Origin of the sequence: Trichocoleus sp. FACHB-6 (assembly GCF_014695815.1) — a bacterium.
Classification (GTDB): Bacteria; Cyanobacteriota; Cyanobacteriia; order Cyanobacteriales; family FACHB-T130; genus Funiculus; species Funiculus sociatus.
Map to the genome: position 1 here is coordinate 1 of NZ_JACJOY010000014.1, position 42,216 is coordinate 42,216.

41 protein-coding genes, 2 tRNA genes and 3 pseudogenes are annotated in these 42,216 nt (G+C 46.3%); 26 read left to right on the forward strand and 20 right to left on the reverse strand.

Features of this window, described 5'->3' with window-relative positions:
* Positions 1-116, forward strand: a pseudogene (locus tag H6F66_RS02400) (IS1 family transposase); the annotation flags it as partial.
* 177 nt (positions 117-293) lie between these two features.
* Here the strand turns inward: H6F66_RS02400 and glp are convergent.
* Positions 294-1,535, reverse strand: coding sequence for a gephyrin-like molybdotransferase Glp (glp, locus tag H6F66_RS02405; RefSeq protein ID WP_190417929.1), 1,242 nt, complete (start codon positions 1,533-1,535; stop codon positions 294-296).
* Between the two features lie 111 nt (positions 1,536-1,646).
* Between glp and H6F66_RS02410 the strand changes: the two genes are divergently transcribed.
* The 5 genes from H6F66_RS02410 to H6F66_RS02430 all read left to right on the forward strand — a co-directional run bounded on the left by H6F66_RS02410 (position 1,647) and on the right by H6F66_RS02430 (position 5,847).
* A complete protein-coding gene (locus tag H6F66_RS02410) occupies positions 1,647-2,192 on the forward strand; it encodes an RDD family protein (protein WP_190417860.1) in 546 nt (181 codons plus the stop codon).
* A gap of 53 nt (positions 2,193-2,245) precedes the next feature.
* A complete protein-coding gene (gene rpmG / locus H6F66_RS02415; RefSeq protein ID WP_190417862.1) occupies positions 2,246-2,440 on the forward strand; it encodes a 50S ribosomal protein L33 in 195 nt (64 codons plus the stop codon).
* 68 nt (positions 2,441-2,508) lie between these two features.
* A complete protein-coding gene (gene rpsR, locus H6F66_RS02420; RefSeq protein WP_190417864.1) occupies positions 2,509-2,724 on the forward strand; it encodes a 30S ribosomal protein S18 in 216 nt (71 codons plus the stop codon).
* A gap of 159 nt (positions 2,725-2,883) precedes the next feature.
* Complete coding sequence (locus tag H6F66_RS02425) at positions 2,884-4,944, forward strand: RNB domain-containing ribonuclease (protein WP_190417866.1); 2,061 nt, start codon at positions 2,884-2,886, stop codon at positions 4,942-4,944.
* A 102-nt stretch (positions 4,945-5,046) separates the two neighbouring features.
* Positions 5,047-5,847 (forward strand): tetratricopeptide repeat protein, encoded by an 801-nt coding sequence (locus H6F66_RS02430; protein WP_190417868.1) that lies wholly within the window; start codon positions 5,047-5,049, stop codon positions 5,845-5,847.
* A 114-nt stretch (positions 5,848-5,961) separates the two neighbouring features.
* Here H6F66_RS02430 and H6F66_RS02435 read toward each other — a convergent pair whose 3' ends face one another.
* Together H6F66_RS02435 and thiO are read right to left on the reverse strand one after the other, a co-directional pair.
* The gene (locus H6F66_RS02435) at positions 5,962-6,141 is read right to left on the reverse strand and encodes a ssl1498 family light-harvesting-like protein (protein ID WP_190417870.1); all 180 of its coding nucleotides are present in this window, start codon (positions 6,139-6,141) and stop codon (positions 5,962-5,964) included.
* Positions 6,142-6,395: 254 nt separating this feature from the next.
* Positions 6,396-8,423 carry a glycine oxidase ThiO gene (gene thiO, locus H6F66_RS29170; protein WP_190417872.1) on the reverse strand — a complete coding sequence of 676 codons (2,028 nt, stop codon included), beginning with the start codon at positions 8,421-8,423 and terminating at the stop codon, positions 6,396-6,398.
* Between the two features lie 698 nt (positions 8,424-9,121).
* Between thiO and bchL the strand changes: the two genes are divergently transcribed.
* From bchL to H6F66_RS02470, 6 genes are all read left to right on the forward strand, one after another.
* The gene (gene bchL / locus H6F66_RS02445) at positions 9,122-9,988 is read left to right on the forward strand and encodes a ferredoxin:protochlorophyllide reductase (ATP-dependent) iron-sulfur ATP-binding protein (RefSeq protein WP_190417874.1); all 867 of its coding nucleotides are present in this window, start codon (positions 9,122-9,124) and stop codon (positions 9,986-9,988) included.
* Positions 9,989-10,002: 14 nt separating this feature from the next.
* Complete coding sequence (locus H6F66_RS02450; RefSeq protein WP_242018987.1) at positions 10,003-10,593, forward strand: DUF5331 domain-containing protein; 591 nt, start codon at positions 10,003-10,005, stop codon at positions 10,591-10,593.
* Between the two features lie 50 nt (positions 10,594-10,643).
* Positions 10,644-12,050, forward strand: a complete 1,407-nt coding sequence (locus H6F66_RS02455; RefSeq protein ID WP_190417876.1) for a ferredoxin:protochlorophyllide reductase (ATP-dependent) subunit N — start codon at positions 10,644-10,646, stop codon at positions 12,048-12,050.
* Between the two features lie 210 nt (positions 12,051-12,260).
* Positions 12,261-12,497 carry a hypothetical protein gene (locus H6F66_RS02460; protein ID WP_199294813.1) on the forward strand — a complete coding sequence of 79 codons (237 nt, stop codon included), beginning with the start codon at positions 12,261-12,263 and terminating at the stop codon, positions 12,495-12,497.
* Positions 12,498-12,658: 161 nt separating this feature from the next.
* Positions 12,659-13,216, forward strand: a complete 558-nt coding sequence (locus H6F66_RS02465; RefSeq protein WP_190417933.1) for a hypothetical protein — start codon at positions 12,659-12,661, stop codon at positions 13,214-13,216.
* Positions 13,217-13,295: 79 nt separating this feature from the next.
* Positions 13,296-13,940 (forward strand): DUF3318 domain-containing protein, encoded by a 645-nt coding sequence (locus tag H6F66_RS02470; protein ID WP_190417880.1) that lies wholly within the window; start codon positions 13,296-13,298, stop codon positions 13,938-13,940.
* Positions 13,941-14,015: 75 nt separating this feature from the next.
* Here the strand turns inward: H6F66_RS02470 and H6F66_RS02475 are convergent, their stop codons facing one another.
* A complete protein-coding gene (locus H6F66_RS02475) occupies positions 14,016-15,491 on the reverse strand; it encodes an esterase-like activity of phytase family protein (protein WP_190417882.1) in 1,476 nt (491 codons plus the stop codon).
* Positions 15,492-15,716: 225 nt separating this feature from the next.
* Positions 15,717-16,505, reverse strand: coding sequence for a 7-carboxy-7-deazaguanine synthase QueE (locus H6F66_RS02480; RefSeq protein WP_190417884.1), 789 nt, complete (start codon positions 16,503-16,505; stop codon positions 15,717-15,719).
* A gap of 299 nt (positions 16,506-16,804) precedes the next feature.
* Here H6F66_RS02480 and H6F66_RS02485 point away from each other — a divergent pair, with 299 nt between their 5' ends.
* From H6F66_RS02485 to H6F66_RS02525, 9 genes are all read left to right on the forward strand, one after another.
* Complete coding sequence (locus tag H6F66_RS02485; RefSeq protein ID WP_190417886.1) at positions 16,805-17,803, forward strand: anti-sigma factor antagonist; 999 nt, start codon at positions 16,805-16,807, stop codon at positions 17,801-17,803.
* A gap of 22 nt (positions 17,804-17,825) precedes the next feature.
* Positions 17,826-18,278, forward strand: coding sequence for an ATP-binding protein (locus H6F66_RS02490; protein ID WP_190417888.1), 453 nt, complete (start codon positions 17,826-17,828; stop codon positions 18,276-18,278).
* A 287-nt stretch (positions 18,279-18,565) separates the two neighbouring features.
* Positions 18,566-19,795: a glycosyltransferase family 4 protein gene (locus H6F66_RS02495; protein ID WP_190417890.1), complete on the forward strand. Its 1,230-nt coding sequence runs from the start codon at positions 18,566-18,568 to the stop codon at positions 19,793-19,795.
* Positions 19,796-19,956: 161 nt separating this feature from the next.
* Positions 19,957-20,592, forward strand: a complete 636-nt coding sequence (yqeK, locus tag H6F66_RS02500; RefSeq protein ID WP_190417891.1) for a bis(5'-nucleosyl)-tetraphosphatase (symmetrical) YqeK — start codon at positions 19,957-19,959, stop codon at positions 20,590-20,592.
* A 138-nt stretch (positions 20,593-20,730) separates the two neighbouring features.
* Positions 20,731-21,210, forward strand: coding sequence for a ribosome silencing factor (gene rsfS, locus H6F66_RS02505; RefSeq protein WP_190417893.1), 480 nt, complete (start codon positions 20,731-20,733; stop codon positions 21,208-21,210).
* Between the two features lie 4 nt (positions 21,211-21,214).
* The gene (locus tag H6F66_RS02510) at positions 21,215-21,715 is read left to right on the forward strand and encodes a CGLD27 family protein (RefSeq protein WP_190417895.1); all 501 of its coding nucleotides are present in this window, start codon (positions 21,215-21,217) and stop codon (positions 21,713-21,715) included.
* A 147-nt stretch (positions 21,716-21,862) separates the two neighbouring features.
* Complete coding sequence (locus H6F66_RS02515; protein WP_190417897.1) at positions 21,863-22,816, forward strand: asparaginase; 954 nt, start codon at positions 21,863-21,865, stop codon at positions 22,814-22,816.
* Between the two features lie 49 nt (positions 22,817-22,865).
* Positions 22,866-22,939: transfer RNA gene (locus H6F66_RS02520), tRNA-Met, on the forward strand.
* A gap of 92 nt (positions 22,940-23,031) precedes the next feature.
* A complete protein-coding gene (locus tag H6F66_RS02525; protein ID WP_190417899.1) occupies positions 23,032-24,531 on the forward strand; it encodes a DUF697 domain-containing protein in 1,500 nt (499 codons plus the stop codon).
* Between the two features lie 215 nt (positions 24,532-24,746).
* Here the strand turns inward: H6F66_RS02525 and H6F66_RS02530 are convergent, their stop codons facing one another.
* A complete protein-coding gene (locus tag H6F66_RS02530) occupies positions 24,747-26,858 on the reverse strand; it encodes a right-handed parallel beta-helix repeat-containing protein (protein WP_190417901.1) in 2,112 nt (703 codons plus the stop codon).
* Between the two features lie 88 nt (positions 26,859-26,946).
* Here H6F66_RS02530 and H6F66_RS02535 point away from each other — a divergent pair, with 88 nt between their 5' ends.
* Positions 26,947-28,602 (forward strand): NAD(P)/FAD-dependent oxidoreductase, encoded by a 1,656-nt coding sequence (locus H6F66_RS02535; protein WP_190417903.1) that lies wholly within the window; start codon positions 26,947-26,949, stop codon positions 28,600-28,602.
* Between the two features lie 619 nt (positions 28,603-29,221).
* Here H6F66_RS02535 and H6F66_RS02540 read toward each other — a convergent pair.
* A pseudogene (locus tag H6F66_RS02540) lies at positions 29,222-29,449 on the reverse strand (DUF433 domain-containing protein); the annotation flags it as partial.
* Positions 29,450-29,682: 233 nt separating this feature from the next.
* Here H6F66_RS02540 and H6F66_RS02545 point away from each other — a divergent pair.
* Entirely contained in the window at positions 29,683-31,038 is a 1,356-nt protein-coding gene (locus H6F66_RS02545) for a GTP-binding protein (RefSeq protein ID WP_199294818.1), read from the forward strand.
* An 87-nt stretch (positions 31,039-31,125) separates the two neighbouring features.
* Here H6F66_RS02545 and H6F66_RS02550 read toward each other — a convergent pair whose 3' ends face one another.
* The 3 genes from H6F66_RS02550 to H6F66_RS02560 form a co-directional block, all read right to left on the reverse strand.
* The gene (locus H6F66_RS02550) at positions 31,126-31,404 is read right to left on the reverse strand and encodes a hypothetical protein (protein ID WP_242018989.1); all 279 of its coding nucleotides are present in this window, start codon (positions 31,402-31,404) and stop codon (positions 31,126-31,128) included.
* Positions 31,405-31,443: 39 nt separating this feature from the next.
* Complete coding sequence (locus tag H6F66_RS02555) at positions 31,444-32,301, reverse strand: TlyA family RNA methyltransferase (protein ID WP_190417906.1); 858 nt, start codon at positions 32,299-32,301, stop codon at positions 31,444-31,446.
* Between the two features lie 242 nt (positions 32,302-32,543).
* A complete protein-coding gene (locus H6F66_RS02560; protein WP_190417909.1) occupies positions 32,544-33,341 on the reverse strand; it encodes a vWA domain-containing protein in 798 nt (265 codons plus the stop codon).
* A gap of 170 nt (positions 33,342-33,511) precedes the next feature.
* Here H6F66_RS02560 and tnpA point away from each other — a divergent pair, with 170 nt between their 5' ends.
* The gene (tnpA, locus tag H6F66_RS02565) at positions 33,512-33,925 is read left to right on the forward strand and encodes an IS200/IS605 family transposase (RefSeq protein WP_190417911.1); all 414 of its coding nucleotides are present in this window, start codon (positions 33,512-33,514) and stop codon (positions 33,923-33,925) included.
* Positions 33,926-34,098: 173 nt separating this feature from the next.
* Here the strand turns inward: tnpA and H6F66_RS02570 are convergent, their stop codons facing one another.
* From H6F66_RS02570 to H6F66_RS02605, 8 genes are all read right to left on the reverse strand, one after another.
* Entirely contained in the window at positions 34,099-35,055 is a 957-nt protein-coding gene (locus H6F66_RS02570) for a HEPN domain-containing protein (protein ID WP_190417913.1), read from the reverse strand.
* A gap of 225 nt (positions 35,056-35,280) precedes the next feature.
* The gene (locus tag H6F66_RS02575; RefSeq protein ID WP_190417914.1) at positions 35,281-35,424 is read right to left on the reverse strand and encodes a hypothetical protein; all 144 of its coding nucleotides are present in this window, start codon (positions 35,422-35,424) and stop codon (positions 35,281-35,283) included.
* A gap of 76 nt (positions 35,425-35,500) precedes the next feature.
* Entirely contained in the window at positions 35,501-36,163 is a 663-nt protein-coding gene (tsf, locus tag H6F66_RS02580; protein ID WP_190417917.1) for a translation elongation factor Ts, read from the reverse strand.
* Positions 36,164-36,284: 121 nt separating this feature from the next.
* The gene (locus H6F66_RS02585; RefSeq protein WP_190417919.1) at positions 36,285-37,718 is read right to left on the reverse strand and encodes a hypothetical protein; all 1,434 of its coding nucleotides are present in this window, start codon (positions 37,716-37,718) and stop codon (positions 36,285-36,287) included.
* 179 nt (positions 37,719-37,897) lie between these two features.
* A complete protein-coding gene (locus tag H6F66_RS02590) occupies positions 37,898-38,332 on the reverse strand; it encodes a hypothetical protein (RefSeq protein ID WP_190417920.1) in 435 nt (144 codons plus the stop codon).
* Complete coding sequence (gene rplL / locus H6F66_RS02595) at positions 38,332-38,715, reverse strand: 50S ribosomal protein L7/L12 (RefSeq protein WP_190417922.1); 384 nt, start codon at positions 38,713-38,715, stop codon at positions 38,332-38,334. The genes H6F66_RS02590 and rplL overlap by 1 nt, the downstream gene beginning before the upstream one ends.
* A 69-nt stretch (positions 38,716-38,784) precedes the next feature.
* Positions 38,785-38,855, reverse strand: a tRNA-Ile gene (locus tag H6F66_RS02600).
* Positions 38,856-39,814: 959 nt separating this feature from the next.
* Entirely contained in the window at positions 39,815-40,015 is a 201-nt protein-coding gene (locus H6F66_RS02605) for a hypothetical protein (RefSeq protein WP_190417924.1), read from the reverse strand.
* A gap of 103 nt (positions 40,016-40,118) precedes the next feature.
* On the opposite strand from H6F66_RS02605, the gene H6F66_RS02610 reads away from it, so the two are divergent.
* The gene (locus H6F66_RS02610) at positions 40,119-40,457 is read left to right on the forward strand and encodes an SDR family oxidoreductase (protein WP_190417925.1); all 339 of its coding nucleotides are present in this window, start codon (positions 40,119-40,121) and stop codon (positions 40,455-40,457) included.
* A gap of 332 nt (positions 40,458-40,789) precedes the next feature.
* Complete coding sequence (locus H6F66_RS02615) at positions 40,790-41,443, forward strand: type IV pilin-like G/H family protein (protein ID WP_190447376.1); 654 nt, start codon at positions 40,790-40,792, stop codon at positions 41,441-41,443.
* Between the two features lie 346 nt (positions 41,444-41,789).
* Here the strand turns inward: H6F66_RS02615 and H6F66_RS28195 are convergent, their stop codons facing one another.
* Positions 41,790-41,972, reverse strand: coding sequence for an ATP-grasp domain-containing protein (locus H6F66_RS28195; RefSeq protein ID WP_190417939.1), 183 nt, complete (start codon positions 41,970-41,972; stop codon positions 41,790-41,792).
* A 43-nt stretch (positions 41,973-42,015) separates the two neighbouring features.
* Positions 42,016-42,216: pseudogene (locus H6F66_RS02625) on the reverse strand (IS701 family transposase); the annotation flags it as partial.

Here is a 42,216-nt window from a genome sequence, read left to right on the forward strand (position 1 = left end):
GTCAAAGAATTTCTCGATTGGTTAGGAAAACTTTATCTTTTTCTAAAAAGTTAGAAAATCACATTGGGGCTATATGGTATTTTATCCATCATTATAATGCGTCGCTATCTATGTAGTAATTTCTTCACTACATATTTACCACCACCCGCCTCTTGAACAAAACCATTGCTGGCTTTTGTGTTCACATTGCCGCTAAATTGGCAAGTCATACCTTACGATTGTTACTCAAACGGCGCTTTGCTATTGATGTGTTAACTTTTCCTCAAGCTGGTGCTTGTTCCTCATAATTCACATTAAGCGTTAATTTGTAATACTTGTACTGGTTCTCCAGCTTTTATGGAAGCTTCACCTACTTTTAGAACTGCAAGACCGTTGGTTTGAGCTAGGTTAATTAAATTACCGGAACTGTGGCTACCGCCTGCTTTCTGGAATTCGTAGACACCGTTTACTAAATGTAGTTTGCCCCAAAGGTAGGTTTCTCGCTTGCCGTCTGAATGCAAGTCGTGACGCGATCGCGCTTCCATAAATACAGGTTCCCATCCTGCGGCTAAACCTGCAAGTTTCTTGATGGCAGGTTGTACAAACCGCCAAAAACTCACCAAAGATGACACGGGATTTCCCGGTAAACCAAAGTACAAAATCGGATGTTGGTTATTAGAAAACGTCGCGACAGTTAGCGGTTTACCAGGTTTAACTGCAACTGCACGAAGATGAATCTCTGCACCCAGTTGAGCGAGAATTTCATCCACATAATCATAATCGCCCACCGATACACCGCCGGAAGATAGTACCATGTCAGCACTAGAGACAGCTTGCGCGATCGCATCCTTAAGAACTTCTGGCTCATCCGGTACAATTCCCAGCATCACCGCTTCTCCGCCACTCTGTGCTACCAAAGCAGCCAAGGCATACTGATTTGAGTCTACAATTTGACCGGGTTTGAGGGGTTGGTCGGGTGTCACCAACTCGTCACCAGTGGACAAAATTGCCACGCGGGGGCGGCGGTAAACTGGCAACCTAGAACATTGAGCAGCTGCTAAAATGGCGATTTCGGGAGCGTTGAGAATTATTCCCGCTGTTAGAAGGGGCGTTCCCGCCTGGTAAAAAGATGCGCGGTGACGAACAAAAGCTTGCGGTTCTGGGGAAGCTAAAATAAAGACTCGGTTTTCCTCTCGCCGTGTCACTTCCTGCATTACCACTGTATCAGCACCGTCAGGCATGACCGCCCCGGTCAAAATTCGGGAAGCTTGTCCGGGTTCGAGCGATCGCTGTGGTTGATATCCAGCCGGAATTTCCTCTACAATTTCCAGTAACGCTGGTTGTTCGGCGCTACAACCAGCGACATCAATATATCGCACCGCATACCCATCCATCGCCGAATTGTCCCAGTGGGGAAAATCCAACTCGCTCGTTACCGCCGCCGCTAAAATTCGACCATTAGCAGCTAATAAATCTACAACCTCAGTATCCATATCTCTAGCCAGAGGTTGCACTAAATCGAAAATTATTGTCTCTGCTTGTTTAACCGACAGCATTGCCATAATGGATTAGTTGTCTAGGAAGCACAACGGACAAAAGCTTAATATAGAAATAGCCAGCATGAACTGCTTGCTTTGTCCCCTTCTCAGCAGTCAGCACTTTTTTTCATGCCAAACGAACTAGCCACCAGCCGATTACCCAAAGTTCCGATTGAGCGACGGTGTGCTGCCTACGCGATTGATTTTGTGGCTGTTTGGCTGATTAGTTTGCCCTTTAGCGGAAACACTCCCGGACTAGTCCCGATCGCACAGATAGTAGTTTTTATTGTGGCATGGTTGGGTCTGCGGGTGCTTCTGCCAGCCAAAAATAAAGGGCAGAGTTTGGGACGTTGGGCAATGGATATGAAAGTTCTCGACCCCAAATTCCGCAAAACCCCCGGACTTTTTGAGCTAACCAAGCGGGAAGGCATTCTGGGGCTTGCTAGTCTTTTGGCTATGATTGGACTGAGCATTGGCGTAACTAACGGATTATCTTTGCTGCTCTTGGTTACTCCCCTAGCAGTCGATTTTGGGGTGGCTGTTGCTGATGCCGAGTGGCAACAAGCATTCCATGACCGGGTAGCGCGAACCTGCATAGTGCAGACACGTCGAGGTTTCTCACTAGATATCCGACTAAAAAAAATATTTGCTAAAGTGACGAATCGTATGAAATAATAGTAATTTGTGGTTAAATTTGTTCAAACTCTGGATCTTGTAGAAATAGCATTATGGCAAGTAAGAAGGGGGTTCGACTGATTGTGACGTTGGAATGCACCGAGTGTCGCACAAACCAAGCGAAGCGATCGCCAGGTGTTTCTCGCTACACAACCACGAAGAACCGCCGTAACACCACGGCAAGACTGGAACTGAAGAAGTTCTGCACCCACTGCAACACACACACGGTTCACAAGGAAATCAAGTAATCCTTGGCTAATCGGAAGAAAACAATCCTTGAATCTTTCAACTGACCACTAACAAATAAAAATTACCGATGACTTACTTCCGTCGCCGCCTTTCCCCCATTAAACCTGACGATCCAATTGACTACAAAGATGTCGAACTGTTGCGGAAATTTATCACCGAACGGGGTAAAATTCTGCCGCGTCGCATTACAGGTCTAACGTCAAAGCAACAAAGAGACCTGACTGTGGCTATCAAACGCGCTCGCATTCTAGCTTTGTTACCTTTTATCAACGCCGAAGGGTAAATAAATTTAGGATGCAAGGATTTTGGATTTTGGATTGAATGAATCTAAAATCATCGGAGGCGGAGAAACTGCTTCGCCCCCACAAAATCTAAAATCGCTACGCCGCTAAAATCGAAGATAGGCTGTCCGATGAACGTTACAGGGTAAGCCAAAAAACTTGTGGAGAAGGGAACGTTAATAGAGTTTAGGCTGCATGGAGAGCGGCGTCTTGCTGTCACAGAACGTCCAGAGGGGAAAACGCACTGGATTGTGGTAGACGACAAAAATCAATCCCACACCATCCATCCCCGACAAATTACCTATGAGGTGGCAGGTCAAAGCTATAAGCCTGCACAGATTTCCAGTTTCCTGCAAGAGGTGCAGCGCTATCTAGACCCAACAAGTATAGAAGTAGCGTGGGAACTGTTGGTAGAGGATGGGACGACCGTTACTCCAATGGAAATGGCATCAGTGCTGTTTTCCGATCAAAGTCCGCCACTGGTGTACGCGGCTCATTGTTTGCTGTCTGAAGATAAACTGTATTTCAAGCAAAAAGGCGATCGCTATGAGCCTCGGAGCGCAACTCAAGTAGCCGACCTAAAGCATCAAATAGAAGTCGAGCAAGAGCGGCGCACCTCCCGGCAAGAATTTATGGCACGCTTAACGAAAGCGATCGCAGGCGAGCAGGTGGAGTGGGATCGCCGCGATCGCCAACGCCTAGAAGCAATAGAAAAGTATGCCGCAGTGCTAGCAGATGTGATTCGTGCTGGCTTAAATCAAGAATCTCTGAACCGCGCCTATCCCCCGCCAGCCTCCGTCCTAGAAACCATGAACGATCTAGGACGACCCGGAACTCCCCAAGCTGCTTTTCAACTGCTGGTAGATTTGGGATTGTGGAGTCCGCACGAAAACCTGTATGTGCGGCGCAGTCAGATACCAGTTCACTTTTCCGATAAGGTGTTAGACGTGGCGAAGCAATATGCTAAAGAAACGCCGAGCGATCTGGAAGACAACCGACTGGATCTGACTCATTTGAAGGTTTACACGATTGATGATGAAAGTACCAAAGAAATAGACGACGGTTTGAGTGTTGAATACCTCGAAGATGGTCGTCAAAAGCTTTGGATACACATCGCAGACCCCTCGCGTTTGGTTTCTCCAGGCGACGAATTAGATTTGGAAGCCAGACGGCGCACTACTACGGTGTATTTACCGACGGGGATGATTCCGATGTTCCCGCCGGAACTGGCAACTGGGCCAATGAGTTTGGTTCAGGGAAAAATTTGTAGTGCGCTCTCGTTTGGGGTGATTTTGGATGAAGTCGGTGCAGTACAAGAGTATGGCATCCAGGCTAGTATAATTAAGCCGACTTATCGCCTGACTTATGAAGATGTGGATGAGATGCTGCAACTGGGTATCCAGGGAGAACCGGAGATAGCAGCGATCGCTAAGTGGGCTAAACTGCGCCAGTTATGGCGACAGTCTCAAGGGGCGATTAACATCCATATGCCAGAGGCGATGATTAAAGTAAATGGTGACGAAATCACCATTGACATTCTGGAAGACTCCCCAGCACGGCAACTGGTGGCAGAGATGATGATTCTCACCGGGGAAGTTGCGGCTAAGTATGCCAAGGCTCACGATATTCCCCTGCCTTTCCGGAGTCAACCCCGACCGGAACTTCCCTCAGAAGAGGAATTGTTGCAACTGCCAGCAGGCCCAGTCCGGTATTGTGCCATGCGCGGGTGTATGCCTCGCAGTGAAATGAGTACCACGCCAGGACGACACGCAGGTTTGGGATTGGAAACCTACACTCAGGTGACATCGCCAATTCGTCGCTACAGCGATTTGCTGGCTCACTTCCAGCTTAAGGCACACCTGCGCGGCGAACCAACGCCATTTTCAGCCCAAGAGTTGCAAGAAGTCATGCTGGGTATCGGCACTGCTGCCCAAGAAGCAAGATTAGTGGAACGCCAGACAAATCGTTATTGGGGTCTGGAGTATCTGCGCCGTCACGCCGATCAGGTTTGGCAGGCGTTGATGTTGCGCTGGCTGCGAGAAGACGACAGGTTGGGATTAATTTTGTTAGAGGATTTGGGCTTAGAGTTGGCAATGCGTTTCACCAAGTCGGTGAAATTGGGCGATCGCTTGTCCGTTAGTGTCAGCCACTCCGATCCCCGGCAAGATGTGATCCAGTTTCGGCAGTTGGTAGATCAAGAAGTTCAGCCAGCTGCAACTTAAAATAGTTCTGAATGTTGATTCAGGAGTAACGAGGAACTAATTAATAACTCAAAACTTCTATTCAACACTCAGTTCTTTTTAGTTGGGCGAGAAAATCAAGCTATGAAATCCATTTGCAGAAATATCGCCATTCTCTTAATCTCAACAGTAATCGGTGGGCTTCCCTCTGCTGTCCGTGCCAATCCCTCTAGTCAGTTACTGAATGTCAATGAGATTGCCCAGACTCAAATGAGTGCTGTCGATTTTTATAATCGGGGCGTTGACAAACTAGATGCAGGTGACTTCAAAGGCGCGATCGCAGATTTTGACGAATCTATCCGTCTTGCTCCCAACGATGTTGAGTCATACTACAACCGGGGTTATGCTCGTCATATCCTGGGAGCTTACCAGGATGCAATAAAAGATTACACTGAAGCCTTGCGAATAAATCCGGATTATGCTAATGCTTACGGCAACCGGGCTTATTCCCATTACCTTCTAAAAAATTATCAAGAAGCGATCGCAGATTCTACAGAAGCGATTCGGCTCAATCCCAAAGATGCAAATGTTTATATTAACCGGGGCAATGCCCGCGACGACCAAGGCGATACTAAAGCGGCAATTGAGGATTATAACGAAGCCTTACGCATCGACCCAAAGAGTGCTAGAGCTTACTACAACAGAGGGTTAGCTTATAACCGTCTCTCTGAAAATCAGAAAGCACTTGAAGATTACACTCAAACTCTTGCTTTAGATGGGAGATTTGCTGAGGCTTACTATAACCGGGCAATTACCCACACACGCTTAGGAAACGGCAAAGCAGCAGTTGCAGATTTTCAGAAAGCCGCAGATATGTTCCGCGCCCAAGGAAGGACAGAGAATTACCAGAATGCACTAGACGCTATGAAGAATATTCAGCTTTAAATACGCGCCCAATCTAAGGTAAAAGGCAAAACCAAGAAACTCATTTTCTCTGTTTGGAGCTACTTTCTACTTTTGCCTTTCCTGCCCGTTCCTTGAAAGTGTCTGGGCGTGGGATTAGCCTAAGTTAGATGCTGAAACAGCAACGAACATTAAGCCGCCAAGCAGAGCGATCGCGCCAATGCTTAGGAATAGGTAGTTGCGCTTTTGGGCTTCTGTCGGTGGTTCTGCTTTGTAAACCTTTGGCTCAACTGCAAAATTGTTCAAACGTCCGCCATCTTCGGTTGTGTATTTCATAGATGATATCCTTGGCTTTTTAAGTTTTAACAATTGTAACAATAAAAGCTGGATAAACTTTCTAACTTTTGTAATATTTTTTAACAAAGTCAGATTTGAGAGGTTAGGGGTAGAGCAGAAGAGGATAATTCTCACTCCCCAGCCCCCAATCCCCAATCCCCAATCCCTAGTTAGATTTGAGAGGCTAGGGGCAGAGCAGAAGAGGATAATTCTCACTCCCCAGCCCCCAATCCCCAATCCCCAATTCCCAATCCCTAATCACTAATCGTGCCACTTAGGGGAGAACTGGCACTGGCGTAGACTTTCACAGGTATACGTCCAGCAAGGTTAGCCAGACGACCTGCTTGGACACCTAAACTCATAGCGCGAGCCATTGCCGCCGGATTTTTAGCCCCCGCGATCGCACTATTGATCAAAACCGCATCCGCCCCCATTTCCATAGCCTGAGAAGCCTCGCTGGGCGTTGCCAGCCCCGCATCCACCACCACCGGAATTCCGGCATTCTCAATGATAATTTGAATATTCGCCTCATTCTTAATCCCTTGTCCGGAACCAATCGGCGAACCCAAAGGCATTACTGTTGCACAGCCAACCTCTTCCAAACGCTTTGCCAGCAACGGATCAGCATTAATGTAAGGCAGCACAGCAAAGCCTTCCTTAACCAGTTGTTCCGCTGCTTCCAAAGTGCCAATCGGGTCAGGTAGCAGATACTTCAAGTCAGGAATCACCTCTAACTTGACAAAATTATTGTCTTCCTGTCCCAACAACTTTGCCATCTCCCGTCCTAGACGCGCCACCCGAATCGCCTCTTCAGCAGTTTTACAGCCAGCAGTATTAGGTAGCATCCAGATTTTCGTCCAATCCAGCGCCTCCGCCAGCCCTTCGTGTCCCGGTGCCTTTGTTTGCACCCGACGCACCGCCACAGTCACAATCTCGCAGCCGCTAGCAATAACACTTTGCTGCATTTCTTCTATGCTGCGATACTTGCCCGTTCCCGTCATCAGGCGAGATTTGAACGTGCGACCAGCGATGATTAAGGGGTCGGCTGGGAGATCCGAGGACTGAGCCAGCTCAGAAGAAGTAGGACGGCTTAATTGAAGCATTTTTGGAGTTGCATTAACAAGTCTAGATCCAGCGTAGAACCTGGAGTAGTGAAAATGCTCTAGCAAGGGGTCAGACTTTTGCTGCCAAATTAGGTCTGCTAAAACGGAAGCAGTCACGGGAGCCAGCAAAATACCATTGCGGTAGTGACCAGCCGCGAGGGTTAAATTCTCGCAAGAGCTAGCGCCGAGAATTGGTAATTCATCGGGTGTCGCTGGCCGAAAACCCCACCAAAATTCTTGAATAGGAAAGTCTTTTAAGGCTGGATAAAGCCGAATAGCCCTTTCCAGCAAAGTTTTTATACCTGTCGGGGTGTTGTGGGGTGTGAATCCTACATCCTCGCTGGTGGCTCCAATTACAATTCTGCCATCCCGACGCGGCACGATGTAGATTTCCTCACCATACAGTACCCGACGTAATTCCCCAGCAACCAGAGGGGATGAAACGGATAGCATTTGCCCTTTTTTCGGATGTACTGGTAGGGGTAACAATTCGTTAGACCACGCGCCAGTAGCTAAAACATAGTGTTGGGCGCGAAAATCACCCGCAGATGTTCTGACACCAGTTACTCGCCGATTTTGTTGCTGTATCGCCTCAGCTGCAACGCCTTCTTTGAGGGTTACGCCCAATTCCTGTGCGGCTATCCACAATGCTTGAGCTAATGCGCGATTGTCTACTTGACCATCTTCGGGATACCACCACCCACCAACAACTTCGGCACCTAATCCCGGTTGAATTTGATGAATTGCTTCTTTGTCTAGCCAAGTGCTGACGACTGACGACTGTGTGGACGGGTGAAGCGTTGTGGCGGATTCATCGCTTTTAGCAACGGATTCTAGCGGCAATGCTTTGCTGACCACCGCATCGCTTACGTTCCTACTAACATAAACTGGTGCCAAGATGCCGTTGGGCCAGTAGCCGATGGATCTGCCTGAGAGTTGTTCTAGTTTGCTGGCCCAGTCTGGATACATAGAGCGCGATCGCATACACAAATCTAGCATCGCACCAGGGGCGATACCTTCTGCCTGTGGTGCCAGCATCCCAGCAGCAGCATGAGCAGCTGCTGATTTAAAGTCGCGACTCAGCACGGTGACGGTTGCACCCCGCAAGCGAAGTTCAACGGCGATGCTCAAAGCGATCGCGCCGCCGCCGATGATGAGAATGTCACTTTCTGTGTTCATTTTTAGTCGATTTACCTAGAATGCGATCGCAGGGCTACTAAATATAAATGCGTCTCCCGCATCCAAGAGTCCTATATATATAAGGCTAGTTTCTTCTAGTTAGGTTAAGCCTCTCCCTGACGATGAACCCAAACCCGATCTATTTAAAACTACTGCTAAAAACTTAACAAGTATTCACGCTTATTCCGAATCCACTTACATCGGACTCTCAGCTCCTCTTAAAAAGCCATATTCTTCAGCCAGTTTAGCCGATTAGTCGAAGTCTATCCGACTTAGCACCGCTATTTAAGACTTTATCGCCCCTGCTGTTTACCCACCGACTCCTCAATTGCCTGGTTTCTTTAGTTTCCGCCTTTTGTGTAAACCTTTTGGATCGTCTATTTTTTTTGTTTATTGTACCGATTTACAAATACAAAATACATAAAATAGTTAAAAAGCTCTAATATAAGTCTCAGGAGCCTTTGTGAATCTAATAAAGCTTCATAAACTGCTATGCGTTTGAATAATCCTTATATTTATGTAAAGTATTCCAAGTAGCCCTTTCTTTTATTGGGCAATTGAACAATAATTCACTTCATAACCTTCAAACAAAAGTAATCTACAGTTGACTTTCAAGAGGGCAGCCCCAAGATTCATGTACTGCCTTTCAGGGAAGACAACCATCCTGGTTTGAAATGAAACTATAGGAGACTAAGCGCGTGAAACTGTCAGTATACGGAAAAGGCGGAATCGGCAAATCCACAACCAGCTGTAATATTTCCGTGGCTCTAGCCAAGCGCGGCAAGAAAGTCCTGCAAATTGGCTGCGATCCAAAGCACGACAGCACCTTTACCCTCACAGGCTTCCTGATTCCCACAATTATCGACACGCTTCAGGAAAAGGACTACCACTATGAAGACGTGTGGGCGGAAGATGTCATCTACAAGGGCTATGGCGGCGTAGACTGCGTTGAAGCTGGTGGCCCCCCAGCTGGTGCAGGTTGCGGCGGTTACGTTGTCGGCGAGACAGTAAAGCTACTCAAGGAATTGAATGCCTTTGATGAGTACGATGTGATTTTGTTTGACGTGTTGGGTGACGTTGTGTGTGGCGGCTTTGCGGCTCCCCTAAACTATTCCGACTACTGCATGATTGTCACCGACAACGGTTTTGATGCTTTATTTGCCGCCAATCGTATCGCCGCCTCAGTACGGGAAAAAGCTCGGACGCACCCCCTGCGTCTGGCCGGGTTGATTGGCAACCGCACATCCAAGCGCGACTTGATCGACAAATACATTTCAGCAGTTCCGATGCCAGTGCTAGAAGTATTGCCCCTAATTGAAGACATCCGGGTTTCCCGCGTCAAGGGCAAAACTCTGTTTGAAATGGCAGAGACTGACCCCTCGCTTAACTACGTCTGCGAATATTACCTAAATATTGCTGACCAAATTCTGGCGCTTCCAGAGGGCGTTGTACCTAATGATGCTCCAGATCGGGAGTTGTTCTCCTTGCTGTCTGACTTCTACCTCAATCCCACAAAACCAAATGTGAAGACTGAGGACGAAGAACTTGATCTAATGATGGTTTGAAGGTTGTAGGTTAAATGTTGCAGGTTTGTTGTCATTGGTTATCAAACATTGGTCAAAAACTCTCCAATTTAGTTATTGGCAAAGGACAATTGACGAATGAGGAAGAAATAAAGACTAACGAGCAAGCTTGCAACTTGTCAACCTTCCAACTGTCCAATTATTCAATGAATATCGAGCTGCTGCGTAAATCTATAAAAGTCAAGTGGCTGGACTATTACCAAGAAAATCGACCGTGGCTGGTGCAACTGGGAGTTTGGGTTAACAGTGAAGGGCAACGTCGTCCTTCTTCCAGTTTCATCTTGGCAACGCTGTCAATTTTGGAGCCGCGACTGACCGAGATGCTGCCCCTAATTGTCGATCTGAACAACGATCCGAATCGGATTGTGGAAGCTTTAGGGCTTAACTTCAATCCTGATGTTGAGCTAAATAATACCCTTGTGCAAAGCGAAGAAGCGATCGCCCCGCAGGATGGCAATAACGAGGAAGCTGTCAAAATGCTTCCCAGCGGTATGCAGGAAGCGAAATTAGAGCCACAGAGCCACGCTAGTAACCTTCCATCATTAATCGATGAGTCTTGCCGAGGGGTAAAACGCGATCGCGACTAACACCTAATATTGCCAATTTAAGAAATACCAGTTGGAGAGGAAAATAATCTATGACCCTTGCTAATACCGAACCGCAAGCGTTGACTTATGAGTGTGAAACCGGAAATTATCACACATTTTGCCCGATCAGCTGCGTGGCGTGGCTGTACCAAAAGATAGAAGATAGTTTTTTCCTGGTTATTGGTACGAAAACCTGCGGCTATTTCCTGCAAAATGCGATGGGGGTAATGATTTTTGCAGAACCCCGCTATGCGATGGCTGAGTTAGAAGAAGGGGATATCTCGGCTCAGCTGAATGACTATGAAGAACTCAAGCGGCTGTGCTTGCAAATTAAGCGCGATCGCAACCCCAGTGTTATCGTCTGGATTGGCACCTGCACCACAGAAATCATCAAGATGGATTTGGAAGGCTTGGCACCCAAGCTGGAAGCAGAAATCGGTATCCCCATTGTGACAGCTCGTGCCAACGGTTTAGATTACGCCTTCACCCAAGGGGAAGACACCGTGCTGGCGGCGATGGCGGCGCGTTGTCCCGATCAAGCGCCCGTAGTGGAAACTGAGAAGAAAGAAAGGAATGCGATCGCTTCCTTACTCAACTTTGGCAAAAAGAAAGAAGACGTAACGGCAGACGAAGCCGAATATGTCAAGCATCCACCGCTAGTTCTCTTCGGTTCTCTCCCCGATCCAGTTGTTACCAATCTGACACTGGAACTCAAAAAGCAAGGCATTAAAGTCTCCGGCTGGCTACCCTCCAAGCGTTACACCGAACTACCAGTTCTGGAAGAAGGGTATTATGTTTCTGGTGTCAATCCCTTCCTCAGCCGCACCGCTACCACCCTGATGCGTCGTCGCAAGTGCAAACTCATCGGCGCACCCTTCCCAATTGGCCCCGATGGCACCCGCGCCTGGATTGAGAAAATCTGCTCGGTGTTTGGAATAGAACCCCAAGGGTTAGATGAGCGAGAAGCGCAAATTTGGGCAAATTTGGAAGACTATCTCCAACTGATTCGCGGCAAATCTGTCTTCTTTATGGGTGACAACTTGCTGGAAATCTCTTTGGCGCGGTTTCTAATTCGCTGCGGCATGACTTGCCCGGAAATCGGCATCCCCTACATGGATAAGCGCTATCAAGCTGCTGAATTGGCGTTGTTAGAGAAGACTTGCCACGAAATGGGAGTACCTACACCCAAAATTATCGAGAAGCCAGATAATTACAATCAAATTCAGCGGATAAAACAGCAGAATATCGATCTTGTAATTACTGGTATGGCTCACGCTAACCCATTAGAAGCACGCGGTATCAATACAAAGTGGTCTGTTGAGTTCACTTTTGCTCAGATTCACGGCTTTACTAATGCTCGCGACATTCTAGAATTAGTAACTCGTCCGCTGCGTCGGAATAACAATCTCAAGGATTTGGGTTGGGACAAGTTGGTAAGGGAAGAAGCGAAGATTTAAGAACTTCACCCCCTACCCTCTTTGCTTTTCGGAGAGGCGTGTAAGAGATATAGTAGGAGCGATCTAAATGCGATCGCTCTTTTTTTTATAAACTCAGATTAGCTGGATTTAGGAGTGTTCGAGGGTGGGGGTATTTGCGTGATCGCACCCCACTTCAGTCACAGCCAGTTACAATAAATGGAAATTGTGCGAAGCCGGAGAAATCTTCTCATGAAAGTAAAATCCTCAGTCGCTGCGATCGCATCCACCGCCCTTGTCGCAAGTGGCATTTTGTTCGCTTCAGCAAGTGAAGCTCAACCTTGTGGATTAAAATCTGCTTATTATCGGCAGGAATATCAGCAACCCGGTTGGTTAAACACTCCTATGGCAGCAGCTATCACATTGCCAGGGATAGCCTTAGCAGCAGCCTTATACTTGGGTGGTCGTTCTTACCAAAGCAGGACTTAAACCGCCTCCGCCACCAAGGACAATTACAAGACAAAAGCACCGTGAGGAGCGATCGCTCTTCCAAGGCCAGTAGTCGCTATGCAACTCTATGCCATTTTCAGGTAGCGGGTTATATTATACTGGTGCAGATTACTCCTGCTCACCCTGAGTCGCGAACTTTCATGGGTACCACCCTACAACAGATTGCCAACTATCTAGACACCCAAGGTTGGAAATACCATATCGACGAAGAAGCTTACCGCATTCTGACGGGTGTGCAAGCGGAAAACGTAGAAGAATTCTTAATTGTTGTTCAGCTAGATGAAGAGGGAGAGTTTTTCAAGCTATTTGCTCCCCAAGTTATAGCTGGAGTTAAAGACCATCCTTACAAAGAAGCTATCCTCCAGACAATGCTTTGCATTTCCTGGGAAACCAAAATGCTGCAATGGGAGTATGACCCGACCGATGGCGAAATTCGTGCCATCATTGAGTTTCCCCTAGAAGATTCGATTCTCACAGAAAGACAATTTCACCGCTGTCTGGCAGGTTTAGTTCAAATTGTGGATAATGTAGCGGTGCCTCGCCTCAAAGAGGTGATGGAAACAGGCGTCGATCCAGGCGATCAAGAAATGGGAGAGAGATTATTACTCACCCTTCAAGAAGAAGCCCCAGGATTACTACAAATGTTAGAGAAGGCTATGGAAGCTCGCAAGAAGCGGGGAAGATTCCCCTCTGAGTAAATCTGTTTCTAGCCAGAAGATCGCTATACTGCAAAATGATACCCTTACTGTAGAGAAGCGAACTTCCTGGGGCTGGAATATGACATCCTATGTAACCTCTTCTGCCAGAGCCGAGATGAGTGAACTCCGGCGTTTAAAAACTTTACTGCCGCCAGAATTGCAAAGCTGGGTAACAGTCGAGGGAACGACTGAGGTAAATCCTCCCCTGCTCCGCTGTGAAGAAATTGGCAAGGATCAAATCGAGATTCAAATTGACCTGGTGAAATGGGATCAATTGGCACTCGATCAACGCAACTTGCTATTTTGGCACGAAGTCGCTCGGATTCAAAATGACACCATTCCCAGAGATGGTTGGGAAATGGCGGCGCTAGCCATTGGTTTAGGTGGCGCAGTGGGCGAACTCTGGGTACAAGATGGGTTGCTGCTGTTGTTAGCTTTGGCGTTGTGTGGCGTATCAGGCTACCGACTTTATCAGAAAAATAATGGGGACAAGCAAGTAAAAGAAATGATTGAAGCGGATGAGAAAGCGATCGCGCTAGCCACCCGCTTCGGCTATTCTCTCCCCAACGCCTATAAAAGTCTCGGTAGCGCCTTGAAAGCTCTGCTTGAGCAAACCCCTAGTAAGCGTCAACGCAGCAAATATGAAATGCGACTCACTGCTCTCAAACGCAGTGCATCCAAAGCAAAAGCCAAAGTAAAAGGTTCACGCGAGGCGACACCTTAAACGGGAAGCCGGAGTTATTCTCGTTACCAGGCTGAGCCTGGTAACGAGATGGAATAATTCTTCTTGTTTGCCTTTTTATTGCCGCCGGAGCAACAAACCACCAAAATTCAGTAGCATTAACCCAACAGTTGCAGCTGGTTCTGGCACTTTTTCTGGCGGCACAAACCCCTCTAACTCTGTACCACTAGCTTTAAACGAGTAGAGGTAGGCAGGAAGCAATTTTTGTCCAGAGGGACAGCCGCTATCAATAGATACGAGAGTAAAGGCTGTACCATCAGTGCAAACATCCAGCTGACCAGCATCTCCCTGAGTAACGCTAAAGTCGTTATCAGTGCCTAGTATAATTGCGTAGGAACCATCCTTGAGCTGAGGCCCAATTGCTAAACCTTCCAACTTCTCAGGGATTACCTGCCCAGCTGCTTTCAGCTGTTCGGCAATGTCAAGAAACAGAGACTTGCTAACAGGTGTTACGCCAGCTGGTAGAGTGTTTGTACCTGCCAAGCTGATGTTGCTGACATCTGTGGCACCTGTGAGATCAATTTTGTAAATGCGCTTACTGGCGACTGGGGCTTCACCTAGAGGATCAGCTTCGCCCACGCCGCGATTATCCCGTTCCAGCACCAAGAACTCATTGTTATTGAGGGCGGAAATAGCGCTTATGCCAATATTGCGACCTTGAGAATTTTGCCCAAAATCGTCATCAGTTCCCGGAATGCGATCATTAATAGCGGCAAGACTTTCTAGCTGGTAAATATATTGAGCGACGGGCGATCGCGTTGCCGTATCAAATTCCACAATTCTCAAATTCTGGCTGCGCCGTCCATCGGGACTTCCCTCGTTTACTAAAGGGTCTTGCAGCATCGCAAACAGTTTACTACCGTCAGGACTGAGAGTCACCCCCTCAAATCCTCGGTTATCCTGGCGACCACTGGTCAGGGTTGGGCGACCATCAACATAGTTGGGGATGCTTCCCACTTTGGGAACTATATTTTCTGGAGTCGTAAATGCTTTGAGGAACGAACCCGTCGAGCTGAACTCATAAACAGAGGGGCCATACTCATCTGAAACGTAGAAATTCCCATTAGGAGCAACTGCAAAGCCCTCCGGGTCAAAGCTAAGACCGAGATTTCCAGCATCGCCGTTGAGTAGGGTGGGGTTCAACCCATTGAAGTTCTCACCGTCCTTAGTAAACAGAATTGTCTTCAGCACATTGAAATTGCTAATAGCCCCCGTGTTTGGGTCAACATCCAAAGAAAATTTCTGAACCCGCGTTTGATAGGAAAGGACGCCGCCTCCTGCGCCGCGATCGCCCAAACCGTAGTAAACATTCTCGTAGCGATCGTAATAAATATCCGAGAAAAAACCTAAGCGATTGATGTTGGCACCACCACTACTACCATTGAGTGGGAATAAATCTGTACTTTCACCCGGAATCGCCAGAGTGTTTTCTAGGGAAACTGCGTAAGCTGAGGTAGTATTTGCCGCGATAGAGAGCGCAGATACCACCAAGGAACAACTAAACGCCCGAAGCCAATGCCTTGCTTGCATCATGTCTAAAACGAGGAAATTTTACTTTCTCAGCATCAGGCGTTTCTTTTAAGAAGAGATTTAGAACAGTTTAAGTGATACTTCAAGACGATTTTCTACACCGTAATTTCACATAAATTTCTGGGTTCTTTATCAATTCTTTATACAAACACCGTATTTTTAGCACTCTGATTTAGTAATCAGGACTATTCATGGTTCATTGGAAATTTCCAATAAACCATGAACAATTTAAAGTTGCCCCAGCATTTTATGAGTCTGTGGCACAACTCGCACCTGCTTAAGGTTTCGTTTCATCAACACCTGCCACTCCAGAACCTGCTGGGGCGTTGGCGGAAGCACTGCCATACTATGAGGCATCTCCAGGGGTGTCACTGGCTGTAGAAACGCCGGGATGCCAGGGCTAACAGATGCTACCAACTCAGATGCCTGTTCCAACTCATCTGGCTCAGTTTTACTGGAAATAATTAGCTTGACAAAAACCTCAGCTTGTGAGTCCCAACAAAGCTGGAGAAATTCCGCGTGAGTTTGCCAGTAGCTTTCCCCGCTCACACTAGGCAGCTTAATATCCATGCCCACAGAATCGAGATAGGGCAAAATTGTTGCAAGCTGTTCCGGGCGATGACCGCCAGTTTCTAGATAAATTGGCAATTTAGTTAAGTCGCGCAACTGGGGCAAAAATTCTACCAAAAAGGGTGCATGAAGCAGGGGTTCGCCACCAGTGAGGCTGATGCTATCGTGCAGACCTGGTTGATTTTGCCGATTTATCCAATCCAGTAACATTGGGATAGTTACTGGATTGGAGTGGGTTTCAAAATCGCGCTCTCCGGGTGTCTGCTCGATGCTACAGGTGGCTGGTGTGTGCCAGGTATGGGCGCTATCGCAAAAGTAACAGCGGAGGTCACAGAGGGCAAAGCGGATGAATATCTGGCGGGTGCCGACGTTGAGTCCTTCGCCTTGAATAGCGGAAAAGACTTCAATCAGCCGCGCCTTCGAGGATTCGGAGGTTTTAGGGGTCATGTTGCAAAAAGCGTGAGGGCAAGCAACTCGCTCACGCTGTACTCATTGAGTGTGTCTCTCTACCAATCTATTGTCTGCCTGGAGTGCCTCAATTAACCACTCTGTCTTTGGCTCGGCTGTTGCTGTGAAGGTGTCAGCTAGTACAAGCTTGGTTATTGTATTTTTGTAAAGAGAAAAATATACTTTTATTATTATTTCTTAAGCATTAAAAAAAATTAACAAAAACTTTTGATGAAGTTGAATTGACTAAGGCAAAATATTGCTCAGAATATTAAGTGGCAACTTAGTACCAGGTTTTCATGGTAGGCCCCAACCCAGAGGCAGAATTTCAGATTACGTTCTACAACGAAACTCCTGTAGTGCAACTGCCCCCTCGCCTCACAGTGCTGGAGGCAGTGGCTTTTAAAACAAGCTGTCAGCAGTTTTTGCAAGGGAGTTCCGTCACCGACCAATTAGTTCTGGATTTGAGCCAGACGACATTTATAGATAGCAGTGGTGTCGGCGCACTGGTTAGTAATGTAAAAGTAGCGCGGGACAAAGGAGTAAAATTGGTACTCCGGAGCGTCCATCCTCAAGTGATGGCGGTTTTGGCGATGACGGGACTGGATCAGGTTTTGACAATTGAGCAGTCGAAAGACGCCACCACACCTAAACCTGGACAAAAGTCAGACAAACAGCTACCAGAAACTCATCCTTCGGTGCGTTCCTGGGTGAAGCGTTGTATTGACGTGGTGGGGGCGCTGATAGGTTTGGTAATTTCAGCAATTTTGTTTATCCCCATTGTTATTGCCATAAAAGTAGACGATCCTGGGCCAATCTTCTTTAGTCAGGTTCGCTGTGGTTGGATGGGTAGGCGGTTTCGGGTTTGGAAATTTCGCTCGATGTGCGTAAATGCGGAAGCACTGAAAGACAAAATCGAAAACCAAGCTACGGGTGCATTTTTCAAGAATGAAAACGATCCGCGAGTGACGCGGGTGGGTCGCTTTTTACGTAAGAGTAGTTTGGATGAACTGCCTCAGTTTTGGAATGTACTCAAAGGGGAGATGAGTTTGGTAGGCACTAGACCACCTACGCCGGATGAAGTTGAGCGCTATGAAGTGCCAGAATGGCAGCGTTTAGATGTGAAACCCGGTATGACAGGGGAGTGGCAGGTAAATGGGCGAAGCCAAGTACGCAATTTTGAAGACGTAATCCGCTTAGATTTACGTTATCAGCAAAACTGGAGCTTGATTTACGATATCCAGCTAATTGTTAAAACTGTCCTGATCTTATTTCGCAAAAACAGTGGTGCTTATTAGGAAACCCCAATTACTTCTGTTAATGCAAAAGGAACAACCCCTGGTACAGTCCCGTCTTCAGGTTGAGACGGATTTGAATGCTTTAACAGAAGTTTTGCAATGGTTTGAGCAACTTACTCTACCGTTGCTGCCCTATGAATTATGGTGGCAATGTCAGGTTGCCTTGACAGAAGGCTTCACCAATGCGGTTCGCCATGCTCACAAAGACTTACCGCAGAATACTCCAATTGAAATCCAGGTGAAAGTTTTTGCTAGCTACCTGGAAATGCGGATTTGGGACTACGGAGAGCGATTTGATTTAGAAGCAAAGCTGCAATCAAAGCTTTCATTATTAAACCAAAAGGATTTTGACCCCTTGGAAAATGAAGGGGGGAGGGGATTGATATTTATGCAACAGTTTACGGATGAACTTTGTTACATCCGGATGAGTGACCGGCGAAATTGCTTGTTGATGCGAAGAAAAATCCTTCGCTGAGTGGCTTACTACTGCGATCGCAGTAGTAAGCTAGCCAAAGTAGGGCATTTACAAGCCAAGAAGGAAAAATCCAGTCTTAGCTAGGCTCTTAGCTGCTTTTGGTAGGCAAATTAAATATGGAACAATTTACAGTTAAGAGTGTGTCTGTAGTAACTACACACTTCACTTAGCTACGGATTATGAGCGAAATCAACTACAAGCAGGATACGCGATCGCTGCCACATAGGACTAGCCGCGATTAAACTAGGTAGAAGCTTTCCGCTCAAAATTTGGTTGAACCTAGAAAAATGCGGATTTTGATTTATTCCTATAACTACCATCCCGAACCCATAGGCATTGCCCCTTTAATGACCGAACTAGCAGAAGGTTTAGTACAACAAGGTCATGAAGTGCGTGTTGTCACCGCCATGCCCAACTATCCACAACGGCGCATATACGATGAATATAAGGGCAAATTGTACATGACCGAAAAGAAAAAGGGTGTGGCAGTTCAGCGTAATTATGTCTGGATTCGTCCTAATCCGGGTTTGTTAGATCGAATTATGTTGGATGCCAGCTTTGTCCTCATCAGCTTAGTTCATGCTCTTAAAGGTCTACGCCCGGATGTGATTCTTTTAACTGTGCCGCCCCTGCCAGTTGCTGTTCCGGCGGCGATGCTGGGATGGTTGCACCGTTGTCCAGTGATATTAAATCTTCAGGATATTTTGCCGGAAGCAGCCGTCCATACAGGTCTGCTCACAAACAAACGCATGATTCGCATCTTTGAAGGGCTGGAAAAATTTGCCTATTGGAGTGCAACTAAAATTAGTGTCATTAGTGAAGGGTTTGTTGACAATTTGGTGGGTAAAGGTGTCCAAGAAAACAAAATTGTGCTGATTCCCAACTGGGTTGATGTTAACTTTATCCAACCCTTACCAAAAGAAGAAAGTCCCTTCCGTAAGGCTCATCAGCTTAACGGTAAATTTGTTGTTCTCTACTCCGGTAATATTGGTCGCACCCAACCTTTGACAGCCCTTATCGATGCAGCCGCTCGCCTCAAGCATATTCCAGAAATTGCTGTTGTAATTGTGGGAGAGGAAAAAGCGTTGCAAGATTTGGAGCTGTACCGTCAAAAAATAGATGCTACTAACGTTTTGCTACTACCATTTCAACCCCGCAAAGAACTACCGCAAATGCTGGCGGCGGCTGATATTGGAATGGTGATGCAAAAAGAAAACGTGATCTCCTTCAATATGCCTTCTAAAATCCAGGTGTTATTAGCCAGTGGTCGTCCGATAATAGCTTCTGTTCCCTCTACTGGTACGGCAGCTAAAGCAGTGCAGCAGAGCAAAGGTGGTATTGTCGTACCCCCGGAAGATAGCAACGCTCTAGTGGCAGCAATTTTAGATTTGTATAAAAATCCGGACAAAGCTGAAGCGCTGGGTAAGCAAGGCAGAGAGTACGCTATCGAAAATTATGCTTTCAATACAGCTCTGGACAGGTATGAGAAGCTGTTTGGCGAGGTTTCGTTGCATTGATCTAGAATGGGAGCAATGCGGCGGTTGCTTTTGGATTTATGTGCGATGCTCACAGCAAGCGAACTTCTAAGGCGTTGGTCACGCTCTACTAACTGCTGGGGAAAAAGCACCCGCTCTTGCTCTCGCCAGAGTAGTCGTTCAACGCATCTACCGTTTATTTTATGGAATTTGTGGCAATTAAGCGCGATCGCGTCTTAGCCTGGTTAGCAGATAATGTCCCTGCCCCTCGGATAAAACACATTCTGGGCGTTGAGCAGATGGCTGCATCTCTAGCACTGCATTATCACCTTGATGTCGAAAAAGCGGCAACCAGCGGCTTGATGCACGACCTGGCTAAATATTTTAAGCCTTCTGTACTGTTGCAAATGGCACAGGAAGAAGGACTGGACATAGACCCTGTGGACGAAGAGAATCCGCATTTGCTGCACGCAGATGTCAGTGCAATTGTAGCTAGAGACAAATTTGGAATATTTGATGAAGAAATTTTGCAGGCAATTCAGGATCACACCTTGGGCAGACCAGGCATGAGTAACTTGAGTTGTATCGTATTTTTAGCTGATAGCCTAGAACCAGGTAGAGGCGATACACGTGAGTTAGAAGCTTTGAGACAAGCTGCCTGGGAAAATCTCTACAAAGCTGTTTGGCTGGTTTGCGATTATTCTCTGAAATATCTACTCGATACCCGTTGCTTAATTCATCCGCGCACGATCCGTACCCGGAATTGGGCATTGCAAATGGCTAGCAAAAAGCAGCAATCAGCAGAAGAAATGATGAAAAGTAAAAAAGTTGGCAGCTAGAGAAACTTGAGGCGGGAAGCCCAAAAATCATAATTTGAAATTTAGAATTCATAATTGGGGATTTGGTCAGGGTCGCTGTAAGTTAAATCAATTGTTGACGAATTTATAGGTGTTTTTGAACAAGGAAATAAGGATTTAATGTCAGAACAGTTTAAGGTACATTCGACAACGCCCAGCACAGAGGAAACATTACTCTCTAGCCGAACAGGGACGAATGGTTTGCCCGTGCGTCCCGTAAATGCAGAAAAACAGAACGCTTCTCAAGAACTGGCAATGACAGTTGCCACAGCAGCGGATGACCGCAAAGCGTCTGATATTGTATTGCTAAATGTGGCAGAGGTATCCTATCTAGCAGATTACTTTGCGATCGCTACCGGATTCTCTAGGGTACAAGTAAGGGCGATCGCGCAGTCTATTGAAGAAAAGCTGGAAACACAGTGGCAACGGCTACCACTGCGTGTGGAAGGAAAAGCAGAGGGCAGCTGGATAGTCATGGACTACGGCGATGTAATTGTTCATATCTTGCTTCCTCAAGAGCGCGAGTTTTATAATCTGGAAGCATTTTGGGGACACGCTGAACGAATAGAGTTTACAGCATCCCAGCCAGTGGGAGAATAAGACCATGATGGAATCGACAGTTACTGTTTGCCCGGTTCCAACTGAACAGCAGCCTATTAATGAGTACCAGGAGTTGAAGGATTCCTGGTTATTTTGCTGGGTGACGCAAGATTTGGGAGATTATCTCAAAAAGCTGGCGGTGCTTTGGGGGATATCGTGGATGATAGCAGCACCGCTGTCGGCGGCTAGTTTTGCGCCGGGAAAGTATCTGGGCAAGTTTATCCTCTGTGGTGGGGCAATCGCTTCCGTGGGAGTGGTATTCGCACTGTTGCGACTATATTTAGGCTGGTCTTACGTGCGATCGCGCCTTTCGAGTTCTACAGTATTTTATGAGGAATCAGGCTGGTATGACGGTCAATGCTGGACGAAGCCCGAAGAGATTTTGGCACGCGATCGCTTCATTGTCACCTACCAAATCCAGCCGATTTTCCAGCGCTTGCAGCGAACATTTGGCATCCTCGCCTTATTTTTCGTTGCTGGTGGCATAATCTGGAACTTTTTGTAATTACTCATTGCTCAGGGAAGATTTGTCAAGTTGAAACGTTGCAGGAGGTTCTAACAACTTTCCCAGTTCCAACCCCAACTAACAAATCACTACTGACAATGAACAAATGACTACTGACAATCGACAAAAAATGTTAAAGTCTTACCCATGACAAGGGGAAAAAGAACTCAAGCCGCAGAACTGGAAGTCCGGTTGCTGCGCGAAGGCATTATCGAATCAACACACCGCGCCCAAGCAGTTGTATGCGACAACCGGGGGCGCGTACTATCGGTTGCGGGTAGCGCAGAAACAGCCGCTTTTGTCCGTTCCGCACTCAAGCCATTTCAGGCACTAGCAGTCACCACCACTGGTACCCTGGAACGCTACAACCTGACGGATCGAGACTTAGCGATTATCTGTAGTTCTCACAAGGGGAGTACCCAGCAGGTAAGGCAAGCGTTTAATATCCTTTGGCGCAGCGATGTCGATCCTTCGGCACTCCAGTGTCCAATTCCACCAGGCAAGAAGAGTCCTCTGGAATACAATTGTTCCGGGAAACACGCGGGGATGCTCGCGGTTTGTCAGGCAAGAAATTGGCCTTTGAATACCTATTTGCAGCGCAATCACCCAGTTCAGCAGCTAATTTTAGGCAAAGTTGCCGAGTTGCTGCGAATGCCTGCGGCAGAGTTTATTAGCGCCCACGATGATTGTGGCGCTCCTACCTACTTCATGCAACTGGGGCAAATGGCTACCTTGTTTGCTCAGCTTGCCTCTGGTAACAATTTGGATATGGAGCGCATCGTCCGCGCTATGACTCATCACCCGACTCTGGTGGCAGGAGAAGGGGAATTTGATACAGAACTGATGCGCTTAACCGAAGGGGAAATCGTCAGCAAAGGCGGTGCTGAAGGGATTGAGTGCATTGGTAGAGAAGGCGTTGGCATGGGGCTGGCAATTAAGGTGATGGATGGTGCCGGACGAGCTAAATATGCCGTTGCCATTCACTTACTCAAGCAGATGGGCTGGATTACTCCCACCGTGGCGGAAACTCTATCTGAACACTTTATGAGCCTGGGCAAATTCAAGCGTTTAGAGGTAGTTGGAGAATTATCTTTGCTTTAGTTGTCACATTCGTGAATTTAGTGTTATATTAAATAAGTGAACGCGGCAACGCGGGATAGAGCAGCCTGGTAGCTCGTCGGGCTCATAACCCGAAGGTCAGTGGTTCAAATCCACTTCCCGCCACTTACTAGTAAAACAAACCCTGTAATCGGAAACGGTTGCAGGGTTTTGTTTTATGCTGGTAAACAAGTATTCAGAATTACATTTAACTGTTTATGGCTGTCAACTTGCGGCGACCCGTTTTGGTGGGGGGAGTAGGCTTATCATTATCGCTGTGGATGTTGCAGAGTCTGCATCATTCGGTATTACATCTCGGTGAGTTGGGGATTTTGGGCGCTTTAGCAGTCGGTACTGGTTTCTGGTGGTTCGGAAGGACAGCTAAAGAAACTAAGCTGCCAGAGATGGGTAAGATAGACAGGGAAACGGTGGAAAGTGCGATCGCGCAAGCACAAGCTGTTATTACTCAATTAGAGACAGAAGCAGAAGGTCGCGTTACCAATGCTAAACTCCGAGAACAAGTTGGGCAACTCCTAGCCGAAATAGATCGCCAAGAGATACACCTGGCTGTTACTGGCGGGAAGGCGGTAGGGAAAACTACCTTAATTCAAGTTTTAAAGTCAAACTGGGTTCCTCAACAGCAGCAAAAACTGGATTTGCAGGAGACACCAGCTTTATTTACTGCGACTGATCTAACGATTCAGCCTTCTTCCCTTAAAGGGAAGGTGTCAGATTCCCCTCCGCTGTTAGGGGAGGGATTGGAGGAGAGGTCAGATTTAGTGCTATTTGTCACAAATGGCGATTTGACAGACCCAGAGTATCAAATATTAAAGCAGCTGGTGAGAGCAAATCATCGCCCGGTCTTGGTTTTTAACAAGCAAGACCAATATTTGCCAGAAGAGGGCGCTACTGTGTTGCAACAGTTGCGGCAACGGATGCTATCAATGATGATGGCAGAAGATGTAGTAGCGATCGCTGCTTCTCCTAGTCCGATAAAAGTGCGTCAGCATTCCTCTGATGGTTCGGTGCAAGAATGGATGGAAACTCCAGCCCCAGACATGAGTGTGCTGACTGGTCGCTTGAGTGAGATTTTAGCCCAAGAAAGTCAACAGTTGGTGTGGACAACTACCTTCCGGACAGCTGGTGCGTTGAAAGCAGAGGCGAAAACAGCCTTAAATGAGGTAAGACGCGATCGCGCCTTACCCCTAATTGAACAATTCCAGTGGATAGCAGCTGCTACAGCTTTTGCAAACCCCGTACCAGCCCTAGACTTGTTGGCAACTGCTGCGATTAATGCCCAAATGGTGATAGATTTGGGCGCTATGTATCAGCAGAAATTCTCCCTTCAGCAAGCGCAGACAGTGGCGGGAACAATGGGTAGCTTAATGCTTAAACTTGGTTTGGTAGAACTTTCTACTCAAACCATCGGCGGTATTCTCAAAGGAAATGCTATTACTTTTGTCGCTGGAGGTGCAGTTCAGGGCGTCAGCGCCGCCTATCTAACTCGGTTGGCAGGGATGTGCTTGATTGAATACTTCCAAGCGCAGGAAGCCAGTATAACCGCTGAGGGGCATCCTTTTAATATTGACCAATTAAAAGAGACCCTGCAAAGAGTTTTCCAGCAAAATCAACGTACGGCTTTCTTGCAGTCTTTCGTGAAACAAGCGGTAGGGCGGATTTTGCCGGAGTCACAGCAAGGCGCGATCGCGGGAAGTTAGAAAACGCCGACAGACTGAATGCAGCTACACAATTAAAGCCCGCACAAGCGGGCTTTAATTATTACCTTGATTCACCGATGTGCTGATTCTTAGAAAGCCCCCCTTTTTAAGGGGGTTGAAGGGATCAAACGCTAGTTGTAGCATTAGATAGCTCGTTGCCCCCGCGCTTACGGTATTATTTTGGGAAAGTTGCAAACCACGTTTCATTCTTAATCCTACGGAAAGCCACAAGTTCCACGCGGTACTTTGGGGAAGTCTAATGGTGCAGGATTCTCAGTAACAGTGCCAGTATTTGTTGCCAGTGTATCCTCAACTTGGAATGTAGAACCGCCAACATTGTTATTGGCTAAATTATAATCCTCACCGTTGGTACTCGGTGTGCTTTTATTATTATCAAGTTGCAAGCAAACCGAAGAGTTACTATAAGTTTGCGCGTCAAATTCGCCGCCTCCAAAAGCGCCTACAATATTATTGTTTGTCAGGGTATTTAATCGGACACTTGTGGAAATTTGGGCGTTTTCATCGGCGTTGATGGTAATTCCGTTAAATTGACTCCCGCTAATAGTATTAGACTCGACTAACAGGAGAGTTTGAGAATTGCCTAAAGCATCTATTTGAATACCTCTAAACATACTTTCGGAAATTTGATTATTAGAAATGGTAGCTGTGGTTACGGTATCATCACCAGCTACAATCTTAATTCCTGTGAAACCAAAACCGCTAATGTCGCGGGTAATGATATTTGAATCTATGACTAACTCGGATTGAGTATTGGCAGTGTTGATACTAATGCCATTACCATCAATATTAGAAAAGTTGTTGTTGGAAATAGTAACTTTGCCAGTAGGATTATCTAATCGGATGCCGTCAGTTGCTGTGTTAGCGATCGCATTCTCTCGAATCGTCGGATTGCTGATGTTATTTCCAGTGATGCCAGCGCCGTTGGGGTTTGCGATCGCAAACCCAGAAATGGTGTTATTATTCCCTAAAGTCACACCTCCTGTAACTATAGGCTGTACCCCAGCACCAGAAAGCGGTAATACTACACCATTAATATTTTGCACAGGGGCAGTTGACAATACCGCTACATTATTTGGGAGAGTGAAGGCGGGAATTTCAGTTAAATTTTTACCAGGTTGCACATAAATAATATTGTCAGACTTAACTACATTCAGCGCATCTTGTAGCGTACCAAATGGAAGCTCAAAAGTGCCATTTCCTACTTGTGCATCTAAGTTAACGTGCTGGAAGAAATATGGCTCATTAGTGTTGGGATTAGTTGCCAAAACTGTGAAGCGATCGCGTATCGTCTCAGACTCAAATTGTTCATCAACAACAATATTAACTTGACGCGCTACCGACTCCCCCATTCTTGCTAATGTTTGATTTCTGCTACCTCTGGGGCGACTTCCGGGAAAATTTGCCGCTACACTCAACACAACATTAGTGCCAAAAGTTGCGTCATCTTGAACCGACAAACCCAACCTTAAACTATCAGTTGGACGTACTTCTAAGCGGGTGCGCCAGCCGAGAATTTCATCGCTACCATTCGCATCGTAATAATACAGCCCAGCATATCCTCTGATGTCACCAGAATCGCCCAGACTCGCTATTTTTGCCCCCGCCTCAAAATCAAATCCCGCCATTGCTGCTTCCAAACGGCGGTTAATTTGGCGCGAAGTCTCCCCTACAAAGCTTAAAAAATTTCCGGTAAAAAAAGGCGCAGAAACCGACAAACCCGTATCAGAAACATTTTCTTCCACTACTTGACGGGTATCGCCAACAGGAATATAGGCGTTAATTCGGAAATCCCAGTTTTCACCTAAACTTTCAAAACCCGTACCGATTTGGTTAAAAACAGCATTCCCGGTGTTGCGGTTGTCGTAGGAAACGTAACCGCCAAAGATTCTATTATCAGACGAGCTGTAAAATCGGTGTCCCAATAATACATTGCCGCCGAGTGTAGAATTATTTGTTGACCAAAGCAACCGTCCTTCCAAAAATGTTAGGTTGCTTCCCGCATTTTGCAGCAATGGAACAAAACCCTCGAAGCTGGTAAACGCATCAAAGCCAGCACCCGATGTGCTGTAACCAACTCCAAAACGGGGACTGAAACTCACATCTTCGGAAATTCTTGCTTCGTTGCTGTCCCCCTGGGGGATCGATTCGTCGGCTAATATCCCAAGTCCGTTAAAAGGGGCTGACTCGGAGGGAGTAGTTTGGGCTACCCCAGTTGATGTAAGCATTCCAACTAACAGCAAACTTAAGGAAAGCGAATAACCACTAAAGGGGGCGTACCTTAAAAGCGATCGCTTTGAGATTCCCATCGAGAACTTCCTCACTTCGTCTCTTGCACATGACAATACATCTTCCTGAGGATATATTGTTAAAGCACTTTGCCACACTTGACAAAAAATGGCTAGGTCTATTCTGCTGGAAACCCTGCATCGGGCTTACAAAATCGCTCAAACTTCCCTCAACAGTGGAATTCCCACCGCTGAAGTCCGCGATATGTTCGCCGAAAAAATATCTCGCCGCCGCCTGCTTTATGGAGGTTTAGCAGCAGCTTCAGCACTGGGTACAGCAGCATTGGGACGCGATCGCGATTCCGTTGCAGTAGCTAGTGGTTCTAAAGTGTTAATTGTAGGTGCAGGAATTGCAGGTTTAATCGCTGGCTACCGCTTGTCTCAAGCTGGCGTTCCTGTCGATATCGTCGAGGCGAACAACCGCATCGGCGGACGAATGCGGAGTTTATCCAACGCCTCCGGAACCGCTACCACCGTAGAACTCGGCGGAGAATTTATTGACTCCGGTCATACTTTCATGCGCCGTCTTGTCAGCGAACTCGGCTTAACCGCGATTAACCTGAAACCTAGCGATCGCGGGTTAGTAGAAGAAACTTGGTATTTTCAAGGAACAAAATATACTCTCACCGATGTTGCTAATTTTTTCGTACCTTTGGCGCAGAAAATATCTCAGGATTTAGCAGCAATTGGCGATGGAGTCACCTACAAATCATACAATCAGGTGGGGCTTAATTTAGACCGTACCTCAATCGCTCAATATTTAGACTCTGCACCAATTAGCCCAATTTTGCGGCAAATGATTCGGTTAGCTTACACCACAGAATATGGGAGAGAACCAGAAGAACAATCTTGTTTGAATTTATTGTTTTTCTTTTATGAGCCTTTGCCAAAAGATTTTAGCGTCTACGGGTTCAGTGATGAACGTTTTCATGTCGTCGGAGGTAACGAACAAGTCCCCCAAAGACTCGCGGCGAGATTATCACCTTTTATCCAATTAGGGACAGCCTTAGATGCAATTCGCACCCTTCCTGATGGTCGCTACCAAGTAAGTTTACGATCGGGAGCAAGCGCTTTGGAGCGCATTTATGAACGAGTTTTATTAACGTTGCCTTTTAGTGTCCTGCGACAAATTCCCCTAGCTGTTGATTTACCGCCTGCGAAAAAGTTAGCGATCGCTCAATTAGGCTATGGCACTAATTCTAAATTAATCACAGCCTACCAGGAAAGAATCTGGCGCGTTCGCTATAATTCAACCGCAGCCGTATTTACAGATTTAGGATTTCAATCAAGCTGGGAAGCAACTCGTTACGCCCCTGGTACTAGCGGTTTCATAACTAACTATACAGGCGGACGCAACGGTGCAGCTTTAGGGAGTGGAACTCCGGAAACTCAAGCTCAAATATTATTACCGCAATTAGAGCGAATTTTTCCCGGAATTACTGCTAAGCGACAAAGCGAAGCAATTCGAGCCTATTGGCCTGGAGAACGTTTTAATCGCGGTTCTTATTCCTGTTGGTTAGTCGGGCAATATAGTACAATTGCTGGTGCAGAAAGAGAGCGTGTAGGCAATCTATTTTTTGCTGGCGAACATTGCTCTTTGGCGGCGCAAGGTTACATGGAAGGTGGCTGTGCAACTGGTGAAGTTGTTGCTTGGAGAATTATGCAAGATTTAGGTTTGACAGCTAGTGCAGCGGCACAGAAAGCCAGAATAGATGATACTCTCAGAACTCGTCGCCGTGTTAATCGGAGACTGGCAATACCTTAAGAAAAAGTGTCCGACGGCTAAAGTCGCGGCTAAACAAAGCCTGCCTTTGCAGGCTAATTCTCGTTACTAGGCTGAGCCTGGTAACGAGGTTTGGGAGGCTCGGCCTCCAGATTATTTAAAATAGTGCAAGATATGAATAATACGTAAAAAATATTATGCTAAAACTTGGGCGCGTAACAACAATTCTATCATTGTTATTACTTTCTTTTTTCACTGCATCTCGGTTGGCTGGACAATCACCGACTGATTCATTAGCTTGCTATATGCAAACTGCTGATGGCCGAACTGTGAATTTAGGGGATTTGTGCAAACAAAATACCCCTTCAATTAATCCACCAAAACTAAGTGCAGTTGATGCAGAAGCTGCCAGAATGCCTATTAGTAGTGTGAAATATGATGGTAATTTGCTAGAGGGACGAATTACTAATCAAACTGGCAATACAGTGCAAAATATCAAAGTCAATTATGAAGTACGCGATCGCAAAGGCAATCTAATAGATAATGGCTTTATCTTGGCTCAACCGGCAACTGTTCCCCCCGGTGTTTCCGCCTCATTTAGTGGGGTAACGGCGAAGGGTACAAAGGTACAACCTACTTTTGTGGAGTGGAGTAAGTAACCTGCTGAAACTAGAGGCAATTCCGTTTCTTCAACATGCCACGCAGCATAAGCCAAAGCCTCACGCAAGTCTTCCGCTTCCAGATAGGGATATGCCTTCAAAATATCCTCAGTAGAATAACCAGATGCCATCAATCCGATTACCGTACCAACTGTCACCCGCAAACCCCGAATGCAAGGTTTTCCCCCCATTACTTCGGGATTAAGCGTTATTCTAGTTAGTTGTTTCATGCCTGTTTTATGTTTAGATATTTTACCGCTATGTTAATAGTACGATCGCTACTTGCACTTGATCTGTAGAAATGCGACCTTGATTGTATACTTTCCCAATCAAGAGCGATCGCATCCGAACTGTAATTAAACGAAAATGGATCTGTAGCCTCTGGTTCTATGTAGCCTTGAATCCTCAATCGTCCCAAACTAATGCAGCTGCTGAGCGTCAGACAAAGCCAGCACGTACCAACCTGCAAGAAACTCACATCAACCGCGCTCGTGCTAGTTTACGACAAGCGCTATCCTGGTATTCTTCCAAAACACGGGTAAAACCCCATTCTCCGACAGCCGCTTTACAAACTGAGCTAGAAGTTTTGACGAATAGTTTAGAAAAGCTAGACTCTAGCGTTATTCACATTGCTGCTTTTGGTTTAGTTAGTCGCGGTAAGTCGGCAGTTTTAAACGCCTTGATGGGACAAAAGATTTTACAAACAGGCCCCCTCAATGGCGTGACTCAGTGGCCTCGGTCGGTGCGGTGGACACCTACCACTAATAGTAAAGTGCAGGTGGAGTTAATTGATACGCCTGGATTGGATGAAATTCAGGGACAAGCACGCGCAGAAATGGCGCGGGGTGTAGCGCGTCAAGCTGACTTAATTTTGTTTGTAGTTTCTGGTGACATCACGCGAACTGAATATCAGGCGCTTTGCGAATTGCGCCAAACTCAGAAACCGTTAATTTTGGTGTTTAACAAGATTGATTTATATCCTGAGATAGACCGAAAAACAATTTATCGCAATTTGCAACAACTGGGTGCTGGTAGCTTGGAGACGCAATTAACCAGGCCTCTAGAAGAAGATGAAATTGTGATGGTGGCGGCGGAACCTGCACCGCTTTCAGTGCGCGTTGAATGGCCTGATAGTCGTGTAACTTATGAATGGGAAACGCCGCCGCCACAAGTAGACGAGTTGAAGCAGAAGATTTTGAATATTTTAAATCGGGAAGGGCGATCGCTTTTAGCTCTCAATGCTTTAGTTCAAGCAAGAGTTGCTGAGGCGAATATTGCCGAAAAAACTGTAGCAGCGCTTGACGCTGATGCAGAAAAGCTGATTTGGAGTTTCGTCCGATACAAGGCTCTCGCCGTAGCCCTTAATCCGATTGCTATTTTGGACGTTTTAGGAGGAACGGTGGCGGATTTGGCTCTCATTCGCTCTCTAGCGAGGTTGTACGGTCTTCCCATGACTGGATATGAGGCTGGTAAGCTTCTGAAAACAATTCTATTGAGTTCTGGTGGCTTGCTGCTGGGTGAACTCGGTACAAGTATCGTTTTTGGGTTGGGGAAGAGTGCTGCTGCTGTCGCTAGTGGTGAGAATGCAACTAATATTACTGCTTATGGCTCCGCCGCGATCGCGCAAGCTGGTATCGCCGGATACGGAGCTTACGCGGTCGGTCGTGCGGCGCAGGCTTATCTAGAACAAGGCTGCACCTGGGGACAACTGGGAGCTAATACTGTGATTCAAGAGATTCTTAGCCAAGTGGAACCAAATACAATTCTCTATCGCTTGCGCCAGGAATTACAGCAAAACCTGGGAATGCCAAACGACTAAGATTGTGGCTATAGATTCATGTCGCGAAGCAAAACAAAGCCTGCCAACGCAAAGGCTAGTTTGATCAGAATTTAGAAACAAGCGTTGCTACTGAGAAGGGTCGGTAGTTTCCTGGGGAACACCAATTTCAGCTTCCGCACGGCTTAACATCGAATCGTGCAAGTGTTCCTTATGTTGACGGTACTGCGCCATCAATTCTCGCGCCTGTTCCTGGGTGTGGGCGTTTTCGGGTTCCGCCGCTTCCGCACGACTTAACATCGAATCATGCAAGTGTTCTTTGTGTTGACGGTGCTGTGCCATCAATCCCCGTGCTTGTTCTTCGGTACTCATGCGATCGCCCTCTGAATGCTTCTGTCTTAATTTCACCTGAAGCTAGAGAAACAGTAACAAAGATGACAGAAAAATTTACGATTTTAAATTATTCCGAAAGTGCGATGCAGCAGCTTGAGTAATTTGTTTAATCTCCTCTAAGCTCAGCTTAGCCCCCTCTGGATTAACGGGGGTGGAGTCTATATCTGGTGTAGCGTTCATTCCTAACCACAACAAATACTCGATATTCCCAGCCGGGCCAGTTATTGGCGACCAAATTAAGCCGCGGTAATTCCATCCTAATTGTTGGGCTGTTTGCAATACCTGAAAAATCGCATTTGCCTGATCGTCAGTATCTCGCACTACCCCTTTTTTACCAACACGTTCGCGCCCGACTTCAAACTGCGGTTTCACTAGCAACACCGCTTCTCTGGGAGGCTGTGTTAATTTCCACAAAGCATCAAGAATTTTGGTTAGCGAAATAAACGAAACATCCACAACTGTTAAATCTGCTGGCTGTTCATCACCGTACAATTCCTCTGGGGTGAGATAGCGCAGATTAGTCCGTTCTTTCAACACTACCCGCGCATCGTTGCGTAATTTCCAGTCAGCTTGTCCGTAACCAACATCAATCCCGTAAACTTTTTTTGCCCCAGCTTGCAGCAAACAATCGGTGAATCCGCCAGTAGAAATGCCGCCATCTAAGCAAATCCGATCTTGTACGGAAATGCCAAAGTCTTCTAAAGCATGGACAAGTTTTTCCCCGCCTCTAGAAACAAAACGCGATCGCTCTTTAATTTTAATTTGCGCCTCGGTTTCTACCTCAGTTCCCGGCTTATCAATGACTTGCTGATTTACCATTACTTCCCCAGCCCGTATTAGCCGTTGTGCTAACTGCCGGGAGGCGCATAAATCAAGTTCTACTAATAAGGTGTCAAGTCGTTGTTTCGCCATTAATTATATATATTAAGGATTGCTTGCGTGCAAGTTAAGAGAGCAAAGCGATCGCAATCAGAAAAGGAACTCCGCTGGTTAGTTATTACACACTATTTAAAGGATAGCTACTTAATCGCTTACCTCCCAGCTTCTTCGCTCCTTCCTCCCACGTTCGCTGCTTAGATCGAGTCGAAGCCACGGATACTTATCCTCTCGTACACAGTATGTATGCTCTAAAGGTTAGGGCACGCAAGCATTACCTAGACAATTAATGCATCCAAAAAGCCACGCTTTCCAAGTCGTGCGATCGCAGATGCAACTTGCAGTCTTGGACAAGCGAGAGTTTCAGCAGTAGCGCTGATATCTAGAGAACCAAGACGCTGTACCGTATCTAATACTTTACCGTCAAATTCCAAGTTACGGAATTCGCTAGTTAGCATAGCTACCATCTGACTGATAACATCTTTAGCATCGCGTACAGAGGCACATTGTCCACTCGTGCCAGTTGCGATCGCGGTAAACGACTGCAACGTAGCGCGATCGCTTCCCATGCACAGCGCATGAACCGTTACCCGCTGATTTTCCGCCGCCGCCGTCACCGACTGCACCGTTAGACCATTAGGATATCGCGCCGGATCGGTATGCGTGAAGCCGTTGCTATCTCGATCTGCATGGAAACCATGTGGCGGCGCATCACCCACCAGCAAGATGAAACGACAACTGTTGCGTCTCCACTTCATCTGGTTAGCCGCATCCTGAACGCCATCATAAACGGCTTCCGGATGATCTCCACCACCGTTTGCTTCTAGTTTGTTGATATTTTTCTGCATCTCCTGCAACTTTGCCGTCAGCGGATAGACGCGAGTTACAAAAGTCGTATCTTGTGGAGGGTGATCGCGGTATTCTACTAAACCGACTTGCAAATCGATATCACTATCAGCGGACAACAGGCGAATTGTATCCAACAATTGTTGTTTTGCTTCTTGGATGAAACCACCCATACTGCCAGTTGTATCAATTACAAAGCAAACATCAACATGATTGAGAGCTTTTGTCATAATTATTCTTACCTTTCTTAATTGAAAAATATCTGGCGAATGGAATTCGCGGCTACACATACGAAGAATACCTGGCGAATAGAATTCGCGGCTACACAAACGAAGTCCGCCTGCGCGGACTAAGTGCGATAATCGTGATTGAAAAATTTGCCCATTTAGGTTGAGAAGAGATGAGGTCGAATTTCACGCAGTTGTATCTCCATTGTGTTTGGGCTACTTGGGATAGATTGCCTCTAATTACACCTGATATCCAGAAGGTAATTTATGCAGCTATCATTAGGCAGTGCGAACAACTCGGATGCACGGCGATCGCTGTTGGCGGTATTGAAGATCATGTCCATCTTTTAACTGGTTTTCCCTCTACTCTGGCTGTAGCTGATTTAGTTAAACAAGTTAAAGGTAGTTCTTGTCATCTAATTACTCACGAAATTAAACCTGGTGAATTCTTTAAATGGCAAGGCAGCTACGGGGCTTTTACTGTGAGCCATGATGCTATCGATAAAGTGGCTGATTACATCCGAAACCAGGCGATTCACCACCGACAGAAATCAACTATTTCTACTTGGGAATTGACTCCAAAATAATTTATTTTGGTCTGGGTGGTTGAAACCGCAGCTACACAGGCTAAACCCGACGAAAGCGGGTTTCAAAATTTTCAGTTTTCCGATAGTCCGCGCAGGCGGACTTCGTTTGTGTAGCCGCGAATTACATTCGCCAGGGTTTTCTGGTGAGATAGTTATCAAATAGGTAAGAAAAGTTATTGGTTAGGCGGAACGAATAAATCGTGCTTGAGAATACGGGAATAGATTTGCCTAATGATGTCTTCTATCTCCTGGCTTTTGCGATCTAAGTCGGCATCAGATGCTCCCTCATGTAAAATTTTGCTACGAATGTTATAAGCTTCGTCAATCATAGAAACAGCATCTGGATTTTCAGGAAGATGCTCCTTCACAAGGCGTTTGATGGCTTGAGAAATCGATTCGCGCTCTAGCTCCCGAATCCGACCTTGGACTGACGCTCTAATATTGTCAGGAATAGAGGCTGTGTTGCTTAACTGTTCGACGAAACTGCCAATTAAATCCTGAAGTTCTCGGTTGGGGTAACGATTGCGTTTAGCTAGCGGTTCGAGAGAAGAGACAAGCCCAACAAATCGGGAACGCTCTGTCGTTTCCAACCTTGCTGATGCAAACAACTCCATAGATACCAAGAGTTGTCGGTCAACCTCAAGGTCAGCCGAAAATATTTCGTTAATACGCTCCACCATACTACTGCTGCTCATGACTACTCTGAAACTTACACTCATCATGAACCCCGAGCCGCCTCTGCCCTGTTGGGTTCGATCAAAGACCATACAAGGCAATGGAGTGTGATAATCCAGCAGGAGTGGATGCTTCCTTGAAATCGCTGCCCAGAGAAGAGCTAGTGAGAGCTTTAAACCCTTCTGTTCAGCTTCACCCGCAGTTGCAAATCCCTCTACGTAGACATCCAGCTTTTTGGCAGTTTTTCTCCTCCCCCTAAACTGGCTCTCGTCCTTTTCCTCGTTTAACGGCACTATGCGGACAATGGACTCCTTATCGTTAAGCAGCAGGGAAGCCTCTCCATCGAAGCCAGACTCATCTGTTTCACCCAAGACAATTCCAACTTTTGCTCCGTAGGGACGACGGTTTGGACTATCAGAAATTATTTTTCTGGGGTCAGGCTTGCTTCTGCTCATTGAATGACAGTAATTAAAATATGAAGTTGTTGCCTAGCCATTGATCTAGACAACAACCTATAGCCTAGCAAACGAGTTTGTTATTGTTAGACCGCACCTTACGACAACTGAGGTACCTCTATCCCACATCCCTTACTGGCAGCGTTGTCTCCAGAATCTCCATCAACAACTCTAAGCGCGATCGCTTTCCAAGTAAGTTATGTCCACCTAACAACTTTCAGCCCCTCAATTTCCATTTTTTGAATCCCCATTCACCATTCCGAGCGATCGCAATTTAGGTTTCTTCTCCAGCAAGACAAATCGAGTTGCCTGGGCGGTTGAAACCGCAGCTACACAGGCTAAACCCGCCTTCGCGGGTTTCAGTTTCAATATTCTCAATTTTCCGAGAGTCCGCGAAGGCGGACTTCGTTTGTGTAGCCGCGAATTCTATTCGCTAGGGCTTATTTTATTCCCTGCCGACCATTTGTGCAGCGACTTCTTCGGCAAAGTTGCTTTCTGGCTTTTCAATGCCTTCACTTAACTCAAAGCGGACAAAGCGACGCACTTGGATATTTTCGCCGAGTTGGGCGACGCTTTGCTTAACCAGTTCTTCCACTACGATACTTTGGTCGCGGATATAAGGCTGATCCATCAAAGACATTTCTTTCAGGCGCTTTTCAATTCGTCCCCGAACAATTTTTTCTTTGATATTTGCTGGTTTGTTAGCTAAGTCATCCCGCCCCATTTCGATTTGTGTTTCTTTCTCGACAATTTCAGCCGGAATATCTGCTACCTTTACATACTCCACATTCGGACAAGCCGCAATTTGCATGGCGATGTTCCGAACAAAGGTTTGAAATACTTCACTGCGACTTACAAAATCAGTTTCGCAGTTCACTTCTACTAGCACCCCAACTTTACCGCCAGTATGAATGTAGCTGTCAATAATTCCTTCTGCCGAAATGCGACGACTTCCGCCGCATGTGCGACTCATACTTTTTTGGCGCAACCATGCGATCGCTTTGGTCATATCGCCATTGGTTTCATTCAGTGCCCTTTTACAGTCCATCATGCCTGCACCTGTTTTCACGCGCAGTTCGTGGACGGTTTTTGCAGTTATTGCCACCATGTTTTATTCCTGTGTGACTAATAGTTTTGTTGATCTCTCCCCAACGCCTCTCCTGTAAGGAAAGGGGCTTTTTTCTTCCCCTTTCTTACAGGTGAGGTTTTCGCGCTATTATGGAGCCTATTTAGTTATCAACTCGCACTGGTAATGGTGTCTCCAGAATTTCCATCAGCAACTCAAGGCGAGATGGGCGAGACAGCAATGGCACCAGATTTGGTAGTGAGTAGTAATCACCTGCAAAGGTGAATGTTTCCAGCGGTACTTGAGATTGCTGCAACTGTCTTTCTAAATAGTTGCTGTGATTGCCGACTTTGACGATAATTACATTCGGCACAACCTTCAATTCTTCGCAGTAGCGAGGATATACTGTGTTGAAGTAAGGGGCGTTGTTTTCGCCTTCATCGGTAACGATGATGATTTGTTCTGCCGACTGTTTATTTTGCCGCATCTTTTCCAGCGATGCGCCGATGCTAGTGCAACCATCCGGAAACAACTTTTGGAAAGCTTTCTCCCAATCTGATAGCGCCTTACCTTGTGCTTTTACTTCAACGGCTTTGGTGTCGAAGGCATATACAAACAAATTGCCTTCGCTGATGCCAGAAATTAAGGCAGCAATTTGCTTACCGACTTCCAGCGCCTCAGTCATGCTACTGCTTTTGTCTACAAACAAGGCGGTAGACTTGGTAATCTTACCCCGCTTTTTTACCTGTTCGTTGACAACTTGCTCTAGCTGCGCCACAGTTGCATCATCGACATTCGCAACACCTGCTGCTTTCATTGCCTTGAATGCAGAGACGCGATCGCTTGTTGCAGCTTCGGTTAGTTTCGTATCGATCAACGCCTTCACCTCAGAGTTTTCCATCGCACCCCGCGCTTGCAGTGACTTGAGGTTGTTAATTACCTCTTGCGGTGACATGGCGTTAACCAACGCGATTAGCACTTCTGGCGTTACTTCCTTCACTGCACCAATGGCAACAGTATAGGGAATTTTGTGTTCTGCAATTAGTTGTGCTTGTGCTTCTGGTGTTTCTGATGCAGCAAGTTGCTTGAGTGCAAACGCAAGACTATCTTCAGGCGGTGCATCGAGAAATAGTATGGCGTTAGCGCGATCGCTAGGGCGGATGTGCAAACTTGCATACAGATGCTTCATCGCCTTGCGTCCCCGCACCGCTGCGCGATCGAAGAATGCAGCATTCTTCTCTCGTTCCTGCAAATAACGCCGCACCGCAGTCCGCGCCGAACGTGGTAACTTTTGCTGATGTTGCTTCATAAAGTCTAAAATTCGCGCCACCTGATAAGGCGGAAACTCTTGTAGCATCATGAAACCCGCACCCCGATGTTCGTTCAAGCTGCTGGTAAGCAAATTACCGACAAAAACTTCCTTGTGGTCGCGCACATCACCCTGGCGCTGATACCATGCAGCCAAGTGTCCGTAAAAGATGGGGTCAAGTTCGACCATCATTTTATGTACTTCTGCTACCTTACCCAATTCCCGGTGTGGTGTAGTCAGCAGACTGTTGAGCATTTCTAAACGCAAGTCGCGTTCTAGTGTATTCATTGCAACTACCTCCATTGCATCTTGAAGTGTTAAGGAGGCAGATGTCGCACGCAAGTAATTTGGTGCCGCGCAAGTCGAGAAAGCTGTTTTTTTACCTTAAAAGGGTATGTAAGCTTTTTCTGTTGGGGCGCGGCGACAACTGCCATTATAATTTGCCAAGCAAGAGACTGTCATCCCTGCTAATCTAAAGGTTTCAAATTGGGTTCGATCCAGCTTATTCGAGCTTGCCAAGACATTAAGCGATCGCGACTGTAGTATTGCAAGGGAAAAGACTTGTCTCCATAATTTTTGATACACTCGTTCGCAATATCTAGGAGGGAGAAATCTTGCCTTGCAATCGGCAGATATCTACCGATTATCCGAATCCAAAATAGAGTGATGGTTTCGTGATAGCCGCTGTCGTTGCTGGTTTGGATGCCACTCACTTTGTTGTAGTGCTGGATGCGATCGCGGATGCAATTCGTCGCTTCTGCCTCCGAGTAACGAGTGAGATACCATAGTGCAACCGTTAAGTGTGCATGATGATTCCACTCGTCTCGTGGCAATGTGCAATTCTCGAATGCTGCGATTAGACTTTCTATTTCACCGACTGTCTGGGATTTCACAACCGCCATTACTTGAGAGATACTTTCGCACCTGCTGCTTCTAGCTGTTGCTTGATGTCGTTGGCGTCGTCGAGAGCGATCGCTTCTTTCACCACTTTCGGCGCTGAATCAACAAAATCTTTTGCTGACTTCAGATCCAAATTAGTCAAAGTCCGTACAACTTTGAGGATTGCAATCTTCTTATCAGCAGGAACTTCCTCCAGAACTACATCAAACTCAGTTTGTACTGGTAGGTTTTCAGACTTGTCTTCTTTCTCCTCAGTAATAACTGTCCACTGGCGAGGAGAAGCATCTACTCTAAAAGTATTTTCAATTTGCGTAACCAGTTCAGCAGTCTCAATTAGCGTTAATGATTTCAACTGCTCTAAAATATCAAGTGTTTTTACAGACATTGTTATACTCCTCCTCATAGTTAGAAATCAAATATTGACACTACGCGCAAGTTGATAAAGCTGTTTGTTCATACGCAGGAGTTGAACCTGCATAATCTTGATTATCAGTCAAGCGCCTGTACCAATTCGGCTAGTATGTAAGCTTTATCGATTAGGGCGCGTAGTGGAAATTCGGACAATTAGAAATAATCAGTGTCCCGCACAAGTTTAAAAAGCTATTCACTGGAGAGTTACCGTTACTCTACACTGCCAAAGAATGGTAGCGGTAGGAATCGTTGGCGTAGCCTGCGCGTAAGCGCATACCTACATTTCCCGCTTATCAGGCGGATGTGTGTATGCTTCTCAGGTTAGAGCGCGGAACACAAAATTTAAAGCTGAGTATCTATAAAAGACACTATTTAGTTGGCAATCTGTTTTTGAAAAAATTGTCACCTCGCACAAGTTCAGAAAGCTACTTCGGGAGTTGAACCCGACTTATCGATTAAGAGTCGATCCCTCTACCACAGAGTTAGTATGTAAGCTTTCTCAGTTAGGGTGCGAAGTGGATATTTTTCTCTGCATTTGTGGGGAAATATGAGAGGCTACACGCAAGTCTAAGAAGCTTTTTTTACACCTCTCCAAAAGGCGGAGAGGGTAGGAATCGAACCTACAATTCGGTTTCCCGAACGTTACCAGTTTGTATGCTTCAAAAGTCGGGGCGCGTGCCATCGATACCCAAGATTTGTAATTTTTAATCCCGCACAAGTTAGCAAAGCTGTTTTCACTTTGGCGCTCTATCCATTGAGCTACAGATGCATTAAAAGCATCTGGTGGGAATCGAACCCACTACCTCCCCGGTCGTAGCGGTAATGTGTGTATGCTTTACAAATTAGGGCGCGGGAAAAGGTTTTAAAAAGTTGCTCCATGCAAGTCGAAAAAGCTATTTCACATCTGCCGTTCTTACCAGGGTTACACCTGGCAGTGGACGCGCAAGCTTCATCTAACGTGAGACTTAGAATGCTTCGCTAGCCGGTCGCCCGAACATCGCTACCTTAGGGCCGTTATGGTTACGAAAAGAGTCTATGCTTCTTCTATCAGGACACGGAGTGAAAGTTTTTATCTAGCCATATACAGCTTCTGGACGGATGATTAGATCGCCGCTGGGACGACGCTCAATAACGTATGTTTCTAAGCGATCGCGTCTAACATCAAAATGCTGTGCGAGGCGTTCCTTAACGGCTTTGTCGTTCATTCCAGCCGTCACACCCAGTTGATTTTCTGCGATGTCGTAGGAACGACCTTCAAAACGAATGTGAACCATTTTAAACACCTCCTTAAAAGCTGGTTGGCAAAGCGTATTAAACAGGTTTGATTTGTTTGCCTTAATCTATATACTACAATTGTAATACATTATTGTCAAGGGGATGGAAAAAATTATTTTTTTCATACTGAAAGCAAGCCATACCCTTTGGTATCGACGTAAGCGATCGCATCCTTGGAACGCTAACAGCAAAACTCGTATTGGCGTATATGCAAAGCAGAAGTATAGGTTGGGTTTCCTTGCGCGAACTCAAGCTATGACGATGAGCGATCGCACTACAACCGCCCAAGCAACTCATCATACTCTGCTAAAGCTTCAGCCTGCACTCAACCCCCAGGATATTGCCGATACAGCTACCTTCCTAGCCAGCGATCGCGCCCGCTTCATCTCAGGTGAAGTAGTGGATGTGGCTCTGGATTACAACGCACTCTATACAGCTTAGTATGAAACGCTCTTAGAATTCTCAGAATGGGAACGGCGTGATGCTGAGCTATCAGTTGCTACCCCTACCAGTATGCTCAATGCTATTTTTGTCGAACGATCTTGAACTTTAGGAAAAATCATGTGAAACTTAGCAAAGACAAGTCATTAAAAGATTGCAGGCGACTGAACCGTGAGCTTCAGCCGCAAAACTAACCGAGTGGTGAAGCGCAACAACAAATAAGGAGGCTATTTCTGGTAGTTAACCTAAAAGTCAAGTATTTCCAATATTTTCGTAACCAAGCTTCTAATCAAGGCTTCAGCCGGGTTGGTTTTTTGATTCTCCTATTATTTGTGTGCAGTATAGTACCGCCTGCTTGGCTTATTTATGTAGAACATGACATTCAAAGTCAAGAGACAGAAGGAAAACAATATATTCGCTCGCTGAACAACGCGCAACGAGCCTACCATCTAGAAACCGCAAATTTTACAGATTGCTTTGAGAGTCTAGGTTTAGAAACTGAATCAGATACAAAAAACTATAGCTACATAATTGCTATAGGAACTCCCCTAGGAAAGAATCGATACCAATTTATGTTACCCGATTCACCTAAAAAATCATGTCAGATTCCTAAGGAGAAATTAACAACACCATACCCATCCCACCCTTCTGTAGTTATGCACACAGCAATACCTAAAAATCCTAAACTTAAAACCTATGTGGGATTAGCATTTGAAGCGAACACCACCTATGGCACAAACAGTAATGCCATCGTATTTGTCTGTGAAAATTACACAAGTTCAGTGCTTTGGGTAAGTAAGGAACCCTCTGTTCCACCCCCTAGCATATTGCTGATGCCCCCTAAAATTGTTGTAGATTGTAGCGGTAACACTGTACCGATTTCTGCTCCCAGCAGTATTATTTCCTCTCCCGATGGTTTCCAAAAAGTTAAGCCAGAAGTTAAACAACATCTCTGGTTTTTTGGCTTACGTTTACCTTGGGTTTGAGAAGAAACATATCCATGCCATTGCCAGACTTAATCATAAGATAACTACTAACACTCTTATAGGAATCCTATCTGCCGCTAACCTACCTGGTTCCCCTGTATCAGCTTGAATACCTTGTGAAATGTACCTCAGCACCAGCCTATTGAGACTGATGTTTTGCTGTTTAGCTATCTCCTCACTGAAATTGTTGATGATTCAGCGAGTTGCTGAAGCTTACAATCTGGCTATTAGCGTGAAAATAAAGGTTTTCAAAGTGAATCTTCTTGCGCTCCGCTGCCTAACTTATTCACTGATTTCCTGACTGCTCATCGTACAAATACCGCGATCTTTGCAGCCTGACTATAGGTTATGCAGCAACAACAGCGTACCGCAGAACTTCTAAAACTTCAATGGGATCGCAACCATACAAACCTGCTCCCCAGGCTGCATTTTGCTCAACAACTGCCCATCCTCTTCCTTGAATCACACCCACATCAATTACTGTTGCCTGAAGAATCTCTACCCGTTCATCTGGTAGTAGAGTTTCGATGAACTCCCGAAGCTCACACTCTTCCTCTTCAGTATGTCAGGAGTTACGCAGTTGGTACAAGAGTCAGCCAAGGAGCCGCTAAGTAGGAACGCACCGCCTCCCGAACAATACTGGCTTTGGACTCATACCAACTAATGCCAGTATTAAACCAATGCATCTCCAGGCGTAGAAACGCTCGAATCGCCAAACCAATGTGATTGCGTTGAGCACGAGAAGAACGCACTTGGGCTTTTTCAACCCCACA

What these genes read in the sequence shown, in the direction of transcription:
- glp (WP_190417929.1), bottom strand. Translation starts at nt 1,535, where the DNA reads ATGCTGTCGGTTAAACAAGCAGAGACAATAATTTTCGATTTAGTGCAA.
- H6F66_RS02410 (WP_190417860.1), top strand. Translation starts at nt 1,647, where the DNA reads ATGCCAAACGAACTAGCCACCAGCCGATTACCCAAAGTTCCGATTGAG.
- rpmG (WP_190417862.1), top strand. Translation starts at nt 2,246, where the DNA reads ATGGCAAGTAAGAAGGGGGTTCGACTGATTGTGACGTTGGAATGCACC.
- rpsR (WP_190417864.1), top strand. Translation starts at nt 2,509, where the DNA reads ATGACTTACTTCCGTCGCCGCCTTTCCCCCATTAAACCTGACGATCCA.
- H6F66_RS02430 (WP_190417868.1), top strand. Translation starts at nt 5,047, where the DNA reads ATGAAATCCATTTGCAGAAATATCGCCATTCTCTTAATCTCAACAGTA.
- H6F66_RS02435 (WP_190417870.1), bottom strand. Translation starts at nt 6,141, where the DNA reads ATGAAATACACAACCGAAGATGGCGGACGTTTGAACAATTTTGCAGTT.
- thiO (WP_190417872.1), bottom strand. Translation starts at nt 8,423, where the DNA reads ATGAACACAGAAAGTGACATTCTCATCATCGGCGGCGGCGCGATCGCT.
- H6F66_RS02450 (WP_242018987.1), top strand. Translation starts at nt 10,003, where the DNA reads ATGTTGCAGGTTTGTTGTCATTGGTTATCAAACATTGGTCAAAAACTC.
- H6F66_RS02455 (WP_190417876.1), top strand. Translation starts at nt 10,644, where the DNA reads ATGACCCTTGCTAATACCGAACCGCAAGCGTTGACTTATGAGTGTGAA.
- H6F66_RS02460 (WP_199294813.1), top strand. Translation starts at nt 12,261, where the DNA reads ATGAAAGTAAAATCCTCAGTCGCTGCGATCGCATCCACCGCCCTTGTC.
- H6F66_RS02465 (WP_190417933.1), top strand. Translation starts at nt 12,659, where the DNA reads ATGGGTACCACCCTACAACAGATTGCCAACTATCTAGACACCCAAGGT.
- H6F66_RS02470 (WP_190417880.1), top strand. Translation starts at nt 13,296, where the DNA reads ATGACATCCTATGTAACCTCTTCTGCCAGAGCCGAGATGAGTGAACTC.
- H6F66_RS02475 (WP_190417882.1), bottom strand. Translation starts at nt 15,491, where the DNA reads ATGATGCAAGCAAGGCATTGGCTTCGGGCGTTTAGTTGTTCCTTGGTG.
- H6F66_RS02480 (WP_190417884.1), bottom strand. Translation starts at nt 16,505, where the DNA reads ATGACCCCTAAAACCTCCGAATCCTCGAAGGCGCGGCTGATTGAAGTC.
- H6F66_RS02485 (WP_190417886.1), top strand. Translation starts at nt 16,805, where the DNA reads ATGGTAGGCCCCAACCCAGAGGCAGAATTTCAGATTACGTTCTACAAC.
- H6F66_RS02490 (WP_190417888.1), top strand. Translation starts at nt 17,826, where the DNA reads ATGCAAAAGGAACAACCCCTGGTACAGTCCCGTCTTCAGGTTGAGACG.
- H6F66_RS02495 (WP_190417890.1), top strand. Translation starts at nt 18,566, where the DNA reads ATGCGGATTTTGATTTATTCCTATAACTACCATCCCGAACCCATAGGC.
- yqeK (WP_190417891.1), top strand. Translation starts at nt 19,957, where the DNA reads ATGGAATTTGTGGCAATTAAGCGCGATCGCGTCTTAGCCTGGTTAGCA.
- rsfS (WP_190417893.1), top strand. Translation starts at nt 20,731, where the DNA reads ATGTCAGAACAGTTTAAGGTACATTCGACAACGCCCAGCACAGAGGAA.
- H6F66_RS02510 (WP_190417895.1), top strand. Translation starts at nt 21,215, where the DNA reads ATGATGGAATCGACAGTTACTGTTTGCCCGGTTCCAACTGAACAGCAG.
- H6F66_RS02515 (WP_190417897.1), top strand. Translation starts at nt 21,863, where the DNA reads ATGACAAGGGGAAAAAGAACTCAAGCCGCAGAACTGGAAGTCCGGTTG.
- H6F66_RS02525 (WP_190417899.1), top strand. Translation starts at nt 23,032, where the DNA reads ATGGCTGTCAACTTGCGGCGACCCGTTTTGGTGGGGGGAGTAGGCTTA.
- H6F66_RS02530 (WP_190417901.1), bottom strand. Translation starts at nt 26,858, where the DNA reads ATGGGAATCTCAAAGCGATCGCTTTTAAGGTACGCCCCCTTTAGTGGT.
- H6F66_RS02535 (WP_190417903.1), top strand. Translation starts at nt 26,947, where the DNA reads ATGGCTAGGTCTATTCTGCTGGAAACCCTGCATCGGGCTTACAAAATC.
- H6F66_RS02555 (WP_190417906.1), bottom strand. Translation starts at nt 32,301, where the DNA reads ATGGCGAAACAACGACTTGACACCTTATTAGTAGAACTTGATTTATGC.
- H6F66_RS02560 (WP_190417909.1), bottom strand. Translation starts at nt 33,341, where the DNA reads ATGACAAAAGCTCTCAATCATGTTGATGTTTGCTTTGTAATTGATACA.
- tnpA (WP_190417911.1), top strand. Translation starts at nt 33,512, where the DNA reads ATGAGGTCGAATTTCACGCAGTTGTATCTCCATTGTGTTTGGGCTACT.
- H6F66_RS02570 (WP_190417913.1), bottom strand. Translation starts at nt 35,055, where the DNA reads ATGAGCAGAAGCAAGCCTGACCCCAGAAAAATAATTTCTGATAGTCCA.
- tsf (WP_190417917.1), bottom strand. Translation starts at nt 36,163, where the DNA reads ATGGTGGCAATAACTGCAAAAACCGTCCACGAACTGCGCGTGAAAACA.
- H6F66_RS02585 (WP_190417919.1), bottom strand. Translation starts at nt 37,718, where the DNA reads ATGAATACACTAGAACGCGACTTGCGTTTAGAAATGCTCAACAGTCTG.
- H6F66_RS02590 (WP_190417920.1), bottom strand. Translation starts at nt 38,332, where the DNA reads ATGGCGGTTGTGAAATCCCAGACAGTCGGTGAAATAGAAAGTCTAATC.
- rplL (WP_190417922.1), bottom strand. Translation starts at nt 38,715, where the DNA reads ATGTCTGTAAAAACACTTGATATTTTAGAGCAGTTGAAATCATTAACG.
- H6F66_RS02605 (WP_190417924.1), bottom strand. Translation starts at nt 40,015, where the DNA reads ATGGTTCACATTCGTTTTGAAGGTCGTTCCTACGACATCGCAGAAAAT.
- H6F66_RS02610 (WP_190417925.1), top strand. Translation starts at nt 40,119, where the DNA reads ATGGAAAAAATTATTTTTTTCATACTGAAAGCAAGCCATACCCTTTGG.